Annotated in this window: 43 protein-coding genes, 1 tRNA gene and 3 pseudogenes (1 of these 47 only partly in view); 19 read left to right on the forward strand and 28 right to left on the reverse strand. The window is 74.2% G+C overall.

The window, feature by feature from the left end; genetic code table 11:
• Window positions 1-395: 395 nt before the first annotated feature.
• Both FZ103_RS20820 and FZ103_RS20825 read right to left on the reverse strand, forming a co-directional pair.
• Window positions 396-2,264 (reverse strand): annotated as a pseudogene (locus FZ103_RS20820) (transketolase); the annotation flags it as partial.
• A gap of 47 nt (window positions 2,265-2,311) precedes the next feature.
• Window positions 2,312-3,508, reverse strand: coding sequence for a glutamate--cysteine ligase (locus FZ103_RS20825; RefSeq protein ID WP_156003541.1), 1,197 nt, complete (start codon window positions 3,506-3,508; stop codon window positions 2,312-2,314).
• Window positions 3,509-3,846: 338 nt separating this feature from the next.
• On the opposite strand from FZ103_RS20825, the gene FZ103_RS20830 reads away from it, so the two are divergent.
• From FZ103_RS20830 to FZ103_RS25710, 6 genes and pseudogenes are all read left to right on the forward strand, one after another.
• Window positions 3,847-4,488, forward strand: a complete 642-nt coding sequence (locus tag FZ103_RS20830) for a phosphoribosyltransferase family protein (protein WP_343233628.1) — start codon at window positions 3,847-3,849, stop codon at window positions 4,486-4,488.
• 346 nt (window positions 4,489-4,834) lie between these two features.
• Complete coding sequence (locus FZ103_RS20835; protein WP_156003542.1) at window positions 4,835-7,090, forward strand: cellulose binding domain-containing protein; 2,256 nt, start codon at window positions 4,835-4,837, stop codon at window positions 7,088-7,090.
• A 262-nt stretch (window positions 7,091-7,352) separates the two neighbouring features.
• Window positions 7,353-7,778, forward strand: coding sequence for a hypothetical protein (locus tag FZ103_RS20840; RefSeq protein WP_156003543.1), 426 nt, complete (start codon window positions 7,353-7,355; stop codon window positions 7,776-7,778).
• On the forward strand, window positions 7,779-8,012 hold the full coding sequence (locus tag FZ103_RS20845) for a DUF4258 domain-containing protein (protein WP_156003544.1): 234 nt from the start codon (window positions 7,779-7,781) through the stop codon (window positions 8,010-8,012). It abuts the gene before it with no gap.
• A gap of 5 nt (window positions 8,013-8,017) precedes the next feature.
• Window positions 8,018-8,155, forward strand: a pseudogene (locus FZ103_RS25705) (DUF2283 domain-containing protein); the annotation flags it as partial.
• Between the two features lie 183 nt (window positions 8,156-8,338).
• The gene (locus FZ103_RS25710) at window positions 8,339-8,545 is read left to right on the forward strand and encodes a helix-turn-helix domain-containing protein (RefSeq protein ID WP_255430223.1); all 207 of its coding nucleotides are present in this window, start codon (window positions 8,339-8,341) and stop codon (window positions 8,543-8,545) included.
• Window positions 8,546-8,577: 32 nt separating this feature from the next.
• Here the strand turns inward: FZ103_RS25710 and FZ103_RS20855 are convergent, their stop codons facing one another.
• The 7 genes from FZ103_RS20855 to FZ103_RS20885 form a co-directional block, all read right to left on the reverse strand.
• On the reverse strand, window positions 8,578-9,414 hold the full coding sequence (locus tag FZ103_RS20855; protein WP_156003546.1) for an SAM-dependent methyltransferase: 837 nt from the start codon (window positions 9,412-9,414) through the stop codon (window positions 8,578-8,580).
• A 197-nt stretch (window positions 9,415-9,611) separates the two neighbouring features.
• Window positions 9,612-10,052: a DoxX family protein gene (locus FZ103_RS20860; RefSeq protein ID WP_156003547.1), complete on the reverse strand. Its 441-nt coding sequence runs from the start codon at window positions 10,050-10,052 to the stop codon at window positions 9,612-9,614.
• 76 nt (window positions 10,053-10,128) lie between these two features.
• On the reverse strand, window positions 10,129-11,118 hold the full coding sequence (locus FZ103_RS20865; protein ID WP_156003548.1) for a hypothetical protein: 990 nt from the start codon (window positions 11,116-11,118) through the stop codon (window positions 10,129-10,131).
• Between the two features lie 851 nt (window positions 11,119-11,969).
• Window positions 11,970-12,042, reverse strand: a tRNA-Val gene (locus FZ103_RS20870).
• 76 nt (window positions 12,043-12,118) lie between these two features.
• On the reverse strand, window positions 12,119-12,580 hold the full coding sequence (locus FZ103_RS20875; RefSeq protein WP_156003549.1) for a peroxiredoxin: 462 nt from the start codon (window positions 12,578-12,580) through the stop codon (window positions 12,119-12,121).
• Window positions 12,581-12,706: 126 nt separating this feature from the next.
• Window positions 12,707-13,138 (reverse strand): DUF3052 domain-containing protein, encoded by a 432-nt coding sequence (locus tag FZ103_RS20880; protein WP_186356618.1) that lies wholly within the window; start codon window positions 13,136-13,138, stop codon window positions 12,707-12,709.
• A 182-nt stretch (window positions 13,139-13,320) separates the two neighbouring features.
• Complete coding sequence (locus FZ103_RS20885; protein WP_156003551.1) at window positions 13,321-13,734, reverse strand: secondary thiamine-phosphate synthase enzyme YjbQ; 414 nt, start codon at window positions 13,732-13,734, stop codon at window positions 13,321-13,323.
• A 153-nt stretch (window positions 13,735-13,887) separates the two neighbouring features.
• On the opposite strand from FZ103_RS20885, the gene FZ103_RS20890 reads away from it, so the two are divergent.
• Window positions 13,888-15,822 carry an alkaline phosphatase D family protein gene (locus FZ103_RS20890; RefSeq protein ID WP_186356619.1) on the forward strand — a complete coding sequence of 645 codons (1,935 nt, stop codon included), beginning with the start codon at window positions 13,888-13,890 and terminating at the stop codon, window positions 15,820-15,822.
• Between the two features lie 9 nt (window positions 15,823-15,831).
• Here the strand turns inward: FZ103_RS20890 and FZ103_RS20895 are convergent, their stop codons facing one another.
• The 5 genes and pseudogenes from FZ103_RS20895 to FZ103_RS20915 all read right to left on the reverse strand — a co-directional run bounded on the left by FZ103_RS20895 (window position 15,832) and on the right by FZ103_RS20915 (window position 20,426).
• Entirely contained in the window at window positions 15,832-16,650 is an 819-nt protein-coding gene (locus FZ103_RS20895; protein ID WP_156003552.1) for a putative hydro-lyase, read from the reverse strand.
• 71 nt (window positions 16,651-16,721) lie between these two features.
• Window positions 16,722-17,576: a biotin-dependent carboxyltransferase family protein gene (locus FZ103_RS20900; protein ID WP_156003553.1), complete on the reverse strand. Its 855-nt coding sequence runs from the start codon at window positions 17,574-17,576 to the stop codon at window positions 16,722-16,724.
• 88 nt (window positions 17,577-17,664) lie between these two features.
• Window positions 17,665-18,267: pseudogene (locus FZ103_RS20905) on the reverse strand (allophanate hydrolase subunit 1); the annotation flags it as partial.
• Between the two features lie 28 nt (window positions 18,268-18,295).
• On the reverse strand, window positions 18,296-19,063 hold the full coding sequence (locus tag FZ103_RS20910) for a 5-oxoprolinase subunit PxpA (RefSeq protein WP_186356690.1): 768 nt from the start codon (window positions 19,061-19,063) through the stop codon (window positions 18,296-18,298).
• A 115-nt stretch (window positions 19,064-19,178) separates the two neighbouring features.
• Window positions 19,179-20,426, reverse strand: a complete 1,248-nt coding sequence (locus FZ103_RS20915; RefSeq protein ID WP_156003554.1) for an NRAMP family divalent metal transporter — start codon at window positions 20,424-20,426, stop codon at window positions 19,179-19,181.
• Window positions 20,427-20,687: 261 nt separating this feature from the next.
• Here FZ103_RS20915 and FZ103_RS20920 point away from each other — a divergent pair, with 261 nt between their 5' ends.
• Complete coding sequence (locus FZ103_RS20920; RefSeq protein ID WP_186356621.1) at window positions 20,688-21,389, forward strand: GntR family transcriptional regulator; 702 nt, start codon at window positions 20,688-20,690, stop codon at window positions 21,387-21,389.
• 102 nt (window positions 21,390-21,491) lie between these two features.
• Here the strand turns inward: FZ103_RS20920 and FZ103_RS20925 are convergent, their stop codons facing one another.
• Both FZ103_RS20925 and FZ103_RS20930 read right to left on the reverse strand, forming a co-directional pair.
• On the reverse strand, window positions 21,492-22,349 hold the full coding sequence (locus tag FZ103_RS20925) for a hypothetical protein (protein WP_156003824.1): 858 nt from the start codon (window positions 22,347-22,349) through the stop codon (window positions 21,492-21,494).
• A gap of 500 nt (window positions 22,350-22,849) precedes the next feature.
• A complete protein-coding gene (locus tag FZ103_RS20930) occupies window positions 22,850-24,082 on the reverse strand; it encodes a helix-turn-helix domain-containing protein (protein WP_343233629.1) in 1,233 nt (410 codons plus the stop codon).
• Between the two features lie 222 nt (window positions 24,083-24,304).
• On the opposite strand from FZ103_RS20930, the gene FZ103_RS20935 reads away from it, so the two are divergent.
• The 5 genes from FZ103_RS20935 to FZ103_RS20955 all read left to right on the forward strand — a co-directional run bounded on the left by FZ103_RS20935 (window position 24,305) and on the right by FZ103_RS20955 (window position 29,421).
• Window positions 24,305-25,264 (forward strand): ACP S-malonyltransferase, encoded by a 960-nt coding sequence (locus tag FZ103_RS20935; RefSeq protein ID WP_186356622.1) that lies wholly within the window; start codon window positions 24,305-24,307, stop codon window positions 25,262-25,264.
• Complete coding sequence (locus FZ103_RS20940; RefSeq protein WP_156003555.1) at window positions 25,264-26,217, forward strand: beta-ketoacyl-ACP synthase III; 954 nt, start codon at window positions 25,264-25,266, stop codon at window positions 26,215-26,217. The genes FZ103_RS20935 and FZ103_RS20940 overlap by 1 nt, the downstream gene beginning before the upstream one ends.
• 84 nt (window positions 26,218-26,301) lie before the next feature.
• Window positions 26,302-26,541 carry an acyl carrier protein gene (locus FZ103_RS20945; protein ID WP_156003556.1) on the forward strand — a complete coding sequence of 80 codons (240 nt, stop codon included), beginning with the start codon at window positions 26,302-26,304 and terminating at the stop codon, window positions 26,539-26,541.
• Window positions 26,542-26,667: 126 nt separating this feature from the next.
• Window positions 26,668-27,906 (forward strand): beta-ketoacyl-ACP synthase II, encoded by a 1,239-nt coding sequence (gene fabF / locus FZ103_RS20950; RefSeq protein ID WP_156003557.1) that lies wholly within the window; start codon window positions 26,668-26,670, stop codon window positions 27,904-27,906.
• Between the two features lie 333 nt (window positions 27,907-28,239).
• Entirely contained in the window at window positions 28,240-29,421 is a 1,182-nt protein-coding gene (locus FZ103_RS20955) for an EAL domain-containing protein (RefSeq protein ID WP_343233630.1), read from the forward strand.
• Between the two features lie 49 nt (window positions 29,422-29,470).
• Here the strand turns inward: FZ103_RS20955 and FZ103_RS20960 are convergent, their stop codons facing one another.
• Complete coding sequence (locus FZ103_RS20960; RefSeq protein ID WP_156003827.1) at window positions 29,471-30,385, reverse strand: SGNH/GDSL hydrolase family protein; 915 nt, start codon at window positions 30,383-30,385, stop codon at window positions 29,471-29,473.
• Between the two features lie 276 nt (window positions 30,386-30,661).
• Between FZ103_RS20960 and FZ103_RS20965 the strand changes: the two genes are divergently transcribed.
• Window positions 30,662-31,099 carry an SseB family protein gene (locus FZ103_RS20965; protein WP_156003559.1) on the forward strand — a complete coding sequence of 146 codons (438 nt, stop codon included), beginning with the start codon at window positions 30,662-30,664 and terminating at the stop codon, window positions 31,097-31,099.
• A 432-nt stretch (window positions 31,100-31,531) separates the two neighbouring features.
• The gene (locus FZ103_RS20970) at window positions 31,532-33,661 is read left to right on the forward strand and encodes a hypothetical protein (protein ID WP_156003560.1); all 2,130 of its coding nucleotides are present in this window, start codon (window positions 31,532-31,534) and stop codon (window positions 33,659-33,661) included.
• 215 nt (window positions 33,662-33,876) lie between these two features.
• Here FZ103_RS20970 and FZ103_RS20975 read toward each other — a convergent pair whose 3' ends face one another.
• From FZ103_RS20975 to FZ103_RS21010, 8 genes are read right to left on the reverse strand one after another with little or no spacing between them, the layout of a single operon-like run.
• The gene (locus tag FZ103_RS20975) at window positions 33,877-34,230 is read right to left on the reverse strand and encodes a metal-sulfur cluster assembly factor (RefSeq protein WP_156003561.1); all 354 of its coding nucleotides are present in this window, start codon (window positions 34,228-34,230) and stop codon (window positions 33,877-33,879) included.
• Window positions 34,227-34,712, reverse strand: coding sequence for a Fe-S cluster assembly sulfur transfer protein SufU (sufU, locus tag FZ103_RS20980; RefSeq protein ID WP_156003562.1), 486 nt, complete (start codon window positions 34,710-34,712; stop codon window positions 34,227-34,229). The genes FZ103_RS20975 and sufU overlap by 4 nt, the downstream gene beginning before the upstream one ends.
• A gap of 17 nt (window positions 34,713-34,729) precedes the next feature.
• Window positions 34,730-36,016 carry a cysteine desulfurase gene (locus FZ103_RS20985; protein ID WP_186356623.1) on the reverse strand — a complete coding sequence of 429 codons (1,287 nt, stop codon included), beginning with the start codon at window positions 36,014-36,016 and terminating at the stop codon, window positions 34,730-34,732.
• Complete coding sequence (gene sufC, locus FZ103_RS20990; protein WP_156003563.1) at window positions 36,013-36,780, reverse strand: Fe-S cluster assembly ATPase SufC; 768 nt, start codon at window positions 36,778-36,780, stop codon at window positions 36,013-36,015. The genes FZ103_RS20985 and sufC overlap by 4 nt, the downstream gene beginning before the upstream one ends.
• A 7-nt stretch (window positions 36,781-36,787) precedes the next feature.
• Window positions 36,788-37,120, reverse strand: a complete 333-nt coding sequence (locus FZ103_RS20995) for a non-heme iron oxygenase ferredoxin subunit (RefSeq protein WP_156003564.1) — start codon at window positions 37,118-37,120, stop codon at window positions 36,788-36,790.
• On the reverse strand, window positions 37,113-38,282 hold the full coding sequence (sufD, locus tag FZ103_RS21000; protein WP_156003565.1) for a Fe-S cluster assembly protein SufD: 1,170 nt from the start codon (window positions 38,280-38,282) through the stop codon (window positions 37,113-37,115). Before sufD ends, FZ103_RS20995 begins: the two co-directional genes overlap by 8 nt.
• 2 nt (window positions 38,283-38,284) lie before the next feature.
• Window positions 38,285-39,697, reverse strand: coding sequence for a Fe-S cluster assembly protein SufB (gene sufB / locus FZ103_RS21005; protein ID WP_156003566.1), 1,413 nt, complete (start codon window positions 39,695-39,697; stop codon window positions 38,285-38,287).
• A 19-nt stretch (window positions 39,698-39,716) separates the two neighbouring features.
• Window positions 39,717-40,538, reverse strand: coding sequence for a MarR family transcriptional regulator (locus FZ103_RS21010; protein ID WP_186356624.1), 822 nt, complete (start codon window positions 40,536-40,538; stop codon window positions 39,717-39,719).
• A 750-nt stretch (window positions 40,539-41,288) separates the two neighbouring features.
• Between FZ103_RS21010 and FZ103_RS21015 the strand changes: the two genes are divergently transcribed.
• The 3 genes from FZ103_RS21015 to FZ103_RS21025 are packed head-to-tail and all read left to right on the forward strand — an operon-like array spanning window position 41,289 to window position 43,573.
• Window positions 41,289-42,251: an ABC transporter ATP-binding protein gene (locus tag FZ103_RS21015; RefSeq protein ID WP_156003568.1), complete on the forward strand. Its 963-nt coding sequence runs from the start codon at window positions 41,289-41,291 to the stop codon at window positions 42,249-42,251.
• Window positions 42,248-43,045 carry an ABC transporter permease gene (locus FZ103_RS21020; RefSeq protein ID WP_156003569.1) on the forward strand — a complete coding sequence of 266 codons (798 nt, stop codon included), beginning with the start codon at window positions 42,248-42,250 and terminating at the stop codon, window positions 43,043-43,045. The genes FZ103_RS21015 and FZ103_RS21020 overlap by 4 nt, the downstream gene beginning before the upstream one ends.
• A 54-nt stretch (window positions 43,046-43,099) precedes the next feature.
• Window positions 43,100-43,573, forward strand: a complete 474-nt coding sequence (locus tag FZ103_RS21025) for a hypothetical protein (protein WP_186356625.1) — start codon at window positions 43,100-43,102, stop codon at window positions 43,571-43,573.
• A gap of 27 nt (window positions 43,574-43,600) precedes the next feature.
• Here FZ103_RS21025 and FZ103_RS21030 read toward each other — a convergent pair whose 3' ends face one another.
• Window positions 43,601-44,821, reverse strand: coding sequence for an arginine deiminase (locus FZ103_RS21030; protein ID WP_156003570.1), 1,221 nt, complete (start codon window positions 44,819-44,821; stop codon window positions 43,601-43,603).
• Window positions 44,822-45,030: 209 nt separating this feature from the next.
• On the opposite strand from FZ103_RS21030, the gene FZ103_RS21035 reads away from it, so the two are divergent.
• Window positions 45,031-46,005: an EamA family transporter gene (locus tag FZ103_RS21035; protein WP_186356626.1), complete on the forward strand. Its 975-nt coding sequence runs from the start codon at window positions 45,031-45,033 to the stop codon at window positions 46,003-46,005.
• Window positions 46,006-46,119: 114 nt separating this feature from the next.
• On the opposite strand, the gene FZ103_RS21040 is transcribed toward FZ103_RS21035, so the two are convergent.
• Both FZ103_RS21040 and FZ103_RS21045 read right to left on the reverse strand, forming a co-directional pair.
• On the reverse strand, window positions 46,120-53,571 hold the full coding sequence (locus tag FZ103_RS21040) for a type I polyketide synthase (protein WP_156003571.1): 7,452 nt from the start codon (window positions 53,569-53,571) through the stop codon (window positions 46,120-46,122).
• A gap of 100 nt (window positions 53,572-53,671) precedes the next feature.
• Window positions 53,672-57,671, reverse strand: partial view of a type I polyketide synthase gene (locus FZ103_RS21045; RefSeq protein ID WP_343233631.1) — the 3' portion only. 881 nt of this gene lie beyond the right edge of the window; only the last 4,000 of its 4,881 coding nucleotides appear in the window; its start codon lies beyond the right edge, outside the window — the gene reads right to left on this strand; its stop codon occupies window positions 53,672-53,674.

Below are 57,671 nucleotides of genomic sequence, written 5' to 3' on the forward strand. Positions count from 1 at the left end.
CACAACCCGCCCTCATAGTCCCCGAATTCGGCCCGTCCGCGAACAGCCGGCGGCGTTCCCGCGGCAACCCGGCGGCCTGCGCCCCGGGATTTCCGATGGGCGTTAGGGACAACTGGAATCCCGGATCAGAAACCACCGGCAACGGGAAACACGAGCCGCGCACAGCACCCATCCGGACATTCGGAAAACACCGCCGCGGCAGGACTGGAAACAAAAGATATCCAGGCTTGTATCATAAAATAGACCCGCAAAGCGGTCAAAAAAGAAGAGCAGTCCGGATGCCCCGAACTGCTCAGATGTCCTAAGTTATGCCCGGTCTTCGTTTTTGCCCGAGAGACGCCGAACCGGAGGGCGGGGTCCTGCGCACCCCGCCCTCCGGCCGGGCGGGACCGCTGTCAGCTCCCCGCTGCGGCGGGGGCCTGCTCCTGGCGGAGGATGCCGCGTACGGCCGCCTCGATGGCCCCGGAGTCGATCCCGGCCTCGCGGAGCTGCTCCTGCGGCGTGGCAGACGCCGGCATGCCCGTCACCGCGAGCTTCATCATCCGCGGCGTGGACCGGGTGTCGGCGAACACGTCGAGCACGGCGTCGCCCAGTCCGCCTTCGGGCCAGTGGTCCTCGACGGTGACGATACGGCCGGTCTCCTCGGCGGCCGCCCGCAGGGTCGGGGCGTCCACCGGCTTGATGGAGTAGGCGTCGATCACCCGGACGCCGATGCCCTCGCCGGCCAGGGCGTCGGCCGCGGCCAGCGCCTCATGGACCGTGGCACCGGCGCCCACGACCGTCACCCGGTCGTCCGGCGACGAACGCAGCACCTTGCTGCCGCCGATCCGGAAGCCCTCATCGGGCCCGTAGAGGACCGGCGTCTTGCCGCGCAGTGTGCGCAGGTAGCTCACGCCGTCGTGCTCGGCCATCCCCGCGGTGAGGCGGGCGGTGGAGTTGGCGTCGCAGGGGTGCAGGACCACGCTGTTGTGCACGGCGCGCAGGGCGGCGATATCCTCCAAGCCCATCTGGGAGGGGCCGTCCTCCCCGATCGACACCCCCGCGTGGGATCCCACCAGGTTGATGTCGGCCCGGCTGACCGCCGCCATGCGGATGAAGTCGTAGGCGCGCGAGAAGAACGCCGCGAACGTCGCGGCATACGGCGTCCAGCCGCGGACCTGCAGTCCGATCGCGGCGGCGACCATCTGCTGCTCGGCGATGTAGAACTCGAAGAAGCGGTCGGGGTGCTGCTCGGCGAAGAACTTGGCGCGCGTGGAGTCGGCGACCTCGCCGTCCAGCACGACCACGTCGGGGCGCGCGGCGCCGATCGCCGCGGCCGCCTGGCCGAACGCGTCGCGTGTTGCGGCCTCCTCACCCACCTCGTAGGCGGGCAGGTCCACCTGCGCGCCGCCGGGCCGCTGGCGCACTCCCCCGCTGTCGGGTGCGGCCACCTCGATGCGCAGGTCGCGCTCCCCGCCCAGCTCGGCGATGGCCTGCTCGGCGTCGGTCAGCGGCTTGCCGTGGGCGCCCTCCTGGTCGGCGACCGCGCTGACACCGGCACCCTTGACCGTGCGGGCGATGATCGCGGTGGGCCGTTCGGTCTCCTCCTGCGCCCGGCGGTAGGCCGCGTCGATCTCGTCGATGTCGTGTCCGTCGATCTCGACGGTGTGCCAGCCGAACGCCTCGACGCGGCGCCGGTAGGCGTCCAGGTCCCAGCCGTGGCGGGTCGGGCCGCGCTGGCCGAGCCGGTTGATGTCCAGGATCGCGGTCAGGTTGGCCAGACCCGCCTGGCCGGCGTACTCCATGGCCTCCCAGACCGAGCCCTCGGCGAGCTCGCTGTCGCCGCACAGGACCCACACCCGGTAGGGCAGCCGGTCCAGGCTCGCCCCCGCCAGCGCCACGCCGGCTCCGATCGGCAGGCCCTGGCCCAGGGAGCCGGTGGCGACGTCGACCCACGGCAGCCGCGGCGTGGGGTGGCCCTCCAGCGGGCTGCCCAGGCGGCGATAGCGCAGCAGCTCGGGATCGGAGATGGCGCCGCAGGCCTTGTAGAGGGCGTACAGCAGCGGCGAGGCGTGGCCCTTGGAGAAGATCAGGTGGTCGTTGCCCGAGTGCTCGGGCGAGTCGAAGTCGTAGCGCAGGTGCTCCGAGGCCAGCACCGCCATCAGGTCCGCCGCCGACATCGACGAGGTCGGGTGCCCCGAACCCGCGGCGTCGGCGGCGCGGACCGCGTCGACGCGCAACTGCTGTCCCAGCTCCTTGAGCCGTTGCCGGTCGGTCATCGTCTTCTTCCTCCTCGAATGGCGTCGTGCCGTGGAACGGCAACCCGGATCCGCTACCCGCCGGAGGGGCGCACATGCGCCGGCGGCAGGACCGCGGGTGGGGGTGCGAGCGCCCCGTCGAGGCCGGTGACGGTGGCCTCGGCCAGGTAGTCGACGACGTCGGCGGCGCGGGACCGGCGTGCGTAGGCGGCGCGCTGCCGTACCGCACCGCCCCCGCGCACCCGCAGCGTGCCGAGCACCGCCCGCACGAACTCCAGATCGCCGGAGCGGTCGAGGTAGGGGCGCAGGTGCTCCACGGCCCCTTCCAGCACCGCGTGCACCGGGCGCAGCCGCCCGCCGCCCAGGGGGTCGGGGCAGCTGCCCTCCAAGCCGTCGCGCGCGGCGCGCCACAGGTCGCCGCGCAGGACCGCCGGGTCGCGGCGGAGAGGGGTGCGGCCGGCGGCCGCGGCGTCCAGGGCGGCGCTGACCAGTGCCCGCACCAGTACCGCCACCAGCGCGGACTCCTCGGGTGTGGCCGGGACGTCGCACACCCGGATCTCGACGGTGGGGTGGCGGTCGGAGAGGCGGACGTCCCAGTAGAGCATCCGCCGGTCCAGGGCGGCGCCCGACTCCAGCAGGGCCGCCACGCAGGTCTCGTAGTGCCGGGCCGACTCCATCGGCGGAGGCGGTCCCGCGGTGGGCCAGCGCGACCAGCGGGGCTGGCGCCAGCTGGCGTATCCGGTGTCGGCGCCCGCGCAGACCGGGGAATTGGCGCTCAGCGCCAGCAGGACCGGCAGCCACGGGCGCATGTGGTTGCTGGCCGCCACCCCGCTGTCGCGGTCGGGCACCGCCACGTGCACGTGGCAGCCGCAGTTGGTGCCGGCGGCGTCGGCGACCGCGCCGAAGCGCTCGGCGATGCGGTGGTAGCGCGAGCCCGGGTTGAGCCGCTGGGGTCCGGCCTCGGGGAGCACCGGAACGCCCCCGGCCACCACCCGCGCTCCGTGCCGGGCCGCCGACTCGGCCAGGCGCAGCCGCGCCGAACGCAGCCCCGCCAGCAGGTCCTCCACCGTGGCGCAGACCGGCCCGGCGGCCTCGACCTGGCTGCGGGTGAACTCGCCGAACAGCTCGCCGGGGCCCGATGCGGCGCCGTCGAGGACCTCCACGCTGCACGGTGAGAGCAGGCCCGAATCCTCGACCAGGAAGAACTCCTCTTCGACGCCCATCGTCGGCACGTCCGTGCAGTCGCGGGGGCCTGCCTGGGTGATGACCATAGATCACCGCCCTCTCCACGTGTCGCCCGGCTGACGGCGGCGCCGATCGCGCGCAGGCCGTTCCCGTGGCCTCGCCGGGAGCCGGAGGCTGGTCTGGATGGTGGGCGGCGCCGCTGCGGGCCGTGGCCCGGATGCGGCGCGGCGGCGGCCCCGGCGCGCTCGCGCCCCGGGCTGACCGCCGTCTCCCAGCGCCTACCCCGTGCGAGCGGGCGGTAACCGCTGCGGCGCTGAGCGGGGCCCGGTCGGGGCGGCCGGCCGTGGCCGCCCCGACCGGTTTCCGCCGCCGGAGCGGGGGTAGCCGGGCGGCGACGACCCACGACGGCGTGGAGGTGAGGGGCGTGCAGGTCTTTCGCGACCGCGACGACGCCGGAGAGCAACTGGCCGAGCGGGTCCGGGAACTGGGGCTGCGTGATCCGGTGGTCCTGGCGCTGCCCCGCGGCGGGGTACCGGTGGGCGCCGTCGTCGCCGAGCGGCTGGGGGCTCCGCTGGATGTAACCGTCGTGCGCAAGATCGCCGTTCCCGACTTCCCCGAGACGGCGGTGGGCGCCGTGACGGCCGAAGGCGCCCCGATCATGAACCCGAAGCTGAGCCGCATGGTCCGGGCCGACCAGGACGAGTTGGCGCGCAGCGCCGAGGAGGAGCGAGCCGAGGCCCGGCGGCGGGTCGCGGCCTATCGGGGCGATCGGCCCGCGCCGCAGGTCGCCGGCCGCGACGTGGTGGTCGTGGACGACGGGCTCGCCACGGGGATGAGCGCCCGCGCCGCGCTGTCGTCCCTGGCCGAGCAGGGGGCGGCGTCTGTCACCCTGGCGGTGCCGGTCTGCTCCCCCGACGCCGCCCGCGACCTGGAGGACGTCTGCGACCGGGTCGTCTGCGTACTCAGCCCGCCGCAGTTCCAGGCGGTCAGCCTGTGGTACGAGCGCTTCCCCCAGATCGACGACACCGAGGTCCAGGAGCTCCTGCGCCGGGCGGGGGTCGCCTAGTTTCCGGGCGGAGCCCGATCCCGCACAGCCGCGCCGGCGGGTGAAGCGCGTCGTTGAATCGATTTTATCGAATCCCTTCCCGCATGCGCCGACGCGTGTTAGATTCATCGACCTAACAGAGCGCTGTAAGCGCTTTCCATCCCCGGACCCATAGTCCCGAAGAACCTGGAGCAGGGCCTTTGCGGCTGCCTGCACCGATCCGCCGTTTCCCGAGTTCACCGGCGAACCCGGGCGGCGATCCAAAGATCGATTCATCCCGTCCCCCATCCCATCCCCCGGTCCCGAATGCGGCCGCGGCCTTTCGCCGCTCGGCCGCATATCGGCACGGATGCGAGGAGTCCGCCATATGACAGCAGGAATCCCCCCGGCCGGCGCCGGCCGGCCGCGGCTCGGCCGCGGCCTCGCGGCAGCGACGGTGCTGGCGCTGGGCGCGGCCGTGCTGGCCGCGGCCCCGCCCGCGAGCGCCGCCGCCGGCTGCAGCGTCGACTACACCGTCCACCAGTGGAACTCCGGCTTCACCGCCGACGTGCAGATCACCAACCTCGGCGACCCCGTCGACGGGTGGGCGCTGGAGTGGGAGTTCGCCGACGGCCAGCGGATCACCAGCGCATGGAACGGCGAGTACAGCCAGTCCGGCGCGAGCGTGCGCGTGGAGAACGCCTCCTACAACGCCGCCATCCCCACCGGCGGCACGGTCGGGTTCGGCTTTCAGGCCACCCACACCGGCACCAACGAGGCGCCCGGCGCCTTCACGCTCAACGGCACCGAGTGCGACGGCTCGGCCGGCGGCCCCGGAGACGGCGACGACGGCGACGACGGCGGCAGCGGTGAAGACCGCTCGGGCCGCCAGGTCGAGGCGTTGGACCGCGGCCTGGTCAGCGTCCGCAGCGGCGGCGGCAACCTGATCAGCTGGCGGCTGCTGGCCACCGACCCCCGCGACGTCGCCTTCAACGTCTACCGCGGCGGCACCCGGGTGAACTCCGAGCCCGTCGCCGGCGCCACCTCCTACCTGGACTCCCAGGCCCCCTCCGGCGCCGAGTACACCGTGCGGCCCGTCGTCGACGGCCAGGAGCGGCAGGCGTCGTCGGCGGCGCTGCGGTTCGCCGAGGGCTACCTGGACGTTCCGCTGCAGCGGCCCGCGGGCGGCAGCACCCCCGACGGCTCCTACACCTATGCGGCCAACGACGCCGGCGTGGGCGACCTGGACGGCGACGGCTCCTACGAGATCGTGCTCAAGTGGCAGCCGAGCAACGCCAAGGACAACTCCCAGTCGGGCTACACCGGCAACACCATCGTGGACGCCTACGAGCTCGACGGCACCCGCCTGTGGCGCATCGACCTGGGCCGCAACATCCGCGCCGGCGCGCACTACACCCAGTTCATGGTCTACGACCTCGACGGCGACGGCGCCGCGGAGGTCGCGATGAAGACGGGCGACGGCACCGTCGACGGCCGGGGCACAGTGATCGGCGACGCCGGCGCCGACCACCGCAACGGCAGCGGGTTCGTGCTGACCGGTCCGGAGTACCTGACCGTCTTCGACGGCGCCACCGGGGCCGAACTGAGCACCGTCGACTACCGCCCGCCGCGCGGCGACCTGGAGGACTGGGGCGACGACTACGGCAACCGCGCCGACCGGTTCCTGGCCGGGGTGGCCTACCTGGACGGCGAGCGGCCCAGCCTGATCATGGCGCGCGGTTACTACACCCGTTCGGTGATCGTGGCCTGGGACTGGCGCAACGGCGAGCTCAGCGAGCGCTGGACCTTCGACAGCGACGAGGCCGGCTCCGCCTGGGAGGGGCAGGGCAACCACCAGCTCAGCGTGGCCGACGCCGACGGCGACGGCCACGACGAGATCGTCTACGGCGCGATGGCGATCGACGACGACGGCAGCGGGCTGTGGAACACCGGCTACGGCCACGGGGACGCGCTGCACGTGGGCGACTTCCTGCCCGACCGCGACGGACTGGAGGTCTTCGACCTCCAGGAGCGGACCGGCGGCGAGGCCGGAGCGCACCTGGACGACGCCGCGACCGGTGAGACCATCTGGCGCAAGCCCACGGCCGAAGGCGAAGAGGGACCCGGCCGCGGCGTGGCCGCCGACGTGTGGGCCGGCAACCCCGGCGCCGAGTTCTGGGCCACCCTGGGCGGCGGCATCCGCGGCCTGTACAACGGCCGGGGCGAGAACATCGGCCGCATGCCCTCCTCCGCCAACTTCGTGACGTGGTGGGACGGCGATCCGGTGCGCGAGCTGCTCGACGACACCCGCATCGACTCCTACGGCCCCCAGGGGGACGAGCGGCTGCTCACCGGGGAGAACGTCGCGTCGAACAACGGCACCAAGGCGACCCCGGCGCTGAGCGCCGACATCCTCGGCGACTGGCGCGAAGAGGTCGTCTGGCGCACCCAGGACAGCGGCGCGCTGCGGATCTACTCCACGCCGCACCCCACCGAGGTCCGCATGCCCACGCTCATGCACGACACCCAGTACCGCGTGGCCGTGGCCTGGCAGAACACCGCCTACAACCAGCCGCCGCACCCGAGCTTCTTCCTCGGCGACGGCATGGACCCGGCCCCCTGGCCCGACGTCTACACCCCCTGACCCGTCCCGGGAGCAGCAACGCGGCCCGCCGCCCGGCCGAAGCCGGGGGCGGGCCGCGCCCGGGTGACACCGGCGAGGCCGGGAGTACGGTTCCCACGCTCGCGTCCGCTACCGACGCGCTCTCGGCTCCGGCGGATGTGCTCCAGCGGGTGGGAGCCGTCGGATCCGCCTGCAGACGATGGCACAGCCCGATCCGCGTGTGCGCGTGGGAGTTCCCCGATTTCCCTGCGGCCGGGGCAACGCTGCCGTAGCGTCCTCTTCGATGAGTGACGTCTCCCCACAGCAACCTGTGCAGCGTTCGCCGGCCCGCCCGCCGGTCGTTCTCCTCGTTGGCTTGGAGGTCGACTCCGCGGACGGAGTCGTGTTCATTCGCACGCCGACTCTGCTGCGTAGACATGAGCCCTCGCTTCCCACCGCCGTCGAATTCGGCGTGGCCCTAATGGTGCTCGACTCCTCCATCGACAGAGGCGAGATCATGCCGTTCCAACTTCGGGTCGCTCGGCCGTCGGAGACGGTCGCACTCAGCCTGACGGGCCTTATGTCAAACGAGGATGGTGGCGCGGCTCCGCTGTGGACGCAGTCGATTCGATTGGTTCTCGATGAAGCCGGGCCGTGGGTTTTCTCTGCGGAGATCGCCGGTCGAACGGCCGAACGCGAAATCGTGGTGACTACCGCTGGAGACGGGTAAATGCCGCCCCGGTTCACGCACCACCTTCGTGAACGCCTGCGGAAGAGGAAGATCAGCGAGGCAGACGTCCAGGCCGTCGTCGCCCGGCCGGTAAACGTGGTCCACGACCCTCAGAATCGCTCGTACAAACTGTTCGGGTGGACCGGTGACGGACGCCGGATCTACGTCGCGGTCAGAGAGGACTCCTGGGGTACTGGCGACCCTGTCTTGAAGACGGCGGTGGAAGTATCGTGAGGAGCATGGCTGAGGTGTCCAGCGTCTCGATCGACCAGGAAGCTGATGCCGCCTACTTGGGGCTGGCAGAGGAGCCTGTGGCGCGTAGCGTAGAGCACGGGTCGTTCGTCGCCGATTACGGCTCCGATGGCAGGGTTCTTGGTATCGAAGTCTTGACGCTGCGGCAGGCTCCGACCGTTTCGGCGATCATGGATGCCGTGGGTCCCGTGGATGACGCCGCGCGAAAGCGCATCGTGTCTTTCATAGACCAGATTCGCGGCTTGGAAGGCTCGCCCGGTACGTCGCCGAGTGTCGACCAGGCTCGCCTGGGGGATCAGACCGCTGATCTGCCCGAGACACGGCTGGACGAAACGCGGTCCTTCACAATCGCCGAAGTAGCGACCATCATGCGGGTGTCGAGGATGACGATATACCGCATGATTCACTCGGGCACGCTGCCGGCCGTCCGCGTCGGCCGGATGTACCGCGTTCCTGCGCCCGCCGTAGACGACTACCTCCGTGGCGCCGAGACCAGGCTCGAAGCCATGAGGTGACCAGCGCCGAAGGGCGGGCGCAGGGGATGCCGTCAAGGCTTGCGGCCGACTCCGCAGAACTGGGCGACCGGGACGGGGGCGCCCACCTCGGTGGGCTCGGGGTGCCAGAGGGGGCAGGAGACCACGCCGGGCTCCAGCAGCTCCAGGCCCTCGAACAGGTCGGCGAGCCCCGCGGCGTCGCGCAGGGTGAGCGGGGTCGAGCCGCCCTCGTTCCACAGCCGGGCCGCCTCCTCCATGGCCTCGCGGTGGACCTCGTTGGTGGAGTGCGAGATCACCAGGTGGCTGCCGCTGGGAACCGCGTCCATCAGCCTCTTGATGAGGGCCTTGGCCTGTTCGGTGTCGGGAACGAACTCCAGGATTCCCAGCAGCATCACGGCCACCGGGCGCTGGAAGTCCAGGGTCCGCGCGGCGCCGTCGAGGATCCGGTCGGGCTCGCGCAGATCGGCGTCGATGTAGTCGGTCACCACGTCCTCGTCGCCCACCAGCAGGGCGCGGGCGTGGGCGAGCACGACCGGGTCGTTGTCGACGTAGACCACCCGCGATCCCGGAGCGACCTCACGGGCGATCTCGTGGGTGTTGCCGGCGGCGGGGATGCCCGTGCCGATGTCGAGGAACTGGTCGGCGCCGGCCTCGGTCGCCAGACGGCGCACGGCCCGGCCGAGGAAGGCCCGATCGGCGCGCGCGTTGTCGACCATGTCGGGGATGGCGGCGAGGATCTGGTCGCCGGTCTCGCGGTCGGCGGCGAAGTTGTCCTTCCCGCCGAGCCAGTAGTCCCAGATCCGGGCCGGATGGGCGACGCTGGTGTCGATCTCCCGCGGAGGCTCCGCCGAGCCGCCGCCGGTCCTCATCCACTCGGGGGGTGCGCTCATGGAAAGGGTACTCCTGCCTCTTATGCCCGTGGTGTCCGACTAATCACCGGATCGTAGTACCACCGGCCCCTCACGCGCGCCCGCACGCGCCGCCGGATCCCCGATCGCGGCCCGGCCGCCGGCGGCCCCGGCCGACCCGCACGGCCTCGGCCTCCCCGGACAAGCCCGCCGGGGACCGAGGCCGAACGGTGTCAGCCTCAGGCGGGTCCGGTCGGTGCGGGTTCGGACGCGTCTGCCAAGACCAGGCGGCGCACGGCCGGGCCCAGCGCCCACTCGCCCGGCCCCTGCACGGCGATCAGCAGGAACGCCCAGCAGTAGATCGCCGCGAGCTCGCCGCCGTTCGTCAGCGGAAGGAGTCCTTGGGGCTGGTGGACGACGAAGTACGCGTAGGCCATCGAACCCGACGCCAGGACCGCGCTCGAACGGGTGAACAGTCCGGCGAGGACGAGCGTGCCGCACACCAGTTGGATGAGTGCCGCCCACCAGCTCGGCCAGGCCGCGAACTCGACCGCGAGCCCGGTGCCGCGGGCGCCGCCGAACACCCCGAACAGCGAAGACGCACCGTGCAGCAGGAACAGCAGCCCCGTCACCATGCGGAACAGCGCCAGGACGGGTCCGCGCAGACGGTCGTGTTTCATGCGATCACTCCCTCTGTCGTCGCGCCGTGCGGGAGCGGCCGGGGCCGCTGGGGCGGCCCCGGCCGCGGGATGAGGCTCAGTCCTCGGCCAGCCAGCCGGTCATGATGCCCATGACGTCGTCGTGGGAATGGCCCTCGATCTCATAGCGGGCCGTGGTCCTCAGCAGGTCGCCGCGCTCGACGCGGCCCAGGTCGCCGCTGCAGGGCGGCATGTCGGAGATCTGGCCGTGGCCGTTCAGGTCGACGAACTCGGGCGAGCCGCCTTCCTCGGCCTCGATGCGGCACAGCCGCGAGTGCTCGGAGATGTTGTCGGTCCAGATGGAGTGGCCCGCGTGGTGCAGGTGCCCCCGCATGTGCACGAGGTCCCCGGAGAGGTCGGACCTCCAGTAGCGGGACTCCTCGCTGGCGCCTTCGGGGGCGTCGTACTCGCTGCCGAAGCAGCCGCCGACGTCCAGCCAGAGCGGCGTGAGCGGGGTGATGCCGGCGTCCGCGCCGGCTGCCGTGTGGGAGAACTCGATCTCGATGTAGACCGTCTGCTCCTCGGGGGCCATGTTCATCAGGTCGTAGTTCAGGTACCACCGCTCTCCGGCGCCGACTTCAAGCCCGTACCCGTCCGGGAAGTCGCTGGCGACGCGTTCGTTGCCGGAGGAGAAGATCCGCTGGGACCCGGGGCACACGGCGTCGTCCTCGGTCGAGTCGAACAGCACGAAGTGGTGCATCATCGCGCCTTCGTCGACGTTGGCGTCGGTACCGTCGGCGTAGGTCAGGTTCGGGGCGAATCCCGTGATGAAGCAGTCCTCACACGGCTTCTCCGCGTTCAGCGCGATGCCGCTCTCCTGACCGTGGCCGCCGTGCCCGTCCTCGGAGTCGCCGCTGCCGGCGGCGGGAAGGGTGTAGGGCCCGTATCGGACGGTGGTGGTCTCCTCCTGGGCCGACGCCCGGACCTCGGCCGAATCGGATTGCGTGGTTTGCGCGTCGGCGGACGCGGGGTCGGAATTCTGCACGGCCGTCATCGAACCGACCGCCAATGCGATCGCGGCGGCGGACGCCAGTCTTCGCAGGAACACGGTTCCTCCTCTGCTCGGGGGATTTTCGGCAGGCGCGGAGCACAATGCTTCGGCGCCTCGAGCACACCGAAGAAACGGATCGGAACGGCGAACCCGAAAAGCGCGCAGGCTGCCGCCTCCCGATTCACCGCCGCTGTGAACTCCGTCGCGCGCTTCCGCGCCGCGTCACGGCCGACCACTCCGCAACCGGCCCGGCCTGGCCCTACGATCCAGGTCACCTGTTACGACGCCGTTGTCCGCGCATATCGCATTCCGGTTCTCCCATGAGCCGGACGAATGCGCTCTCCCTTTCCCGAAGCCCCCGCACGGGGACTTCCCTGAAGAATGGCGCGCACGTTCGACCGGCGTCAACACGCGGCGGGGCGCGAAAAACACGCATAGTTTCCGCGAGCCGGTGACCAGGATTATTCACGGCCATTCACGCCCACCGGCGCGGCAGAACAGGTGGTATCCCCGATCCGTGCTTGGAACCGATCGGGCCGGGCTGTGCTCCGCACCTCGCCCGGGGAACCGCCGGCCCCGCCGCCCACGGCGGCGCGCCCCGATCACACGGGCGGGTGGGAGACGGCTCCGGCGGAGATTCGGCCGTGCACCCACGCGTGTCCCGGCCCAGGGCGGGACGGGCGGTCGCCCGGTTCGGTCCTCCAGCGCGGCCCGCATCGGCCCGCGGAACTCGTCGTCGGAGCCCCCTTCCGCGTCCTCTGGGCGCAACCGCCCGGGTCGTCACCACCACGAGCACACGGCCGGCCGCGGGCCCGCCGCACTCAGCGACCCCGGCGGCTCTCCGCGAGAACACGACGACGCCCCCGGCCTATGCGCAGGCCGGGGGCGTTTTGCATGTTCGTGGAGGGTGGGCGCGAGAGGACTCGAACCTCCGACCACCCGCTTGTAAGGCGGGGGCTCTGCCAACTGAGCTACACGCCCGGATGGGTGTCGATCCGGTGACAGGGAAATGGTACCGGGTCCGCGGGGCGGTACGGGCGGGCGAAGGGCGGGCGCCTCAGGGGAGTTCGGCGAGGGCCTTGCGGTAGTCGTCGACGTCGCGGGGTTCGGAGATGGGGTTGACGACCTTCCAGCGCACGATGCCCTGCATGTCGATGACGAAGGTGGCGCGCACCGCGACGCCGCGGGTCTCGTCGAAGGCGCCGTAGGCCCGGGCGGTCTCGCCGTGCGGCCAGAAGTCCGAGAGCAAAGGGAAGTCCAGCTCCTCCTGCTCGGCCCAGACGCGGTGGGCGAACATGGAGTCGACCGAGACCGTCAGCAGCTGGACGCGGTCGTTGACGAGGTCGCCGGCCGCCTCGCGCAGTGCGGCCAACTCGGTTCGGCAGACCCCCGAGAAGGCCAGCGGGTAGAAGACCAGGACCACGTTCCTGCGGCCGGTGAAGTCGGCCAGTCGCACGGTCTGGCCGTGCTGGTCGGCCAACTCGAATCCAGGCGCGGCCTGGCCGGGCTCGATCGGCATCGGTCCCCTCCTGCGAGCGTGCGGGCACGGGTGCGTGCCGCCCGCCGCTGCCGGCGGACGGCACGCCCGCGGGTCACCCTATGGCAATCCGCTCCGCAGACCGCCCCGGCCGGGGACGGGACCTGCTCAGCGCTGCACCTTCGGCGCGACGAGCCGGGTCCCCGACCAGTTCGCACCCGCGCTCACCGCGCTGGTCTGCGACAGTCCGGCCGTGGTGGCGGCCTCGGCGACCTCGCTCGGCGAGACGTGGCCCTCGCGGCCGGGCTTGGGGGTCAGCACCAGGATGATGCCCCCGCCCTCGACCGCACCGAGAACGTCCACCAGGACGTCGGTGAGGTCGTCCTCCTCGTCGCTGCGCCACCACAGCAGCGCGGCGTCGACGACGCCGTCGTAATCCTCGTCGACCAACTCCTCGCCGGTACGCTCGGCGATCGAGGCGCGCAGTTCCTCGTCCACGTCGTCGTCGAACAAGAATTCCTGCACCACCTGACCCGGTTTGAACCCGAGTCGATCGGCCAGGCCACGTTCGCTTTGTGCCTGGCCCGCGGTCGCGCTCACGAAAGTCCTCCTCCACAAGTTCTGCTCTTCGCGCCGATCCCGCTCCTGTGCCGGCGGGTCGACCGTGCGCGGTCCCGTATCACCGGGGCGACCCCGCTGTTGAGGGCTAAGTTCACACGCTGGGGACCTGATCCGTCAACGCGCCTGCGCCCTGAGGTGTACTGCACTTACCATCCTGGCCGCTATCCCGCGCCCGTCAAGAACGAGAGGCGGACTTGCCTGCTCGGATTGTCGACGTTGGTGTCCACGAGGGCGATGGACTGCCAGGTTCCCAGCTCAAGGCGGCCGCCGACCACGGGTACCGTGGCGTGGGGCGGGATGAGGGCCGGTATCACGTGGTCCCGCCCGTGGCCGGGCGAGCCGTGCCGGTGCCGCCACCGGTCGTCCTTGGGCACCAGGTCGCCCAGCAGGGCGAGCAGGTCCTCGTCGGACCCCGCTCCCAACTCCATGACGGTCACGCCTGCCGTGGCGTGCGGCACGAAGACGTTCAGCAGGCCGTCGCCGCCGCTCTCGGACACGAAGTCCCGGCACATGCCGGTGATATCGGTTATGCTCTCCGACCCGCCGGTCCGCAGGTCGAGAAGTTTCGTCCGCATGCGGCAACGCGTACCCACTAAGCACCCCGCTTCAACCTCCACAGGCGCCGCATCGGTGGTGACGGCCGGGCCCGGCAGGGCCATACTCGGGTGCGGAAGGTCGGCGCGTTCCCTGCGCCGAAATCCCTGCAGACGTCGACGGAAGGGGGGCCCGTGGGCATCGGCCTGCGCCTCGGCCCGCTGCTGAGGCACGTGACCGACACGACGGCTACCATCTGGGTCGAGACCGGGGCGCCGTGCACGGTCACGGTCGCCGCGGCCGGCGGGCACACCGCCAGCGCCCGCACGTTCACCGTGCACGGGCACCACTACGCGCTGTGCGACCTGCGCGGCCTGCCCCCCGGTGCCGTCCTGCCCTACGAGGTGCGCCTCGACGGCGAGACGGTCTGGCCGCAAGCGGACTCGCCCCGGCCGCCGAGCACGGTGCACACCCTCGACACCGCGGCCCCCGCCCGGATCCTCTTCGGCTCCTGCCACACCGCCACCGACCACTCCCGAGCGGCCGTCCTGCGCTACGGCGTGGACATGCTGCGCGCCTATGCGCTGCGCCTGGCCGCCGCCCGCAGCTCCTCGCCGGCCGCCGGCGCCGCGCCGGCGGCCGCCCAGGAGGGCGAACCCTCGCTGCTTCTGCTCATCGGCGACCAGGTCTACGCCGACGAACTCCAGCCCGGCATGAAGGAGTTCCTCGCGCGGCGGCGCGCGCACACCCGCGCGCAGGGAACCGGGCACGCCCCGCCCGACGACGAGGTCGTCTCCTTCGACGAGTACGCCGAGCTGTACCGCCAGGCGTGGTCGGATCCGGACATCCGCTGGCTGCTGTCCACGGTGCCCACCCTCATGCTGTTCGACGACCACGACATCCGCGACGACTGGAACACCTCGGGCACCTGGCGCGCCCAGATGGCGCGCAATCCGTGGTGGCGGCCCCGCATCACCTCCGGACTCGGCGCCTACTGGATCTACCAGCACCTGGGCAACCTCTCGCCCGAGCACCGTGCGGCCGATCCGGTCTTCGCCGAGGTGGTCCGGGCGGGCTCCGCCGGGGAGGCGTCCCCGGGCGCCTACCCGGCCGATCCGGCCCCGGCGGCCGCATCCGACGGCCCCGGCGGGCGGGCGCCCCAGGGCGCCGACGCGGCGGGCGGGGTCCGCCAGGAGGTGCCCGCCGGCGGCTCCACCGCCGAAGGCGTCCTCGGCCGGCCGCACGGCGGGCCGGTGCCCGCCGAGGCCGGCGACGCCGCGACCGTCGTCGACGCGTTCGCCTGGCGCGCCCACCAGGAGGCCGACAGCTACCGGTGGAGCTTCCGCTTCGACATCGGCCGCACCCGGCTGCTGATGGTCGACACCCGCTGCGGCCGCGTCGTCGACGACGACACCCGGCGCAGCATGCTCGACCCCCAAGGCGCGGCGTGGCTGGACGACCAGCTCACCGGCGACGTCGACCACCTGGTCGTGGCCAGCACGCTGCCGTTCCTGATGCCTGCGGGCGTGCACCACCTGGAGGCCTGGAACGAGGCCGTGTGCGCCGGTGCCTGGGGCAAGGCGCTGCGCGGCCCCGGCGAGAAGATCCGCCAGGAGGTCGACCTGGAGCACTGGGCGGCCTTCCAGTCCTCGTTCCGCTCCCTCGCCGACTCCGTGCTGCGGGTGGCCGCCGGCGAGCGCGGCGCGCCGCCCGCCAGCGTGCTGTTCCTTGGCGGCGACGTCCACTTCTCCTACCTGGCGCGGGCGCGCGGCGCCGGCTCCGCGCCAGGCGGGGGCACCCGCATCGCCCAGCTGGTGTGCTCGCCCACGTGCAACTGGATGCCGCCAATGCTGCGCCGGGCGACCTGGCTGAGCGCCCGCGGCGTCACCGGGGCGATCGGCGCGCTGCTGGCGCGTGCCGCGGGCGTGCCCGCGCCCCCGCTGCGCTGGCGCCTGGAGGGCGGCCCCTGGTACGACAACTCGCTGGCCATGCTGGTGCTTGAGGGGCGCAGCGCCGAGGTCGTCTGGTCGCACTCGCCCGTGGTCAAGCGCGCCGTGCAGCGGCTCACCCCCAACGAGTCGCCGCGCCCGAGCGTCCGCGAGCTCGCGCGCCACACGCTCGCCCCCTGACGCCCGGCGTCAGGGCACCTGGTAGGCGGCGTCGCGGGCGTCGGTGACGGCCATGTGACCGGGGGCGTGCGCGATGGCGAACTCCGGGGCCGAGGCCATGACCGCCGCCTGCGGCGTCACCCCGCACGCCCAGAACACCGGCACCTCGCCGGGGCGCACCTCGACCGGGTCGCCGAAGTCGGGAGCGCCCAGGTCGGCGATGCCCAGTGCCGCCGGATCGCCCACATGCACCGGGGCGCCGTGCACCGAGGGGTAGCGCGCGGTGATGCGCACCGCGTCGGCCACCCGCTGGGCCGGGATGGGCCGCATCGACACCACCAGCGGCCCCGACAGCCGCCCGGCGGGCCTACACGCGCGATCGGTCCGGTACATCGCGACGTTGCCGCCGGCCTCGATGTGGCGGATGGGGATTCCGGCCTCCAGCATCGGGGTCTCGAAGGTGAAGCTGCACCCGATCAGGAACGCCACGAGGTCCTCGCGCCAGTGGTCGGCGGCGTCGGTCGTCTCGGCGACGAGCCGGCCGTGCTCGTAGACCCGGTAGGCGGGCAGGTCGGTGCGCAGGTCGCCGGCGAAGACCGGCGCCGAGACCTCCCCGGGGTCGGTGGCCTCCAGCACGGGGCAGGACTTGGGGTTGCGCTGGGCGAACAGCAGGAAGTCGAAGGCCGTATCGCGCGGCAGGGCGATGAGGTTGGCCTGGGCGTATCCCGCGCAAAAGCCGGCCGTGGGCGTGCGCAGCCCCGAGCGGAACAGCGCGCGGGCCTGCGTCGGCGTCAGCCGCGCGGGGTCCTGTGGGGCGGCGGAGCCGCCGACATCGGGTGCATCGGCCATGGCAGGGCCTCCAGGTGCTTTCGGGGGCGGGTCCGCGGCCGACGCCGGGCCGCCCGGAGGAGTCGAGGGAGTCATAGGCGAAACCGCAGCCGCGTGCCCGGCCGGGCCTGGGCGGCTCGGGAGACGTCGGCGGAGACGACGACCGCGATCACCGGATACCCGCCCGTCACGGGATGGTCGGCCAGGAACAGCACCGGCCGCCCCTCGGGCGGGACCTGCAGCGACCCGGGGACCATCCCCTCGCTGGGCAGTTCTCCGCCCCGGCGCCGGGACAGCGCCGGGCCCCGCAGCCGCGCCCCGACCCTGTCGCTGCGGGAGGTGACCTCATAGGCCGAACCCAGCAGGACGCCCAGCGCGGACTCGGTGAACCAGTCGTCGCGCGGCCCCGGCACGATCCGCAGGTCCAGCTCCTCTGCCGGAAACGGGCGCGCGGGCACCCAGTCGACCGCGGGCAGCGCGCGCGGCGGCGGGCCGATCGGCAGCACGGTCCCCGGTTCCGGGCGCGGCGGTCCGAGGCCGGCCAGGGTGTCGGTACTGCGCGAGCCCAGGACCGGCGCGACGTCCAGGCCGCCGCGCACCGCGACGTAGCTGCGCAGCCCGGCGAACGGTGTGCCCAGGCGCAGTTCCGCGCCGTCGGGCAGGTGCAGGACGGTGTCGGTTGCGGCTCCCCGGCCGTCGACGGTGACGGGGCAGGGCGCTCCGGTGACGGTCGCCGTCACCGGGCCGCGCGCCCGCAGCACGAGCCCGCCCATCGTCACCTCCAGCGCGGACGCGCCTTCGGGATTGGCCAGCAGCCGGTTGGCCAGCGCGTATGAGGCCCTGTCGGCGGCCCCGGAGGGGCCCACCCCCAACGCCGCGTGCCCGCGCCGGCCGCCGTCCTGCACGGTGGTCAGCGCCCCGGTGCGCACCACTTCAACTGCCGGCATCGGCGCGGGGGCCTCCTTCGCTCCGTGCGTTTCGCCCGCCGTCCTCGGCTGCGGACGGGCCGCTGCGCCGCCGCGGCGCCGGCGGTTCCTCCCGGAAGCGCACCTTGACGCCCGGGCGCAGCAGCGCGGGCGGGTCGCGGTCCAGATCCCAGGTCACCAGCTCGGTGCTGCCCAGGAGCCGCCAGCCGCCCGGTGAGGCGCGCGGGTAGATCCCGGTGAACTCCCCCGCCAGCGCGACCGCGCCGGGCGGGACGCGGGGGCGCGCCTCGCTGCGGCGGGGCACGTGCAGCCGGGCGTCGTCGCTCACCAGGTAGCCGAACCCGGGGGCGAAGCCGCAGAACGCGACGGTCCACGCGGCCGCGGTGTGGGCGTCGACGACCTCCCGCTCGCTGAGCCCGGTCAGCGCCGCGATGTCGGCGAGGTCCTCCCCGTCGTACTGGACGGGCACCTCCAACTCGCCCGCGGCGGCCCGCGTGCCGCGCCGCGGCCGCAGCCGGCCCACCGCCGCGGCCACCGCGCCGGCGTCCCCGCCGTCGGGGTCCAGGCGCAGCAGCACGGTGCGGGCCGCGGGCACGATGTCGGTGACGCCCGCGGGCGGCTGCTCGGCCAGGGCGGCCTGCAGCGCCAGCGCCTCGTCGAGGTCGGCGACCTCCACCAGTACGCCGGAGTCGGCGCATCTCAGCACGCGCACGCCGCGCCCCCTCCCGCCACAGCCGGCTTCACTGCCCGGGTTGGGTGAACGGGGACAGTTCGACGCCCGCCTCGCTCAGCCGCCCGGCGACGGTGCGGGCGATCTCCACCGCGCCGGGGCTGTCGCCGTGCACGCACAGCGACTCGGCCTGGATGCGCACGGGCGTGCCGTCGATCGCGGCGACGGGCTCGCCGCGCACCATGTCCAGGCACCGGCGGGCGATCTCGTCGGCGTCGTCGAGCACCGCGCCCGGCTGCCGCCGCGGGACCAGGGTGCCCTCGGGGGTGTAGGCGCGGTCGGCGAAGGCCTCGCGGACCGTGCGCAGCCCGGCCTGTTCGGCGCGGCGCAGCCACACCGAGCCGGGCAGCCCCAGAACAGGCAGCGAGGGGTCGTAGACCGCCACCGCCTCGGCGACGGCCGCGGCCTGGTCCTCGTGGTGCACGATGGCGTTGTAGAGGGCGCCGTGCGGCTTGACGTAGCGGACCCGCTCCCCCGCCGCGTGCGCCATGGCCTCCAGCGCGCCGATCTGGTAAAGCACGTCGTCGGTCAGCTCGGCGGGCGGCATGTCGATGAACCGGCGGCCGAATCCGGCCAGGTCGCGGTAGCCGACCTGGGCGCCGATGGCCACGCCCCGCTCCGCCGCGCCCGCACACGTCCTGCGCAGCACCGTGGGGTCACCCGCGTGGAACCCGCAGGCCACGTTGGCGCTGGTGACGATGGACAGCAGCGCCGCGTCGTCGCCGAGGCGCCAGTTGCCGAAGCTCTCGCCCAGATCCGAGTTGAGATCGATGCGCACCACTGATCCCGTTCCTCTCGTGCCGTGCGGCAGGCTCCCTCCTGCCGCAGAGATACCCCGCACGTCCCCGCTGCCCGCCGGCGCGGCTCAGCAGACCGGGCCGGCGGGCCGGGCGCTACTGCCACAGGTCGGCGATACCGCTGAGTGAGTTGACCGCGATGTAGGCCGTGACCAGCCAGGCGAGGACGCCGATGGCCAGCAGCCAGCGGGGATACCGGTAGCCGTGCAGCAGGTCGCGCGAGCGCCGCGCGGCGACCCAGAGCATGATGCCCAGTCCCACCGGCAGGATCAGGCCGTTGAGGGCGCCGGCGAGGATGAGCAGGGTCTCCGGAGCCTGGCCCAGGGTCAGGAACAGAACGGTGCACAGCGCGATGAACCCGGCGACGACCCAGTCGCGGTTGCGGGTCAGTCTCGGGGAGAACGTGGAGACGAAGGAGATGGAGGTGTATGAGGCACCGATGACCGAGCTGATGGCCGCGGCCCACATGATCAGCCCGAACAGGCGGCGCCCCGTCTCGCCCGCGGCGGCCGCGAACGCGGCGGCCGGCGCGTTGGGCGCGTCGAGGATGGCCGCCCCGCCGGTGACCACGCCCAGCACCGCCAGGAACAGCAGCACCCGCATGACGCCGGTGACGATGATGCCCACGACCGAGGTCCGGGTGACGGCGGCGACGTTGCGGATACCGCCTTGGCCGTTGTCGATGAGGCGGTGAGCGCCGGCGTAGGTGATGTAGCCGCCGACTGTGCCGCCGATGATCGTGACAGTGGCGAGGAACAGGTCGCCGGTGAGCTCGCCGGGCAGGACGGCCCGACGCAGCGCGTCGCCCACGGGCGGGTCGGAGACGAAGGTGACGTAGAGGGTCAGCCCGATCATCAGCACGCCCAGGGCCACGAGGATGCGGTCGAGGGCGACGCCCGCGCCGCGCAGCAGGAACAGCGCCACCGCGACCGCGGCCGAGAGCGCGCCGCCGATCCGCATGTCGATGCCGGCCAGGGCGTCCAGCCCCAGCGCCGTGCCGGCGATGTTGCCGACGTTGAAGACGATGCCGCCGAAGACCACCAGAGCGGCCAGCACGTAACCGGCGCCGGGCAGCACCTTGTTGGCCAGATCCTGGGCGCGGGCCTCGGCCACGCCGATGACGCGCCAGATGTTGAGCTGGACGGCGATGTCGACGAGGACCGAGACCAGGATCGCGAACGCGAACGTCGCGCCCAGCCGGGCGGTGAAGTCGGTGGTCTGGGTGATGAAGCCGGGCCCGATGGCGCTGGTGGCCATCAGGAACATCGCGCCGAGCAGGCCGGTGCTCGTTACCACGCGGCGGGTGCGCCCGGGTTCGGGGGCGGCCTCGGGGGTCTCGCTCATGCGGAGCCTCCTGGGGGTGGACGTCCGATGCTGTGAGGCGGCCACCGCGGCGTGCGACGCGCATCACATAGATTGTTGAACAATACTCCAATACTTCGATTTCGACCAGATTGCTCAAGGATTGCTGAACCGTGACGCCGCCCGCGCCCCCGACCCCCGCGCCCCGGCGGGCGTGCGGAGGCGGGACGCGACGCGCCGCGTCTGCGTGCGGGCATCGGGGACAATGGACACAGAAACCGACGCAGAAGGAGAGGGACGCGCGTGACCGCCACCGGCGACCGGATCGACGACCTTCCCGACGCCGGGGACGAACTGGAGCGCTCCAGCACCGCCGAGCGGGTCGCCGACCTGCTGCGCACCCACATCATCGACGGCGCGCTGGCGCCCGGAGCGCGGCTGTCGGAGGAGCGCCTGGGCCGCAAGTTCCGGGTCTCGCGCAACACCCTGCGCGAGGCGTTCCGGCTGCTGGGCCACGAGCGGCTGCTGGTCCACGAGTTCAACCGCGGAGTGTTCGTGGCCAAGCCCGGCGCCGAGGACGTCGTCGACCTGTTCCGGATGCGCCGGGCGCTGGAGCTGGCGGCGGTGCGCGTCGGCGCGCAGGCGCCCGCCGACGCGATCGGGGCGATCGGGGCGGCGGTCGAGCAGGGCGAGGCGGCGCGCGCCCGCGGCGACTGGGAAGGCATCGGCACCGCGAACATGGCCTACCACCGGGCGATCGGCGGCCTGCTGGGCAGCCCGCGGGCGGACGAGGCGATGCGCCAACTGCTGGCCGAGCTGCGCCTGGCCTTCCACGTTATGGCGGCTCCGCGCGACTTCTACGCGCCCTACCTGGACCGCAACCGCCGGATCTACGACCTGCTGGCCATCGGCGCCTTCGAAGCCGCCGCCGCGGAGCTGGCCGGCTACTTCGACGCCGCCGAGGACCAGTTGGTGCGCGCCTTCACGACCGGCGCACAGGCCTGAACCCGCGACAGGCGCCGCACGCCGCCGCCCCGCTCGAAAGAACGGGTCGGCCGCGCACGGCGCCTGTGCCCGGTCGGCCCCTGCGGGGCAGGGGCCGACCGGTCAGTTCTTGGCCTTGGGGCGGCTGCCGCCCGGCCGCTGACCGGCGTTCTTGCGCCGAGCGGCCCGCGACTGGCGCGGTACCCGCCGCGCCGTGGTGGAGGCGCCGCCCGAACTCCCGCCGGGGAACCCGGGGATGATCCGGCTCGGCTCGGCCGGGGGCTCCTCGCTGGTGACCGCCAGGCGGTCGGGCAGGCCGCTGTCGGTGGCCGGGTCCTCGGGTCCGGCACCGGCCGAGGAGGCGGCGTCCTCCTCGGCGCCGCCCGCGGCGGCTGTGGCCGGCGCCGCGCCGGAGGGGCTCCCGCGGCCTTCACGCGCGGCCTGCCGGGCGCGGTAGCGGGCGAGCAGCGCCGTCGCGAACGGCCATTCCACCGGAGCCGGCTGGGCCAGCGCGGCCCACAGGTAGGCGCGTGTACCCCAGCCCTCCATCGCCCGGCGCGCGCGGGTGATGGTGAAGAAGGTGGGCGCGGCCAGGACCAGCTGCGGCCAGGCGAGCGCCAGCGCGGCCAGAAGGGGGAACAGGCCGCCGCCCGCGATGGAGGCCCCGGCGCCCACCGCGACCGGGGTCAGCGCGAGCGCGATGCGCAGCGCGGTGATCTGCCGGAAGCGGTGCAGCGACCGGCGCACCGACGCCTCGGCGGAGAGCCCTTCGGGCAGCGGAGTGGGCTGGACCATGAGGGCCAGCAGGAGCGAGGCCACGGCCACGGAGCCGGCGAGCAGGATGGTCCAGCCGGGGGCGGACAGATCGCCGCCTACGACGAGCGCGACGATTCCGACGACGGGCAGGGGCGCCGGGACGAAGAACAGGACCTGGCGCAGAAGTTGGCCGGACTCGGTCGGACGTCTCAGCGCCGCCGACATTCTGCTCAACTGCTTCTGGACGCGACCGACGATCACTGCTGTGGCACCCCCCAAACTCGTGCTGCTGCGGCTGTGTGCGAGCGGGAGTCCCCCGTGGCCCCGGCCCTGCGGGCCCGCGCCGACCACCCGCCGTCTACACTATCCGCATTTCGGCGGTCAAATGCCCGCTCATTACGGACTTCCCGTCGATGGAGACGCGGAACGAGGGCGCTCGGTTCACGCCCGTGGGGCGGAGTTCGGTCGGTCCTGGGAAAGCGACAACGGGGTCGGGGAGAACATCCCGGTATATCGGCGATCATGGTTGTTGTGCCCTGGATAAGGGGGATCAACCGTCCGTCGGCTGAAAGATCCTCATTCGCCTCCCGAACGCTCACCCCGCCGGCGGCCGCCCTACAGCGGCCCGACGGGTCGTGCCTCGGGGGACTCCGCCGGACCCTCCGCCGGACGAGACCGCATGGGAAAGGGGCGTCCGCAACCCTGCGCGGTCCGGCGCCGCGCCCTCACTCCCCGCGCGCCGACAGCCGCCCCAGCGTGATGGCGGTCCGCAGCACGAACGAGCCGCGCCCGTCGCCCGGCGCGTGTCCCGTCAGATCGGCGATCCTGCTCAGCCGGTAGCGGACGGTGTTGGGGTGCACGAACAGCATCCGCGCCGTCGCCTCCAGCGACGAGGCGTGCTCCAGGTACACCGAGAGGGTGTCCAGCAGCGGCGATCCGGCCTTGCGCAGCGGCAGGTAGACCTCCTCCACCAACTGGGCGCGCGCGGCGGCGTCGCCGTCCAGGGCGCGCTCGGGCAGCAGGTCCTCGGCGCGCACCGGCCGCGGCGCGTCCGGCCAGGCCACGGCGGCGCGCAGGCCGTTGACGGCCGCGCGCACCGAGTGGTTGGCCACCCGCAGGTCGCTGACCGCGGGGCCGACCACGACGGGGCCGGGACCGAAGAGCCCCGCCAGCGGCTCCGCCGCCGCGATCACCGCGGGGTCGCCGCTGAGCTTCTCGCTGATGCCGACGACCGCGATGATGCGCTCGCCCTGCACGCCGGCCAGCACGTCGTGGCCGGCCCGGCGCGCCGCCGAGCGCAGGTCCTCCAGCGTGCTCTCGGAGTCCTGCTCGCCCAGGCCGCCCGCCAGCGCCATCACCGGCGTACGCGACCAGCCCAGCGCAGAGCCCCACGTCTGCAGGCCCTCCTCGCGGTCGCCGTGCAGCAGCGCGTCGACCACCAGGGCCTCCAGGCGGGCGTCCCAGGCCCCGCGCGCCTCGGCCGCGCGGGCGTAGACCTTGGCGGAGCTGAAGGCGACCTCGCGCGTGTAGTGCAGCACCGCCTCGCGCAGCTGCTGCTCGCCCCCCGGCGCCGCCAGTTCGTCGACCTGGCTCTCCACCACGTCGATGACGACGCGGATCATGTCGACCGTCTGCTGCAGCGTGACCGAGCGGGTCAGCTCGCGGGGCGCCGTGCCGAACACCTCGACGGTGATGGCCGGCCTGCCCCGCGCCGGATTCTTGAACCACTCGACGAAGGCGGCCACACCCGACTGGGCGACCAGCCCCACCCACGAGCGGTCCTCCGCCGACATCCGCCGGAACCACGACAGGCGGCTCTCCATGCGCGCGACCGCGGCGGTGCCCAGATGCCCCATCGCGCGCTCCAGCCGCTGGACGGTGGCGGCGCGGACGGCGTCGTCGTCGACCGGTGCCTGCGCATCCGCGCCGCCGGTGCTGTCGGTGGAATCCGTGCTCACGCTTCTAGACTGGCATCGATCGGGGCGGGGGCACGACACCGCGTCGCGCCGGCCCGGGGCGCAACCCCCTTGCCAACGCCGATCGCGCGCTGCAGTGTGACCAGTACCGCTTTTTCCGCGGCCCTCATCGCGCAGGTTGTAGAACGGCCACAAACCCGGGCCCTGGTTTTTCGTCTCCCTCCGCACCCGTTCGGAGGGGTTCCACAGGGCAGGGTTGATGTCGTGCTTGTCATCGTTGCTCCCGGCCAGGGCGCCCAGGTTCCCGGATTCCTCGCCCCCTGGCTCGAACTCCCCGGAATGGCCGATCGCTTCGAGCGGTGGTCGCAGGTCGCCGGCCTGGATCTGAAGCGGTACGGCACCACCGCCGACGCCGACGAGATCCGCGACACCGCGGTGGCCCAGCCGCTGCTGGTCAGCGCGGGCCTGGCGGCCGCCGTCGCGCTCTTCGGCGACCTGGACTCCGCCCCCGCCGCGGTCGACGCCGCGGCCGGCCACAGCGTCGGCGAGTTCACCGCGGCGGGCCTGGCCGGCGTGCTCGGCCCCGAGGACGCGCTGGCACTGGTGGCCGAGCGCGGCCGGGGCATGGCCGAGGCCGCCGCACAGGCCGCGACCGGCATGACCGCCGTGCTCGGCGGCGACCGGGCCGAGGTGCTCGCGGCCCTGGAGGCCCACGGCCTCACCCCCGCCAACGACAACGGCTCGGGCCAGATCGTGGCCGCCGGCACCACCGAGCAGCTCGCCGCGCTTGCGGCCGACCCTCCGGCTCGCGCCCGCCTGCGCTCGCTGTCGGTGGCCGGCGCCTTCCACACCCACCACATGGCTCCGGCCGTGGAGCGGGTGGCGCGCCTGGCCAAGGGCATCGAGCCGGCCGACCCCCGCACCCGGCTGCTGTCCAACCGCGACGGCGCCGTGGTCGGCAGCGGCGCCGAGTACCTCCAGCGCCTCGTCGAGCAGATCAGCTCGCCGGTGCGCTGGGATTCCTGCACCGAGACGCTGGCCGGCCTGGGCGCCACCGCCGTCATCGAACTGCCCCCGGCGGGCACTCTGACCGGCCTGGCCAAACGCGGCCTGCCCGAAACCGAGCGGCTGGCCGTCAAGACCCCCGACGACCTCGACCGCGCGCGCGAACTCGTCCGCGAGCACTCCCAAAGCACCGCCCCCCGACAGGAAGGCACTCACTGATGAACCTCCTCCCCGCGGCGGCGGGTGCGCGCGTGCTCGCGTTCGGCGAGTACCAGCCCGCCAACGTGGTCACCAACGACGACCTCGCCCAGCGGGTCGAGACCAGCGACGAGTGGATCCAAAGCCGCGTCGGCATCAAGGAGCGGCGCGTGGCCGGACCCGAGGACTCCGTGGTCTCGATGGGCGCGGCCGCCGGCGGCAAGGCGCTGGCCGCGAGCGGGCTGGCGCCCGCCGACATCGACCTGGTCATCGTCGCCACCTGCACGCTGACCGAGCAGATCCCCAACGCCGCGGCCCGCGTCGCGGCGCGCCTGGGCATCGAGGCCCCGGGCGCGTTCGACGTCAACGCCGCCTGCGCGGGGTTCTGCTACGGGCTGGGCGTGGCCTCGGACTCCATCCGGTCGGGATCGGCGCGCAACGTGCTGGTCATCGGCTCGGAGAAGCTGTCGGACTGGCTCGACTGGGAGGACCGCTCCACCTGTGTGATCTTCGCCGACGGAGCGGGCGCCGCCGTGGTCGCCGCCTCGGACACCCCCGGCATCGGCCCGGTGGTGTGGGGCAGCTCCGGCGACCGCGCAGACAAGATCTACCTGCGCGAAGGCAAGTACCTGTACCAGGAGGGCCAGGCCGTCTTCCGCTGGGCCACCACCGAACTCAACGGCGTGGCCGCCGAGGCGCTGCGCCGAGCCGGTGTCGAAGCCGAGCAGCTGACCGCGTTCGTGCCCCACCAGGCCAACCTGCGCATCGTCGAGGCGATCGCCCGCAAGCTGGGAGCGCCCCAGGCGATCATCGCCCGCGATATTGTCACCGCGGGCAACACCTCGTCGGCCTCGGTCCCGCTTGCGCTGGCGCGCATGTCCGAGCGCGGCGAGCTGCCCTCGGGGAGCCTCGTGCTCACCATGGGATTCGGCGCGGGCCTGACCTATTCGGCCCAGGTGCTGGAGATTCCCTAGACATCCGCGGGTGCCCGCCCCCTCCGAGGCGGTCGTCCGCGGTACGTACCGACCAACACGCAGTCACCTAAGGAGAACCCCGACATGGCGCACACCGAGCAGGAGATCCTGGACGGCCTCGGCGAGATCGTCGACGAGATCGCCGGAGTCTCGGCCAGCGAGGTCACCCCCGAGAAGAGCTTCGTCGACGACCTGGACATCGACTCCCTGTCGATGGTGGAGATCGCCGTCGCCGCGCAGGACAAGTTCGGCGTCGAGATCCCCGATGACCAGCTCAAGGACCTCAAGACGGTCCAGGACGTCATCAACTTCATCCAGAAGTAGCGCGCCGCGCCCGCCGGCCTCCGCGCCGGCGGGCCGGGCCCCCTCGGCGGCCGCGCCGCCCCTGCCAGCCCCGTCCGACCACCGGCCGGGAAATCGACCACCCGATGAGAAGGGCGATTGGGAGCGATGAACACCACCGAAGTCGTCGTGACGGGACTCGGCGCCACCACCCCCCTGGGAGGTGACGTCGCCGGCACCTGGTCCGCGCTTCTCGAAGGACGGTCGGGTATCGCGACGATCCAGGAGGACTGGGTCGAGGACCTCCCGGTCCACTTCGCCGGGCAGATCGCCCAGGAACCCTCCGAAGTGCTGCCCCGGCAGCGGCTGCGCCGCCTGGACCGCACCCAGCAGTTCGCGCTGATCTCGGCCAAGGAGGCCTGGGAGGACGCCGGCGCCCCCGAGGTCGATCCCGCGCGCCTGGGCGCCGTGGTCTCCAGCGGGATCGGCGGCATCCTGACCATCCTGGAGCAGTACGACACCTTCCGCGAGCGCGGCTGGAAGCGCGTCTCGCCTTTCACCGTGCCGATGCTGATGCCCAACGGCCCCGCCGCCGCGGTGTCGCTGGAGTACTCGGCCCGCGCCGGCGCGCACGCCCCGGTGAGCGCCTGCGCCTCCAGCGCCGAAGCGCTGGCCGACGCCGTCGACATGATCCGCCGCGGGCGCGCCGACGTCGTGATCGCCGGCGGAGTGGAGGCAGCGATCCACCCGCTGAACCTGGCCTCCTTCGCGTCCATGCGGGCCCTGTCGACCCGCAACGACGACCCCCAGGGCGCGTCGCGGCCGTGGGACACCCAGCGCGACGGCTTCGTGATGAGCGAGGGCGCCGGCATGGTGGTCCTGGAGTCGGCCGAGCACGCGGCCGCACGCGGTGCGCGCGTTTACGCGGCGGCCGCCGGCGTCGGCTACTCCAACGACGCGCACGACATCGTGCTGCCCGATCCCGAAGGCGCCGGCCAGGCGCAGGCCATCCGGGCGCTGCTGGCGGACTCGGGCCTGGCGCCCGCGGAGATCGCCCACGTCAACGCCCACGCCACCTCCACGCCGGCCGGCGACGTCGCCGAGACCGTCGCCCTGCGCGCGGCGCTGGGCGACTCCGCCGCCGACCGGGTGGCCGTCACCTCCACCAAGTCCATGACCGGCCACCTGCTCGGCGGAGCCGGCGCGGTGGAGTCGATCGCCACGATCCTGGCGCTGCACGAAGGCCGCATCCCGCCGACGATCAACATCGAGGAGCTCGATCCGGGCGTCCAGGTCGACATCGTCCGCGACAAGCCGCGCGACATGCCCGCCGACGCGGTGGCCGCCGTCAACGAGTCCTTCGGCTTCGGGGGCCACAACGTCGCCGTGGCCTTCCGCCGTGTCTAGGCCGGATCAAAGAAGGGTGGGGGCGCCGCTTTCGAGGAACCCACCGGGTACCACCGGGGGCGGCCACCTCGCATCGCAGCCCCATTGCCGCAACCGCTCTGGTGTCCGGCTTGTGGGGCGCGCACCGGCGACATCCCGTTGTAGGATGTGCACACCGCGTAGGGCGGCCGGGCGGGGCCCGGCCGCCCTGCCGTATCCGGTCGGGCGCGTCCGCGCAGGTCACTGGACATGTCCGCCGGCGCGCGTGAACTCTGCGCCTCGCGCGGAGGAAGTCCGCTTGAATTCGGGTGCACGCCCGCTGACACGGCCTCCGGTATCCGCGAGGATTGCGTCGTGTCCCTCCAGTCTCCGGTGTCGAACGACGTGCCCCCCGCCCCCGACGGCCACGGGAGTGACGCCGGCGGCGCGTCCGGTGAAGCGCCCCTGTTCCGCCCCGTGGTCGACCTCGACTCCGGCGCGGTGCTCGCGGTGGACGCCGACATCCGCCCGGTCGGCGGCTGGTCGAGGGCCGAGTGGCCCGCCGACCCCGCGGTCGCGGCCGAGCGGCTGGCCCGGCTGGTCCGCAGCGCCGCCGCCCGCGAGTCCCTGCTGCCGCTCGTACTCCCCCTGCCCGCGCAGGCGGTGACCGGCGGCCCGGAGCTGTTCCAGACCTTCGAGGACACCCTGCGCCGCTGCGGGCGGCGCCCGCGCGACGTCACGGTCATGCTGGGCCACGACCTGCCGAGGGTGCCGCGCGAGCCGCTGGTGCGCGGGATCGCCCGGCTGCGGGAGCTGGGGTTCCGCTGCGGGCTGGGCACCGCCGCGGTCCCGCCGGACCTGGTCCTGGAGACGGGCCCGTTCCTCATGCGCATCGATCCGGGGATCGTGGCCGGCCTGCCCGGGGACCACCGCCTGGGTGCGCTGGTCGACGGCCTGGCCCGCATCGGGCACGGCAGCGGGGTCTATCCCGTGGCCGCCGGCGTCACCTCCGACGCCCAGGTGCACCGGCTGCGCGAGGCGGGCGTCCGATTGGCGCAGGGACCGCTGTTCGCCGACGATGAGTGGGTGCCGGGCGAGCGGGTCTCCGCGGCGCCCGCGGCGCCCGTCGAGACGGCGCTGGAGCGCCACGACTCCGGTCCGCCGGTCAGCGAGTTCATGCGCCCGCCCGTGGCCATGAACACCGACGCCACCGCGGAGGAGGTGCTGGACGCCTTCAGCGCCGACACCGCGCTGAACAGCGTCGTGCTGATCGACCACCGCGACCGCCCGGTGGCCGTCATCGACCGCGCGCGGTTCCTGCTGGCGGTGACGGGACCCTACGGCCACGCCCTGCACGCCAAGCGCCCGGCGAGCCGGCTGGCCGACACCCCGCGCACCGTGCCGCGCACCGTGGGGGCGATGGCGGCGCTGCGGGCGGCCGGCGGCGAGCGCGACCGGGTCTACGACGACCTGGTCACCGTCAACGAGTTCGGCCAGTGCACGGGGATCGTGCACGTCGGCGACCTCATCCAGAGCCTGGCCCGCGAGACCGCCTGAGGTCGGCGGCGGTGGCGCACGGCGCTGGGGCGGATGCCGGCCGCGCCGGCTAACGCCGCTCGCGGTCGCGCGCCCCGTCCAGGCGGCTGCTGTCGCGTCCCGCGCCGGTGCTCCCGTTGGGCGACGCGGCGTCCTCGGCGGCTTCGCCGCCGTGCCGGTCCGGCCGCAGTTCGGTGAGCTGGGGCCGCTTGGGGAGGCGGCCGTCGCCCGAGGAGCGCCCCAGGGCGCGCCGGCTCAGCCACGGCACCAGGTGCCGCCGCGCCCAGCGCCAGTTCTCCCGGCGCCGCAGGATGCGCGGCAGCCGCTCGGGCGGGGTCTCCCAGGGCCGCGCCCAGATTTCGCGCGGCCCCATGGGCGCGCCGAGCATGTCGGCGATCCGGGCGGCCACGATGCGGTGGCCGGCGGCGTTGAAGTGCAGCCGGTCCACGCTCCATGCGCGCGGGTCGTTCAGCGCGCCCATGGACCACAGGTCGACGATGTCGCTGGCGGTGCGCTCGGCGATGGCGCGCAGATGCATGCTGAAGACCGCGATGCGGCCGCGGTAGACGCGCAGGACGGGGATCCACCCGGTGTCGTGGCCGGAGAGGATCACCACGCGGATGCCGGCGTCGCGCAGCCGCCGGATCCCGGTCTCGAACTCGGCGGCGAGGTCGTCGAGGTCGGTGTTGGGGCGCAGGACGTCGTTGCCGCCGGCGTGCACGGTGACCAGATCCGGCCCGAATCCCAGGGTCTGCTCCAGCTGCTCGCCGAAGATGTGCCGCATGCGGCGGCCGCGCACGGCCAGGTTGGCGTAGCGGAAACCGGGCACGGAGGCGCTGAAGTGCTCGGCGAGGCGGTCGGCGAAGCCGCGGTACTCGCCCTCGGGCGTGAGGTCGTCGAGCCCCTCGGTCAGGCTGTCGCCGATGGCCACGTAGGAGCGGAAGGCCGTGGGCCGCTGCGCCTGATCGCCCTCGGGGGGATTCATGTCCAGGTCAGTCACATCAACCAATCATGCAGCTCGGCCGCGGGCACCGGCGCCAGGGCCCACGGCGACGCGCGGGGAGCTCGACATTTGAATTCGCCCCTCACGACACACAGACGAGGATGTGTCAACAGGGAGAGGCGAGGGTAGGGCCTGCCCGACAAGCATACCTCCGGCTACCACCGACACGCCTGTGCCAGGGGCCGGCATCCGCGGTCTTCTGCCCGGGGCCGGCCGGAGGGTTCCGACCGCAACAACGCAAGGAGCCGTTGCACCCGCATGAGCAACAGCGACGCCACCCCGGAGAACAGCGAGTCCGGCGGCCAGGCCGCGGCCTTTCCCGTCAACGACGTCGAGCACGCGCTGCAGGATGCGCTGGCCCAGTCCGGCACGGAGTCCCCTGACCCCGCCCCTGTCAGCGCGTTCATCTCCGCGCTGCGCGAGGGGCAGGTGTGGGTGCCGCTGCCTCAGGGCTCGGGCACCCAGGACGACGGCTCGGTCGCACTGCCCACCCTGGAGCTGGAGGGGTCGCCGTTCATTCCGGCCTTCACCTCCGAGGAGCAGCTGGGCCTGCGCAGCGCGGAGCTGCCCTACACCGTCCTGGCCACGCGGGACCTCGCCGAGGCGATGCCCGAGGGCGTGGGCCTGGCCCTGAACCCGGGCAACCCCGCCAGCGTCCCGATCTACCCGGACACCATCGCCGTCCTGGCCCAGTGAGCGGACCGATCGCCGGCGGTCGGCCCGCGGCCGCCGGCGTTCGCCGTGCCAGGGGAAACGGGCGCGGTGGGCCGGATGCGCGGGGCGACCGGAACACCGTCCCCGAGTTCGTGATCTAGGCCACATTCCTGCTTGTTTCGCCTGGTCGGCGCCTGGTGCCCGGGCCGGGGCGCCGCCGCGGGACCGGGAGCCCGCGTGAGCACCGCGGGGCGTCCGCCGGGTTCGCCCCGGCACTATCCAACCGCGGTACTCGCACGTACGATCACCCGAGGGTGCGCCGCTTCGGCCCGCCGGCGACCGGCTTTTCCGCGTCGGCCGGGCATCCGGCCCCGGCCGAGTGGACGTACTGTTGTGCAGGAACGAATCGCCCGCGGGGGTTGGCTTCGCCGCCGCCCGCCGGGCCGGACGCGCGGAGGTCGAGGTCTGCAGCAGATGAACGCCGTCTCCCCGACCTGCCTCACCGACCTCGTTCCCGCCCTGCGGTGGAGCGATCCGGCGATGGTGGGCCCGGTCCTGTGGCACGCCCGTCTGGTCGAGGGCTGGTGGAGTTCGATGCCGCTGCCCCGTGTCGTGGACATCGCCGGAGCCACGTGGCTGTCGTACTCCCTGGCCCGGTTGGCCGCCGAGCAGTGGGGCCACCTGCAGCTGGGCGAGTTCCTGCCGTCGCTGCGCGCGGTCGAGACGGACCTCGACGACGTCGCCGAGCCGGTACGGGGGGCGCTGCTGGCCACCGCGGGCAGCTGGGAGCGGCTGGTCTCGGCGAGCCCGGCCGCCATCGGGGCCTGGGGCCTGCCCGAGAGCTGCGGTCCCCTGGACCTCATCAGCACCGCCACCTGGCGTGCGATCCAGCCGTTCACCCAGGAGCAGGGGCGCGCCGCGGCCCCCTCCCCCGCGCTGATGGTCGAGGCCGTGCGCACGCTGGCGAACTGGCTGCCCCAGTCGGCGCCCGACCACGTGCGCAGCGCCCTGTCCTACCTCACCGCCGCCACCGGCGCCGGCGGCGCCGCGGCCGAGGCCGAGGAGCAGCCGCCGCCCAGCGCCGCCACCCGGGCCATCCGCACCCTGCGGGCGCTGCGCGCGCAGCGCGACGAGGAGAGCCGCTCGGGCGCGACTCCGGCGGAGGAGCAGGAGGCGGCGGCGCCGTCCGAGTCCGGCGAGGCCGAGGGCGGCCGCCGCTTCGGGCGCCGCTCGCTGCTGGGCCCCGACCGCACGCTGCGCCGCCCGGCGTTCGGCCCGCCCAAGGGGCACGGCGCCGAGCAGGCGGCGCCCGCCCCCGAGCTGGGCCGCCACCCCCTGGTCGACCTGCTGGAGGACTTCTTCCGCAACTGGACCGACGTGGAGCGCACCGTCGCCGCCGAGCGGCTGTTCGCCTCCGACCCCGTCAGCATCCGGCTGCTGGCCGACCAGCTCGGCGTCGAACTGCGCGAGATCCGCAACTCCCAGCGCACCGTGGAGGAGCGGCTGCTGCAGTGGCTCGGCTCGCCCGGCGGAGCCCCGCTGACCAAGCACATGCGCGAGCTCTCCGACCACCTGGGCGCGGCGGCGACCGTCGACCACCTCATCACCGCCCACCCCGACCACCCGGTGGACGTGCCGGCGCTGGGCACGCCGCTGTGGCGGGTGGTCATCACGCTGTTCACCGACCGCCGGCTGCACAACGGGTGGCTGGTGGCCGACGACCCGCACCGGATGCGCTGGCAGACCCGCGAGATGCTGGGGGACGCGCCCAGCACCTCCGACGCCGCCATCCGGCTGTCGCGCATCGGGATCCGCCAGCAGGCCGTGCGCGCGTGGCTGCTGAGCACCCCGGGGGTCACCATCCGCGAGGGCCACGTGCTGGTCGACCCCTCCATCCCCGTGGAGAACGCGCCGCCCGGACCGGGCTACGGCACGCCGCCCGACCCCGGCCCCGAGGCCGAGGGGACCACCACCGCCAACGGGCTGCCGATCCGGCGGCGCCCCGGCGCCGAGGCGCCGCACCAGGAGCGGCCCGAGCAGCCCGCGCCTGAGGCGCCGCAGCCGCCGCAGGTGGCCGACTCGGCGCGCTGCTTCCGCGCGCCCGACGGCCGCTGGTGGCACCGCGTCGACGTCACCGCCGACCACCTCAACGGAGCGCCGGTCACCGTACCCCCGGGCTATGCCACGCACCTGGGGCTGCAGCCCGGCCGCCTGCTGTGCCTGACGGCGCCGGGAGCCGACCTGCTCGTGCTGGTCTGGCGGGACCAGCCCGCGTTCGACTCGCTGCGCCCGCTGCTGCGCCGCCTCTCGGCGCAACCGGGCGACCGGGTGTTCATCACCGTCAACGGCGACCGCCTGGACGCGCGCCGCCTGCCCGCCGCCGACCTGAGCTCGCACAGTCCCACCAGCCGCGCGCTGCACCTGATCGGCTACACCGCGCCCGCCCCCACCGAGGAGGCCCTCAAGATCATCGCGCGGCGCATCAGCGAGGACGGCTCCGACACCCGCGCCGCCGAGCCCCAGTCCCTCGTCGAGGCCCTGACCGAACGCGGCGACACCGACATCGCCGGCGAACTCCGCCCGGGGCTGCTGCCGACGCACTGAGGCCCGCCCCACCGCCCGGGAGCACCGCCCGGCCGCTCGCCGCGTACGCCGGCCACCACCCGGCCAAACCGCCGCCCCCGATGGCCCGCTGCGCCATGGCGTGCGGACGCCGAGGAGGCATGGACACGGGCGCGGGGCAGCTCCCCCTGACATGACCGAGCCCCTCGCAGCCGGGGGCTGGGAGGGGCTCGGGCCGGGGCGCTCGACTCGCCGGCTCAGACGTTGAAGCCGAGCATGCGCAGCTGGTCGCGGCCGTCTTCGGTGATCTTGTCCGGGCCCCACGGGGGCATCCAGACCCAGTTGATCTTGACTTCGCGTTCGAACTCGTCCAGCGCGGTGCTCGCCTGGTCCTCGATGACGTCGGTCAGGGGGCAGGCGGCGCTGGTGAGCGTCATGTCCAGGGTGATGACGTCCCCGTCGACGTTGACCCCGTAGAGCAGGCCGAGGTCGACGACGTTGACGCCCAGCTCGGGGTCGATGACGTCCTTCAGCGCTTCGCTGATCTCCTCGACCAGCGCCTCGTCGCCGGCGGGCTCCGGCGCGGTGGCGGTGGAGTCCTGTTCGGTCATGAGGCGCCCTCCTTCTCCGTTTCCAGGGACTGGGCGGTCGCGTCCTTCCACGCCATCCAGGCGAGCAGGGCGCACTTGATACGGGCAGGGTATTTCGACACGCCCGCGAAGGCCACCGCGTCCTCCAGCACGTCCTCGTCGGGTTCGGCCTGGCCCTTGGAGTGCATGAGCTCGGTGAACTCGTCGAGCATGCGCATGCCCTCGTCGACGCTGCGCCCGATCAGCAGGTCGGTGAGCACCGAGGCGCTGGCCTGGCTGATCGAGCAGCCCATGCTGTCGTAGGAGACGTCGCTGACGGTGGCCTCGCCGTCGAGGGGGCCGCCTTCGGCGGCCGGCGTGAGCCGCACGCGCAGGGTGACCTCATCACCGCAGGTGGGGTTGATGTGGTGGGCCTCGCCGTCGTGCGGCTCCCGCAGCCCCTTGTTGTGGGGGTTGCGGTAGTGGTCCAGGATGATCTCCTGATACATGGAGTCGAGCTGCATAGCGACCTGCTGCCCTCCTAGCGTGCCGCGGTGCCGAAGAACCGCTGCGCCGCCCGGATGCCCTCGGCCAGGGCATCGATCTCGGCGAACGTGTTGTACAGGTAGAACGACGCCCGCGTGGTGGCCACCGTCTCGTAGCAGCGGTGCAGCGGCCACGCGCAGTGGTGTCCCACGCGGACCGCGACGCCGACGTCGTCGAGGACCTGGCCGACGTCGTGGGGATGGATGTCCTCGACCGTGAAGGAGATCGCACCGCCGCGGTCGTCGTAGTCGGTGGGGCCGATGATGCGCACCCCCGGCACGTCGCCGACCTGCTTGAGCGCGTACTGGGTGAGAGCCTGCTCGTGGGCGAGCACGTTGTCCATGCCCAGGGCGCTGAGGTAGTCGCAGGCGGCGGCCAGGCCGACGGCCTGCGGCGCCATCGGCACCCCCGCCTCGAACCGCTGCGGCGGATCGGCCCAGGTGGTGTGGTCCATGTAGACCACGCCGATCATGGAGCCGCCGGAGATGAACGGCGGCATGGCCGCCAGCAGCTCGGGGCGGCCCCACAGCACGCCGATGCCGTTGGGGCCGAGCATCTTGTGCCCGGAGAACGCCAGGAAGTCCACGCCCAGCTCGGCGACGTCGACGGGCATGTGCGGCACCGACTGGGCGGCGTCGACCAGCACCAGTGCGCCGTGGGCGTGGGCGCGTTCGGCGATGGCCGCGACCGGGTTGACGGTGCCCAGCACGTTGGACTGGTGGGTGAGCGCGACGAGCTTGGTGCGGTCGTTGATCAGCTCGTCGATGCCGCTGAGGTCCAGCCGGCCCTCGGGAGTCACCGGGAACCACCGCAGGGTGGCGCCGGTGCGCTGGCACAGCTGCTGCCAGGGCACCAGGTTGGCGTGGTGCTCCATCTCGGTGACCACGATCTCGTCGCCGGGACCGACGACGAAGCGGGCGTAGTCGGGGCCGCTGGTGGCGGCGTTGCTCATGGCGTAGGCCACCAGGTTGATGGCCTCGGTCGCGTTCTTGGTGAACACGACCTCGCCCGGCTGGGCGCCCACGAACGCGGCGATGGTCGCGCGGGCGCCCTCGTAGGCGTCGGTGGCCTCCTCGGCGAGCTGGTGCGCGCCGCGGTGCACCGCCGCGTTGTGGCGTTCGTAGAAGGCCCGTTCGGCATCGAGCACCTGCCGGGGCTTCTGCGAGGTCGCTCCGGAATCGAGATACACCAGCGGGCGCTCGTCGCGGACGGTGCGGGCCAGGATCGGGAAATCGGCCCGCACCGCCTCGACGTCGAGGCGCCCCAGCTCGCTCGTCGTCACTTCGCCGCGCCTGCCTTCACGAAACGCTCGTAGCCCTCGGACTCCAGGGTGTCGGCCAGCTCCGGGCCGCCGGACTCGGCGACGCGGCCGCCGGCGAACACGTGCACGTAGTCGGCCTGGACGTAGTTGAGGATGCGCGTGTAGTGGGTGATGAGCATGACGCCCACGTCGCCGGTGGCCCGGGCCCGGTTGATGCCGGCCGAGACGATCTTCAGCGCGTCGACGTCCAGACCCGAGTCGGTCTCGTCCAGGATCGCCATGCGCGGCTTGAGCAGCTCCAGCTGAAGGATCTCGTGGCGCTTCTTCTCACCGCCGGAGAAGCCCTCGTTGACGCCGCGGGCGGCGAAGGAGGAGTCGATGGCCAGGTTGCCCATGGTCTCCTGCAGCTCCTTGGAGAAGGTGCGGAGCTTGGGCGCCTCGCCGCGCACAGCGGTGACCGAGCTGCGCAGGAAGTTGGACATCGACACGCCCGGGACCTCGACCGGGTACTGCATGGCCAAAAACAGGCCGGCGCGGGCGCGCTCGTCGACGCTCATCTCCAGCACGTTCTCGCCGTCGAGCAGTACCTCGCCGTCGGTGATCTCGTAGCGGGGGTGCCCGGCGATCGCGTAGGCCAGGGTGGACTTGCCCGAGCCGTTGGGGCCCATGATGGCGTGGGTCTCGCCGGAGTTGATGGTGAGGTCCACGCCCTTGAGGATCTCCTGGCGCTCTTCGGCGCCGATGAGGACGTCGGCGCGCACCCCGCGGATTTCGAACTTGGTCATATGCGATTCAGCCTTTTGAACTCTGGGTGTCCAGCGAGACGAGGACGTCGTCGCCGTCGATCTGCACTGCGTAGGTGGCGACCGGTTGGGTCGCCGGCGGGTTGATCGGCTTGCCCGAGCCGAGGTCGAAGCAGGAGCCGTGCAGCCAGCACTCGATGGTCCCCTCTTCGACCTCGCCCTCGGACAGGTTCACCTCGGCGTGGGAGCAGATGTCGCTGATGGCGTAGATCTCGCCCTCACTGCGCACCACCGCCACCGGCGTACCGCCGACCTCCACGCCCAGCGCGCCCTCGTCGGGGACGTCGCTCAGCGAACACACGCGGGTGTATCCGTCACTCATGGAGAGCCAGCTTCTCCTCTACCTCGTCCATGATGCGGTCGCGCAGCTCGGGCACCTCGATGCGGCCGATGAGGTCCTGGAAGAACCCGCGGATGACCAGGCGCCGGGCCTCGGCCGGCGGGATGCCGCGCGACTGCAGGTAGAACAGGTGGATGTCGTCGAGGCGGCCGCTGGCGCTGGCGTGGCCGGCGCCCTCGACCTCTCCGGTGAAGATCTCCAGGTTGGGCACGGAGTCGACCCGGGTGCCGTCGGTCAGCACCAGGTTGCGGTTGTGCTCGTAGGAGTCGGTGCCGGAGGTGCCCTCGCCGATGATGACGTCGCCGATCCACACCGCGTGGGCGTCCTCGCCGCTGAGCGCGCCCTTGTACTCGACGCGACTGCGGGTGTTGGACTCGTTGTGGTCGATCAGCGAGCGGTGCTCGTGGTGCTGGGCCGCACCGGTGAAGTACAGGCCGTGCAGCTCGGCGTCGCCGCCGGTGCCCTTGTAGCGGACGCTGGGCGACAGGCGCACCAGGTCGCCGCCGAGGGTGACCACGAAGCTGCGGAACCGGGCGTCGCGGCCGACCGTGGCGTACTGGTGGGAGACCTGGACGGCGTCGGAGTCCCAGTCCTGCAGGCTGATCACCGTCAGCGAGGCGCCGTCCTCGACCACGAACTCGACGTTGTCGGCGTAGACGGCCGAGCCGGCGTACTCCAGCACCACGGTGGCCGACGAGTGGGGCTCGGCGCGCACCAGGATGTGGCCGAACGCGTCGCCCTGCTCGGTGCCGGTGACCTTCACGAAGACGGTCTCGGACAGCTCGGTGTCCTTGGGCACGGTCACCACGGTGGCCGGGTTGAAGTCGGTGAAGCTCTCCCAGGCCAGGGCGCTCACGCGGTCGTTGGGCAGGAAGGAGGCGCCCAGCCGGGAGTCCTCGCGTCCGACGCGCTCGACGACGGCCTGCTCAGGGCCCGAGACCTCGACGGTGACGGTGCCGTCGGCGATCTCGCGGCCCTGGTGCAGGCCGCGCAGCCGGCGCAGCGGCGTGAAGCGCCATTCCTCCTCGCGCCCGTTGGGCACGGGGAAGTTCGCGGACTCGAACGACCCGTGCACGTCCAAGCGCGAGATGGGGACGTCTCCGCCGTGGGAGTGCTCCCGGATTCCGAGATTGGGACTGGCCATGCTTAACCGACCGCTCCTTCCATCTGCAGCTCGATCAGCCGGTTGAGTTCCAGCGCGTACTCCATGGGGAGTTCGCGCGCGATGGGCTCGACGAACCCGCGGACGATCATCGCCATGGCCTCGTCCTCGTCCAGGCCCCGGCTCATCAGGTAGAAGAGCTGGTCCTCGCTGACCTTGGAGACGGTGGCCTCGTGGCCCATCTCCACGTCGTCCTCGCGGATGTCGTTGTAGGGGTAGGTGTCCGACCGGCTCATGGTGTCGATGAGCAGCGCGTCGCACTTGACCGTGGACTTGGCGTGGTCGGCGCCCTCCTGGACCTGGATGAGTCCGCGATAGGACGCCCGGCCGCCTCCGCGCGCCACCGACTTGGAGACGATGGTGGAGGAGGTGTTGGGCGCGCAGTGCACCATCTTGGAGCCGGTGTCCTGGTGCTGGCCCTCTCCGGCGAAGGCGACGGACAGGGTCTCGCCCTTGGCGTGCTCGCCCATCAGGTAGACCGCCGGGTACTTCATGGTCACCTGGGAGCCGATGTTGCCGTCGATCCACTCCATGGTGGCGCCCTCGTAGGCGACGGCGCGCTTGGTGACCAGGTTGTAGACGTTGTTCGACCAGTTCTGGATGGTCGTGTAGCGGCAGCGGGCGTTCTTCTTGACGATGATCTCCACGACCGCCGAGTGCAGCGAGTCCGTCTTGTAGATCGGCGCGGTGCAGCCCTCGACGTAGTGGACGTATGCGCCCTCGTCCACGATGATCAGCGTCCGCTCGAACTGGCCCATGTTCTCGGTGTTGATCCGGAAGTAGGCCTGCAGCGGGATCTCGACGTGGACGTTGGGCGGCACGTAGATGAAGGACCCGCCGCTCCAGACCGCGCTGTTGAGCGCGGCGAACTTGTTGTCGCCGGGCGGGATCACCGTGCCGAAGTACTCCTGGAACAGCTCGGGGTGCTCCTTGAGCGCGGTGTCGGTGTCGAGGAAGATGACGCCCTGCTCCTCCAGGTCCTCGCGGATCTGGTGGTAGACGACCTCGGACTCGTACTGCGCGGCGACACCGGCGACCAGGCGCTGCTTCTCGGCCTCGGGGATGCCGAGCTTGTCGTAGGTGTTCTTGATGTCCTCGGGCAGCTCCTCCCAGGAGGTGGCCTGCTGCTCGGTGGACCGCACGAAGTACTTGATCTTCTCGAAGTCGATGCCTCCGAGATCGGCACCCCACTCGGGCAGCGGCTTCTTACCGAACAGGCGCAGCGCCTTGAGGCGGAGCTTCTCCATCCACTCCGGCTCGTCCTTCCGGGCGGAGATGTCGCGGACGACCTCCTCGTTCAGGCCGCGCCGAGCGGAGGCACCGGCCTCGTCGGGGTCGGCCCAGCCGTACTCGTAGGTGCCGAGCCCTTCGAGCTCGGGGTGCGCGGTAGACGTCATTACGCGGATCCTCCTGGACTCAGACGTCCTTCTTCTGGCGTTGCCCGCCCCTCGCCCGAGGGCGGGCGTTCTTCTCATCGGTGCGCGGACCGGCCGGGCTCCCGGCGGGACGGGAGTCCGCCGCGGTCATGCCGCGCGGAGTGACGTGTGTGGTGCACACGCCGTCGCCGTGGGCGATGGTGGCCAGCCGCCGCACGGGGGTGCCCAGCAGCCGCTCGAAGACCTCGACCTCGGCCTCGCACAGCTCGGGGAACTCCGTGGCGACGTGGGCCACCGGGCAGTGGTGCTGGCACAGCTGGTCGCCGCCCCCGGGAGCCGGGGCCTCGCCCGCCGAGGCCGCATAGCCGTCGTTGGACAGCGCCTCGGCCAGCAGCCGGATGCGCTGCTGGGGCGGGGCCGCGGCCAGCATCGGGCGGTAGCGCCGCTCCAGGTCGGCGACCTGGCGCCGGGCGAACTCGGCGACGGCCTGGGATCCGGCCTTCTCGGCGAGGAACCGCAGGGCGCTGGCCGCGAGGTCGTCGTAGCCGTGCACGAAGGCGTCGCGGCCGGCTTCGGTGATGGCGAAGAGCCGGGCCGGCCGCCCGCGGCCGCGGCGCCCGCGGACGCGGGAGTCGCGGGCCTCGACCATGCCCTCGTTCATCAGGTTGTCAAGGTGGCGGCGGATGGCCGCCGGGGTGAGGCCGAGCCGCTCGCCCAGCATGGCGGCGGTGATGGGCCCGTGTTCGAGGATCAGCCGCGCCACGCGTGCACGCGTACCGTTCTCGGCACCCCGCTCGGGACCGTAAGCGGCCGCGGAGGCGCCTGCGGCGGCGCCCCCTTCGGGCTGCTGACGGTTCCCCACGTTTTTCACAACATCAGTGTGGCGTAAATAAGTCCCGGGGGGCAAACAGGGTTCGATGCGGTCGATCACCCAGGACAGCCTCGCCTTATCCCCGCAGAGGCCGGTAAGCGACCGGGGACGCCCGGCCCCCTGCCCCGTTGAGGCAACAACGACACGCGGATCCCCCTTCCCGCCCGTCACCCCCCACCACCCCTAACGGAGGCACTCCGCGCCACCCACCCCACATGCCCGTCACCCCCCACCACCCCTAACGGAGGCACTCCGCGCCACCCACCCACATGCCCGTCACCCCCCACCACCCCTAACGCAGGCGCTCCGCGCCACCCACCCACATGCCCGTCACCCTCGGAAGAGTTCCACGCCTGCGGCCGTCCAGGGGGTTCGCTGCGGCAATGGGGCTGTGCTGCGCGTAGCGCTGTGCGCCAGCTTGCCGCCGAGCGGCGGTGCACCCGTGTTTCGGAGGCCCGCCACCGATGGTGCGGCTCCACCTGAGACGTACAGCGTGCGCTCAGCGGCAAGCTGTGTTCACGCTTCGCGAGGCGCACCCATTGCCGCAACCCCGACGGTGGCCGCTCCGGGTGGTGCCCGGTGGGTTCCTGGAAAGCGGCGCCCCGCCGTTCTTCAAGACGCCTGACAGAGGCGCCCCGCGCCCCCACCCACCCACACGCCCGTCACCCGTCCCACCGGTCGGCCGCGGGCGGAGCCGGGCCGGTGCAGGGGCGGCGCTCCCCAGCCATAGACTCGGGAGCCATGGAGACAGCCGCGGTCGAGGCCACTGATCTGGTCAAGCGCTACGGCGCGACCACCGCTGTTGCGGGCCTGACGTTCTCCGCGGCCCGCGGCGCGGTCACCGCGCTGCTCGGTCCCAACGGCGCCGGCAAGACGAGCACGGTCGAGACGTGCGAGGGCTTCCGCCGCGCCGATGCCGGCCGGGTGCGGGTGCTGGGCATGGACCCGGCCGCCGACGCCGCCGGGCTCAAACCGCGCGTGGGGGTGATGCTGCAGTCGGGCGGCGTGCCCACGGGCGCCCGCGCCGGCGAGTGGCTGCGCCTGGTGGCCTCCTTCCACGCCCGCCCGGTCCCGCCCGAGGTGCTGCTGGAGCGCCTGGGGCTGCTCTCCGCCGCCGCGACCCCCTTCCGCCGCCTGTCCGGCGGGCAGCAGCAGCGGCTCTGCCTGGCCGCGGCCGTGGTCGGCCGACCCGAGCTGGTCTTCCTGGACGAGCCCACCGCCGGGCTCGACCCCCAGGCCCGGCACGCCACCTGGGACCTCGTCTGCGAGCTGCGCGACTGCGGCGTCGGCGTGGTGCTGACCACGCACTACATGGAGGAGGCCGAGCGGCTCGCCGACCACGTGGTGATCATCGACCACGGGCGGGCCGTGGCCGCCGGCGCCCCCGGCGAGCTGACCGACTCCCGCCAGGAGCTGCGCTTCACCGCCGAGACCGACCTGGACACCGCGTCCCTGGGTGCGGCCCTGCCCGCCGCCGCCCGCATCGAGCGACGCGGGGAGCCGGCGGAGCGCCGCGGCGCCGCCCCGCGCACCGACTACGCCGTCACCGCGGACGCCCCCGAGGGCATCGGGCCCGACCTGGTGGCCACGGTGAGCGCCTGGTGCGCCGCCAACGGCGTGTCCCCCGAAGGGCTGCGCGTGCAGCGGCGCAGCCTGGAAGACGTCTTCCTCGAACTCACCGGCCGAGACCTGCGCGAGCAATGACCGAACCACGTACCAGCACCGCCTCCGGCCTCTTCACCCCCGCACCCGGAGCGGCGCCGCCGCACCGCATGGTCGCCGCGCAGGCGGCCATGGAGCTGCGCATCATGCTGCGCAACGGCGAGCAGCTGCTGCTCACCATGGTGATCCCGCTCCTGCTGCTCGCGGGTTTCAGCGTGACGCCCGTGCTCGACCTGGGGCCGGGTCCGCGGGTGGACTTCCTGGCCCCGGGGGTGCTGGCGCTGGCCGTGCTCTCCACCGCCTTCACCGGCCAGGCCATCGGCACCGGGTTCGAGCGCCGCTACGGCGTGCTCAAGCGGCTGGGCGCCACCCCGCTGCCGCGCGGCGGTCTGCTGGCCGCCAAGACCCTGGCGGTGCTGGGCGTGCAGCTGGTGCAGATCGTGCTCATCTGCGCCACGGCCGCTGCGCTGGGATGGAGCCCGCGGGCCGGCGCTTGGGACATCGCCTATGCCCTGCTGCTTGTGCTGCTGGCGACCGCCTGCTTCACCGCGCTGGCGCTGCTGATGGCCGGAACACTGCGGGCCGAGGCGACCCTGGCCGCGGCCAACCTCGTCTACGTGGTGCTGCTGGGGCTGGGCGGCGTGATCTTCCCCGTCGACCGGCTGCCAGGCGCCGTGCAGCCGGTGGTGGAGGCGCTGCCCATCACCGCCCTGTCCCAGGGACTGCGTGCCGTGCTCGCCGAGGGCGCCGCGCCGTCTCCGTGGCCGGCGGTCGTCCTGGCGGCGTGGGCCGCCGTCGGCGCGGTGCTGGCCGCACGCTTCTTCCGCTGGGAGTGATACCGGCCGCCGGGTGCCGCGGGGATCCCCCGGACTGCGTTTAGGCTCGTGCGCGTGGAGTTCATCGGTGTGCCTCTGGTGGCGCTCATCCGCTCGCTGGGACCGCCGCTGGTGGTCCTCGCGGTGGGGGCGGTGCTGCTGGTGCGCCGCCGCCCGGTGCGCGCCCGGCTGCTGTGGGCGGCGCTGGCGGTGCAGGTCGCCGCCGCCGCGCTGCCGTATGCGTGGCTGCTGCTGCAGGCCGCGACCGGGATCGGCGGGCACCGGCTCGTCGGGCCGGCGATGATCCTGGTGCAGCCCGGCGTGGAGGCGCTGGCCTGGCTGTGCGCGCTGGCGGCCGTGACCGCCGCCGCTCCCCGGCGCGGCAGCCCTTCGGTCGACGGTGACGCAGCGGAGGCCGGTGGGCCGCCGGCGGCGCGCCGGGAGCGGACGGGCGGCCGGCGGGCCGGCGGGCGCGCCGAGGCCGTGTCCGGGAACGGCGCGTACAACCGGCGCGGCGGCTCCCGGCGGAGTGGATCCGGTCGGCCCTGACCCCCTCCGCACCGCCCGGGGCCGGGCCTACTCCTCCCGCTCCAGCGGGCAGGTCATGCAGTGCGGTCCGCCGCGGCCCCGCCCCAGCTCGCTGCCGCTGACCTCCAGCACCTCCACGCCGTGCTCGCGCAGGTAGGCGTTTGAAGCGGCGTTGCGCTCGTAGGCGACCACCACCCCGGGCTCCAGTGCGAAGACGTTGCAGCCGTCGTCCCACTGCTCGCGCTCGGCGGAGAACACGTCCTGGGTCGGGGTGATGACGGTGATCTCGTCGAGCCCGGCCGCCTCGGCGATCGCGGCGTGCATGCGCTCGGGCGGGTTGTCGGTGACCTTGAGCTCCTTGTCGGTGTCTCCGGGCTCGATCAGGTAGGAGGGCAGCATGCCCAGGCCCGCGTACTTGGTGAAGACACCGCGGTCCACGCAGGTCATGACCGTGTCCAGGTGCATGATGGCGCGCGCCTTGGGCATCCACAGGCCCAGCAGCCGCTCGGCGCCGCCGCGGGCGAACAGCTCGTGGGCGAGCATCTCCACGGCCTGGGGCTGGGTGCGCTCGCTCAGGCCCACCAGCACCGACCCGTTGCCGATCGGCATGACGTCGCCGCCCTCGATGGTGGCGGGCCCCCAGGCGTGGCCGGGGTTCCACACCTCGAACGCGGCGTCGGCGAAGAGGGGGTGCCAGCGGTAGACGGCCTCATAGTGGATGGTCTCGCGGCGCCGCGCCTTCTTGCGCATGGCGTTGACGGACACGCCGCCGCCGATCCAGCAGGAGGTGTCGCGGGTGAACAGGTGGTTGGGCAGGGGGGTCAGCACGAAGTCGTCCAGGCCGAGGGTGTGGAACCACACCGATCGGGGCTCCTCGGCGCGCTCCAGCAACTCGCGCTTGGTGATGCCGCCGACGAGGTACCGGCTCAGGGCCGCGGGGTCCATGGACTCGAAGACCGAGCGCAGCGCGTCGACGGCCATGGGGCCGAAGAACCGCTGGTCCCAGATGCAGTCGAGGACGTAGGCGCGGGCTTCCGGCAGGGCCAGGACCTCCTCCAGCAGCTCGCCGAAGAGGTGCACCCGCACGCCGCGGGCGCGCAGCAGCGCGGTGAAGGCGTCGTGCTCCTCGCGCGCCCGTTCGGCCCAGAGCACGTCGTCGAAGAGCAGCGCGTCGTTGTTGGAGGGGGTCAGCCGGCTCAGCTCCAGGCCGGGACGGTGCACGATGACCTGCCGCAGCCGTCCCACCTCAGAGGTCACCGAAAACGCCATGGGCTCCTCGTTTCGCCTGTCCGCCTCGTTCGCCGCGTATCCCGCGCTCCCTGTGCTTTCCGCGCTTTCCAGGAATCGCGCCTTGCGCGGTGCACGTGAGCATTCCGTGCATCCGGGTGTGCGAAACCTCGGTGGGGCCGCCGCATGCCGGGCGGGCCCGGTCCGGGCCGCCTGCGGGCGCGGCGGCGGGCTGCATAGGATGGTCGCCCGTGAGCGCGAACGCGGCGGCTGATTCATCCGGTGGCCCTATCTGGGCACGCCTGCCCAGTGGGACGGGCGTGCTGCGGGCCGCGGGCGAGTCGATCCCGCCGACCTGGTTCGTGCTCGTGGGCATCCTGTCGGTGCAGGCGGGTGCGGGCATCGCCAGCCGGCTGTTCGCGGTGCTGCCGCCCAGCGCGGTGGTGTGGCTGCGGCTGCTGACCTCGGCGGTGGTGCTGCTGGCGCTGGCCCGCCCGGCGCTGCGCGGCCGCTCGCGCGCCGACTGGATGGTGGCCCTGGGCTTCGGCGCGTGCCTGGCGACCATGAACTTCGCGATCTACCAGTCGTTCGCGCGCATTCCGCTGGGCATCGCGGTCACCATCGAGTTCCTGGGGCCGCTCTCGGTGGCGCTGATCGGGTCGCGGCGCAGGATCGACCTGCTGTGGGTGCTGCTGGCGGGGACGGGCGTGGTGCTGCTGGGCCGCAGCGACGGGACGGTCACCGCGGCGGGAGTGCTGTTCGCGCTGCTGGCGGGGGCGGCCTGGGCCGGCTACATCCTGCTCAGCGCCGCGACCGGGCGGCGGTTCTCGGGCATGTCGGGGCTGGCGCTGGCCAGCGTCGCCGGAACCCTGCTCGTCGCTCCGGCGGGGGTGGCCGCCGGCGGTTCGGCGCTGCTCGACCCGTGGGTGCTGCTGATCGGGCTGGGGATCGGCCTGCTGTCGTCGGTGGTGCCCTACACCCTGGAGATGCAGGCGCTGCGGCGCATGCCGCCCCGGGTCTTCGGAATCCTGATGAGCCTGGAGCCGGCGGCCGCGGCGCTGGTGGGGCTGGTGCTGCTCGGCGAGTTCCTGTCGCTGTGGCAGTGGCTGGCGATCGCCTGCGTGGTCGCCGCCAGCGTCGGCGCCACCCGCCGCCCCGCCGAGCCGAAGCGGCCCCCGCGCGCCGGCTCCCGCACCGCCGAGGCCCCGGAACCGGGCCCGGACTGAACCGCCGGGTCCCGGAACCGCCGGCATCGGCCGGGCGGCGAGCCGCCGGGGTGCCAGCACATGCGTTCGGCGGCACGCCGGCGCCGGTCACGCCTTCCCGCCCGGCGGTGCGGCTCAGTCGGCGCGCACGGCCGCGCGCAGCCACCGCTTCACGGCGGCGGCGGTCTGGTGGGCGCTGTCCTCCATCATGGTGAGGTGATCGCCGGGGACCTCGACGGTGTCGTGCGGGAGCGGCCAGGTGAAGCGCCACAGCCCCGCGTCCGCGGTGCCCTGCGCGTCGGCGACCGGGTCGGCCGGGCGCACCTGCGCCGCGGGGGCGGCGGTCTTCTGCGGCGACCACTGCGCGAACAGCTCCAGGTAGCAGCCCATGGCCGTGGCGCGGGCGGCGTCGGTCAGGCCGAGCTCGCGGTCGCGGTCCAGGATGCCGCCGCCGATCAGGGGGAGCAGTGCGGCCTCGTCGGGCACCGGGGTGTCCAGCAGCACCAGTCCGGCGGGGCCCCGGTCGCGCCGCTCCAGCAGCTCGGCCACCGCCTGGGCGATCCACCCGCCCGAGGAGCGGCCGACGAGAACGCAGGGCTCGTCGCCGCACACCTGAAGCACGGTGCGGGCGTGGGCCTCGGCGGCGGCGGCGACCGTGCCCGGCAACGGCTGCTCCGAGGCGAATCCGGGGTGCGGCAGTACCGTCACCTCGTGGCCGCCGCGCAGCGCCGCGGCGAAGCGGGCGTACTCGTGGGCGCCGGAGATCATCACCAGCGACGGGAAGCACACCAGCCGGGGCGGCCTGCCGCCCTCGGCCATCCGCAGCGGAGGCGGCGCGGCGCCGCGCTCCTCGGAAGTGGCGAACGACGGGCGCAGGCGCGCGGCGGCGCGCAGCATGCGCACGCCGTCCTCGGCCCGGCCGGTCTCGCACGCGCGTCGGAAGAGGGCGACGATGCTGTCGTCGCCGCGGCCGGGCGGCGCGTCGCGCCCCTCGGCCCTCCGCGAGCCGGCGGAGGACGCCGGGGTCCGCCGCTCGTCGAGCATGCCGCGCAGGTGGTCGGCCAGTTCGGCGGGCGTGGCGCGGCTGAACACCAGGCCGGCCGGCAGCGGCATGCCCACGGCCGCGGCGAGGCGGTTGCGCAGCTCGACCGCGGTGAGGGAGTCGACCCCCAGCTCCAGGAAGCGCCGCTGCTCGCCGATCGCCGCGGGATCGGCATACCCGAGCACCTCGGCGGCGTGTCCGCGCACCGCATCCAGCAGGATGCGGGTGCGCTCCGCCTCGGGGCGGTCGGCGAGGTCGCGCGGCAGCGTCTCCGCCGTGTCTGCGGCGCCTGCGGTTTGCGAGGCAGCGGCGGCGCTGCGCCGGGGCGGGCGCACGAGGCCGCGGAAGAGCGGGGCGAGGACTCCCGTCCGCCCGGCCTGTTCGCGCAGCCCCGGCCGGTCGAGGGGCATCGCCACCAGGTGCGGCTCGCCGGTGGCCAGGGCGGTGTCGAGCAGCTCCAGGGCCTGCCCGGTCTCCAGCGGCGCGCCCATGCCCTGGCGGTTCATCCGGGCGACGTCGGATGCGGCGAGCCCGGCGGTCAGTTCGCTGCGGTCGGCCCACAGGCCCCACGACAGCGAGGTCGCGGGTAGCCCGGCGGCGCCGCGGTGGGCGGCGAGCGCGTCGAGGAAGGCGTTGGCGGCGGCGTAGGCGGCCTGCCCGGACGCGCCGAGCACGCCCGCGGCCGAGGAGTACAGGACGAAGGCCGCCAGGTCGCGGTCGCGGGTGAGCAGGTGCAGGTTCCAGGCGGCGTCGGCCTTGGCGGCGAGCGCGGCGCCGGTCTGCTCGGGGGTGAGGGACCCGACGACGCCGTCCTCCAGGGCGCCGGCGGCGTGCACGACGGCGGTGAGGGGGCGGTCGGCGGGGATGTGCCCGATCAGCTCGGCGAGGGCGCCGCGGTCGGCCGCGTCGCAGGCGCGCACGTCCACCTCGGCGCCCAGGCCGGTCAGCTCCGCGGCCAGGGCGGCGGCGCCGGGTGCGTCCGGGCCCCGGCGGCTGACCAGCAGCAGCCGGCCGGCGTTGTGGCGCCGCACCAGGTGGCGGGCGGTGAGCGCGCCCAGCCGCCCGGTGCCGCCGGTGATCAGCACCGTGCCGCCCGCATCGATCGGCCGGGGCAGGCGCAGCACGGCTTTGCCGACGTTGCGCCCCTGCTGGAGGAACCGGAAGGCCTCCTGGGCGCGGTGCACCGGCCAGGTGGTGGCGGGCGGGTGGTGCAGCGCGCCGCGGTCGAACAGCTCCAGGATCTCGGCGAGCATCCGCTGGATGCGGTCGGGGTCCACCTCGTCGAGGTGGAAGGCGCGGTAGGCGATGCCGGGGTGGGCGGCGGCGACCTCGGCGGCGTCGCGGACCTCGGCCTTGCCGATCTCGACGAAGCGCCCGCCCGGTGCGAGCAGGCGCAGCGAGGCGTCGATGTGGGCGCCGGTGAGCGCGTTGAGCACGACGTCGACGCCTGCGCCGCCGGTCGCGCGGCGGAAGCGCTCCTCGTAGTCGAGGCTGCGCGAGTCGGCGACGGCTTGGGCGGGCAGCCCGAGCTCGCGCAGCACGGGCTGCTTGGCGCGGCTCGCCGTGCCGTAGACCTCGGCGCCCAGGTGGCGGGCGAGGTACACGGCGGCGGTGCCGACCCCGCCCGCAGCCGAGTGCACCAACAGCCGCTCGCCGGGGCGCAGGCCGGCCATATCCACGAGCGCGTGGTAGGCGGTCAGGTAGGCGATGGGGGCGGACGCGGCTCGGGTGTCGCTCCAGCCGCGGGGGACGCGCGCGAGCATGCGGCGGTCGGCGACGCCCACCGTGCCGAAGGCGCCGTACATCATGCCCATGACGCGGTCGCCCGGAGCGAGGTCGGTGACGCCGGGGCCGGTCTCGACGACGACTCCGGCGCACTCGCAGCCGAAGTCGTACTCGGCGGGGAAGACGCCCAGGGCCAGCAGCACGTCGTGGAAGTTCAGCCCGGCCGCGCGCACGGCGACCCGCACCTGGCCGGCCTCCAGCGGCCGGGCGGCCGCCGGGTTGGGCACCGCGACCAGCCGCACTGTGCCGTCGCCCGCGGGTTCGAGCCGCCACGGCTCTCCGCCCGGCGGCGGGAGCACCCGCCCCTCCGCGGCCGCTTCGGCGAGGCGGGGGGCGTACAGCGCGCCGGTGCGGACGGCCAGCTGGTCCTCGCCCTCGGCCAGGGCGCCCGCGACCGCGTCGGCGAGGGGCGCGGGAGCGGCGCCGCCGGACGCGCGGGCAGGCGCCGGTGCGGCCGGAGCGTCCTGCACCGCGGTCACCCCGGCGCGGGGGCCGGCCCCCGCCTCGGCGGACCGATCGGCGGTCGGCGGGCCGGGGTCCAGGTCGATGAGCGCGAACCGGCCGGGGTGCTCGCTCTGCGCCGAGCGCAGCAGCCCCCACAGCGCGGCGCCGGCCAGGTCGTCCAGGGGTGCGCCGGCCGCCGGGCCGGCGGGCACCGCACCACCGGTGACCACGGCGAGCCTGGCGGCGGCGAACCGGTCGTCGGCGAGCCAGTCCCGGATCACGGCGAGGGTGCGGGCGACCGCGGTGCGGGCGGAGTCGGCGTCGGCGTCCGGCGGCGCGGGCCGGTGCACGACCAGCTCGGGCACCGGCGCGCCGGCGTCGACGGAGGCGGCCAGGGACGCCGGATCGGGGTGGTGGGCCGCGCCGCCGGGGGCGAGGCCGTCCGCGGCGGCGCCGCCCAGCACCGCCCAGGCGGAGGGCGGTACCGGGCGCGGCGGTGCGGCCACCGGCACCCAGTCCACCGCGAACAGCGAGCGGTGGGCGGAGGGCCCGGCGGGCGCGCCGGAGGCCAGAGGGCGGGCGGTCAGCGCGTCGACCTCGACCACCGGGGCGCCCTGGGGGTCGGCCGCGTCGACGGCGTACGCGCCGCCGCCCAACGGGGTGATGCGCACGCGCAGGGCGGTGGCGCCTTCGGCGTGCAGCCGCACCCCCTCCCAGCTGAACGGCAGCCGCGGGGCCGCCGCCTGCCCGCGGTCCTCCGATGCGGTCGCGGCGGCGCCGTCCAGCAGCAGCGGGTGCAGCGCCGCGTCGAGCAGCGCGGGGTGGATGCCCGAGCGCGCGGCCTCGGCGCGGCGGTCCCGGGGCAGCACGACCTCGGCGTAGAGCCGGTCCCCCAGGCGCCAGGCGGCCTGCAGCCCGCGAAACGCCGGGCCGTAGACGTAGCCGCGTTCGGCCATGCGCGCATAGGCGTCCTCCAGGGGGATCTCCGCGGCGCCGGGCGGGGGCCAGGCGGCGGGCGCGGCGAAGGCGTCGTCTGCGGGGCCGCGGGAGTGCTCGGGCGCCACCCGGCCTTGGGCGTGCAGCGTCCACGGCCGCCCGTCGGGGCCGCCGTCGTCCGCGGCGCCGCGCGGGCGGGCGTGCACCCGTACCGTGCGGGAGCGGTCGCCGCCGGGTTCGCCGACGCTCACCTGCAGTTGCAGGCCGCCGGTCGCGGGCAGGCGCAGGGGTGTGTGCATGGCCAGTTCGGCCAGGTGCGGGCAGCCCGCGCGCTCACCGGCGTGCAGCGCGAGCTCGGCCAGCGCCGCGGCGGGCAGCAGGGGGGTGTCGCCAAGGGCGTGGTCGGCCAGCCACGGCAGCCGGTGCACCGAAAGCTCGCCGGTCAGCAGGAACGCCTCTCCCCCGGCCTGGGGCACGGCCGCGCTCAGCAGCAGATGGGTTTCGGCGCCCAGGCCCGCCGCCGACGGGTCGGCGTCCTCGGCCGCCGCCCAGTAGCGGCGGTGCTGGAAGGGGTAGGTGGGCAGATGGGCGGCGCCCGCTGCGCGCCCGGCGAAGACGGCGTCCCAGTCGGGCGCGGCGCCGTGGCAGTAGGCGGTGGCCAGGGCGGCCGTGAAGCGGTCCGGGCCGCCTTCACCGCGGCGCAGGGTGGCGACCACGCGCTGGGCCGCGCCGTCGCCGGGGGCGGTCTCCAGGGTGCGCGCGAGCGGCCCGGCCAGCACGGGGTGCGGGCTGACCTCGATGAACAGCGCCCGGCCGGCTTCGGCGATGCGGCGGACGGTCTGCTCGAAGAGCACGGGGCGGCGGAGGTTAGCGTACCAGTAGCCGGCATCCAGGCGGGCGCCGTCGAGGGCGGCGCCCTCGACGGTGGAGTGGAACGAGGTGCCGCCGGCGCGGGGGGCGATCGAGGAGACTGCCTCGGTGAAGGGCTCCCGTAGCACCTCCATCTGCGCGGAGTGCGATGCGAACGCGGAGGCGACCGGCCGGGCCTGGACGCCCTCGCGTTCGCAGGCGGCGAGGAGTTCGTCGAGGGCGCCCTGTTCTCCGGAGACCACGACCGACTCCGGGCTGTTGACGGCGCCGACGCCCAGCCGCCCCTGCCAGGGGCGCAGCAGCGTCTCGGCCTCCGCGGCGGGCAGTGCCAGCGACACCAGCCCCGTGGTCGCCACCAGCGGGGCCGCCAGGCGGCTGCGCAGCGCCACGACGCGGGCGGCGTCCTCCAGGGTGAGGGCGCCGGCGACGTGTGCGGCGGCGATCTCGCCCTGGGAGTGGCCCACCACGGCGTCGGGGTGCACCCCGCAGGCCCGCCACAGTCCCGCCAGGGCCACCATCACCGCGAACAGCACGGGCTGCAGCACGTCGACGCGGGCGGTGTCGGGCGCGCCGGGCTCGCCGCGCAGCACCGCACGCAGCGACCAGTCGGTGTGCGGCGCGAGTGCGGCCTCGCACGCGGCGATGTGTTCGCGAAAGACCGGAGAGGACTCCAGCAGCTCGGCGGCCATTCCGGGCCACTGCGCACCCTGCCCGGGGAACGCGAACACGGTGGCGGTGCTCTCGCCCGCCGCCGCGGCGGTGCCGCGCAGGACCGCGGGCGCGCTCTCGCCTGCCGCGAGGGCCGCCAGGCCGGCCAGATGGTCGCCGCGGTCGGCACCCAGCACCGCGGCGCGGTGCTCGAAGTGGGCGCGCGTGGCGCCCAGGGAGTAGCCCGTCTCGGCCGGGCCGGTCGCGGGCCGTGCGAGCAGGTGCGCCCGCAGGCGTCCGGCCTGCTCGCGGAGGGCCCGCGGGCTGCGGGCGCTCAGGGGCAGAAGAACGGCGCTGCCGGCCCCGTTTGCGGGCAGGGCGGCCGGAGCCGATGGGGCCGGGCGGGGACCGAGCCGCGCGGTCGGGCGCCGGCCCCCGGCCGGGGCGGCCGGAGCCGTCCGGCCGTGCGGCCAGGCGCCGGGGGCGTCGAGGCCGCCGAGCAGCCGGCCCTGCTTCGCGCCGGAGGAGTCCGAGAGTGCGGTGAAGTCGTAGGCGTGCTCGCGGGGCGGCTCCTCGACGATGGCGTGGGCGTTGGTGCCGCTGATCCCGAACGAGGACACCCCGCCGGCGCGCGGGCCGCCTACGCCCGACCAGGCGCGGGAGCCGCCGGCGACGACGCCGATCCCGAGTGCCTCCCAGTCGATCATCGCGGAGACCCCGTCGGCGGCGCCCAGCAGCGGCGGGACCACACCGCGGCCGAGGATGCCCACCAGCGCCACCAGCCCGGCGACCCCGGCGGCCGCCTGCACATGGGCGATGTTGGCCTTCACCGACCCCACGACCACGCCGCTGCCGCCGCCCGGCCGCCCGTAGACCGCGCCCAGCGCCCCGGCCTCGATCGGATCGCCCAGCACCGTGCCGGTCCCGTGGCCCTCGACCACGCCCACGCGCTCGGCCGTGATACCGGCGTCGGCCAGCGCCGCCCGGATCACCGCCTCCTGCGCCGCCCCGCTGGGCGCCGACAACCCGTTGCTCGCCCCGTCCGAACCCACCGCCGAACCGCGGATGACGCCCCACACGCAGTGTCCGCGGTCGAGGGCGTCGGAGAGCCGCTCCAGCACCACCACCCCGGCACCCTCGCCGAACCCGGTCCCGTCGGCCTTCGCGCCGAAGGACCGGCACCGGCCGTCGCGCGAGAGGCCGCCCTGGCGGGAGTACTCGATGAAGACGCTGGGCGAGGAGGCGACGGACACCCCGCCGGCCAGGGCGGCGTCGCACTCGCCGCGCCGCAGCGCCTGCACCGCCTGGTGCAGCGCCACCAGCGACGACGAGCACGCCGTGTCCACGGTGACCGCCGGCCCGCGCAGGCCCAGGGTGTAGGAGATCCGCCCGGAGACCACGCTGGAGGCGTTGCCGGTGAGCACGTAGCCTTCGGTCTCCTGCGGCCACCGGCTGGTGGCGGTGAGGTAGTCGCTGCTGGTGGCGCCGATGAACGTGCCGGTGGCGCTGCCCCGCAGGGACTCCGCATCGATCCCCGCCCGCTCCAGCGCCTCCCACACCGTCTCCAGCAGCACCCGCTGCTGCGGATCCATCGCCAGCGCCTCCCGCGGCGAAATCCCGAAAAACCCCGCATCGAACCCCGCCGCATCCGCCAGAAACCCGCCCCGGCGCACATACGACGTCCCCGCACGCCGCAACGTGGGGTCATACAGCGCCTCCACATCCCACCCCCGGTCGGCCGGGAACTCCGACGTCGCGTCGCCGCCCGACTCCACCAGCTCGCGCCGCGTCTCGCGCAGGTCGGCGGTGACGCGCTTGAGGTAGTCGAGGAGCTTCTGCTCGTTGTCGGTGCGCTCGGTCATCACTGCCCCAGGGGTCGGTGTCGGGCCGGCGTCCGCGGCGGTGCGGCCGGGTGCCGGTCGGCGGGGATGGTCGGCGGGCGGGGGTTCCGGGCGGTCGGGCTCACCCGTCGCCGAGTTCGTCGTCGATCAGCGCGAAGAGCTCGTCGGGGGTCGCGTCGTGCAGAGAGGGGTCCGCGGCCGCGGGTGCCGGGGCCGGTGCGGCCGCGCTCGCCAGGGCGCGCAGCCGATGTGCGATACCCGACCGCCGCGGGTCGCCGGGGTCGAGGGTGGGCAGCAGCGCCTCCAGGGCCGCCAGTTCGGCCTCCCCCGGACCGGAGCCGTCCTCGGGCGGCCGGGCCGGGTCGTCGCCGGAGCCGAGGCGGCTGCCCAGGTGGGCGGCCGCGGCGGCCGCGGTCGGGTGGTCGAAGGCCAGTGCGGCGGGCAGCCGCAGCCCGGTGGCCGCGCTCAGGCGGTTGCGCAGGTCCACGGCCATCACCGAGTCCAGGCCGAGGTCGGTGAAGGGCCGCGCCTCGTCGACGGCCGCGGGCGAGTCGTGGCCCAGGGTGGCCGCGACGTGCTCGCGCACCAGCGCGCGGAGCATCCGGGTGCGCTCGGGCGGTGCGGCAGCGGCGAGGCGCCGCCGCAGGTCGGCAGCGGGGTCGGCGCCGGCCGCGGAGGCGTCGGGCGCCGCGCCGCCGGCGGCCCGGCGCGCGTCGGGCAGGTCGTCGAGCAGCGTGCCGGCGCGCGCGGCGGTGAACGCGACGGCGAAGCGCCGCCAGTCGATGTCGGCCACCGCGAAGGCCGCGGGGGCATCGCCGGTGAACGCCGCGTCGAGGGCGGCGGCGGCGTTCTCGGGCGGCATGCCCGGCATGCCGTGCCGGCGCAGCAGGGCGGCGACGTCGCCGCGTCCGGCCATGCCCGCGCCGTCCCAGGCGCCCCAGGCCAGGGACGTGGCGGGCAGTCCCGCGGCGCGGCGGTGGCGCGCGAGCGCGTCGAGGTAGGCGTTGGCGGGGGCGTAGTTGCCGTGGCCGGCGACGCCGAGCATGCCTGACACCGAGGAGTAGAGCAGGAACGCCGACAGCGGGGTGTCGGCGGTCAGCTCGTGGAGGTGGCGGGCCGCGCCCGCCTTGGTGGCCATCGCGGCCTCCATGCGCGCGGCACCGAGATCGGCGATGGGGGCGTCGTCGAGGACGGCCGCGGTGTGCACGACCGCGCTCAGCGGGTGCTCGGCCGGCACGGACGCCAGCAGGTGCTCCAGTGCCGAGCGGTCGGCGACGTCGCAGGCGGCGAGGGTGACGCCGGTGCCGGTGGCGCGCAGGTCGGCGGCGAGCGCCGCGGCTCCGGGCGCGTCGGGGCCGCGCCGGCCCGCCAGCAGCAGGTGCAGGTGCGGCCCGCCGCGCCCGGCCAGGTAGCGGGCGGTGTGCGCGCCGAGGGCGCCGGTGCCGCCGGTGATCAGCACGGTGCCGGCGGGCCGCCACGGGGAGCGGGCCGCGGGCGCGGGCGCGCGGACGAGGCGGCGGGCGCGGACGCCGGCGGCCCGCACGGCGAGCTGGTCCTCGCGGCCGGGAGCGCACAGCACCGTGTGCAGCAGCGCGGCCGTGGCCCGGTCGGGGCGGGCGGGCAGGTCGACCAGCCCGCCCCAGCGCCGGGGGTACTCCTGGGCGGCGACCCGGCCCAGTCCCCACACCGGCGCCTGCGCGGGGGTGCGCAGCGGGTCGTCCTCACCCGTGGAGACCGCGCCCTGGGTGGCGCACCACAGCGGGGCGTCGACGCCGGCGTCCTCCATCGCCTGCAGCACAGCGGCGGCGAGCGCGGGCCCCGCCGCCGAGGCGGCCGCCGCGTCCTGCCCGCGCGCGTCGAGGGTGAGCAGGCACAGCACGCCCGCTGCGCCGTCGGCGGCGGCGCCGTTTTCGCGCAGCAGGGCGCCCAGGGAGGCGCGGTCGGCTTCGGCGCGCTTCAGTTCCAAGGGTACGACGTCCATGCCGCGGGCCGCCAGCGCGTCGTACCAGGCCCGCGCCGGATCGGTGGAGCCGGCGGGTTCGAGCAGTACGAGCCACCGGCCCGCGCCGGGCGGGGCCGGCGCCTCGCAGGCGGGCACCCACCGGTCGCGGTAGCACAGGGAGTCCAGGGCGGCGCGGCGGCGCCCGCGGCGGTGCCAGTCGGCCAGTGCGGGCATGAGGGCGTGCACCGGTTCGGGGGACGTGCCCAGGACCGCGGCCAGGGAGTCGGCGTCGCCGTCGGCGACGGCCGCCCAGAACCGCTCGTGCGCGGCGCCGGTTCCGGGCTCGGCGCCCGCCGCGGCGGCGGGCTCGGGGCGGGGGGCCAGCCAGTAGCGGGTGCGCTGGAACGCGTAGGTGGGCAGCTCCACCGGGGAGGGCGGATGGCCGGCGTAGACGGCGCTCCAGTCGACGGCGGCGCCGTGGGCGTAGGCCTCGGCCACTGACGCCGCGAAGCGCGGCCACCCGCCGTCGTCGCGGCGCAGCGAGCCCACCACGGCGGCGCGGGGCGGGGCCTCTCCGTCGGCGGCGGAGTGCTCGGCCGCCTCCTCGGCGGTCTGCTCGACGGCCATGGCCAGCACCGGGTGGGGGCTCATCTCCAGGAACAGGCCGTGGTCGTTCTCGGCCAGGGTGCGCACGGCCGCGGCGAACTCGACGGGACGGCGCAGGTTGGCGTACCAGTATTCGGCGTCGAGGTCGCCTTCGCCGACGGGGCGGCCGGTGACCGTGGAGTGGAAGGGGATGCGGGGCCGGTGCGAGGAGATGCCGTCGAGGTCGGCCAGGACGGCGGACCGCAGCGCCTCCATGTGCGCCGAGTGCGAGGCGTAGTCGACGGCGATCATGCGCGCCCGCACCCCGCTCGCGGCGGTCTCCTCGACCAGCCGCCGCACCGCCGCGCGCTCTCCGCTGACGACGGTGGAGGCCGGGCCGTTGACGGCGGCGACGCAGACGCCGCGGCCGCCGCCTCCGGCCCGGCCCGCGATCAACGTGCGCACGCGGTCGGCGGGCAGCGGTATCTGGGCCATGGCGCCCTCGCCGGCGAGCGCGTGCACGGCCCTGCTGCGCAGCGCCGCCACCCGGGCGGCGTCCTCCAGGCAGAGCGCGCCGGCGACGTGCGCGGCGGCGACCTCGCCCTGGGAGTGGCCCACCACGGCGTCGGGACGCACCCCGCAGGCCCGCCACAGCCCGGCCAGCGCGACCATCACCGCCCACAGCGCGGGCTGGACCACGTCGACGCGGTCGAGGCCGGGCGCGCCGGGCGCGCCGGGCGCGCCGCGCAGCACCGCACTCAGCGACCAGTCGACGTGCGGCGCCAGCGCGGCCTCGCATTCGGCGATGCGCTCGCGGAACACGGCCGAGTCCGCCAGCAGCTCGGCGGCCATTCCGGGCCACTGCGCGCCCTGGCCGGGGAAGACGAACACCGTCTTGCCGGGGGCTCCGCCGCGTCCGCGCACCGCGTTGGGCGGGGTTTCGCCGCGGGCCAGCGCCGCCAGGCCCGCGAGGCGGTCGTCGCGGTCGGTGCCGAGCACGACGGCGCGGTGGTCGAGGTGGGTGCGGGAGACGGCCAGGGCGCGGCCGACGTCGGCCGCGCCGGCCTCGGGGTGGTCCAGCAGGTGCTCGTGCAGGCGCGCGGCCTGGGCGCGCAGCCCGTGCGGGGTATGCCCGGACAGCGGCCAGGGCGGAGCGCCGCCGCTGTCCGCGGCGGTGCGGGCGCATGCCTCGGAGGCGTCGGAGGCGCCGGTTCGCGGTGCGGGGGCCGTTCGGGCGAGGGCGCGCGGGCGCACGGCGCCTTCGGGAGTCTCCTCGATGATGGCGTGGGCATTGGTGCCGCTGATCCCGAACGAGGACACCCCGCCGATCCGGCGGCCCGCCACCCCATCCCAGGTCCGCGGCCCCTCGGCGACCACTTCCAGGCCCGATCCGTCCCAGTCGACCAGCTCGGAGAGCCCGCCGGCGGCGCCCAGCAGCGGCGGGACCACACCGCGGCCGAGGATGCCCACCAGCGAGATCAGCCCGGCCACCCCGGCGGCCGCCTGCACATGGGCGATGTTGGCCTTCACCGACCCCACGATCACCCCGCTGCCGCCGCCCGCACGCCCGTAGACCGCGCCCAGCGCCCCCGCC

The organism is Streptomonospora sp. PA3 (genome assembly GCF_009728995.1).
Classification (GTDB): Bacteria; Actinomycetota; Actinomycetes; order Streptosporangiales; family Streptosporangiaceae; genus Streptomonospora.

Excerpts from the sequence above, each read along its gene's own strand:
- FZ103_RS21020 (WP_156003569.1), top strand. The coding sequence starts at position 42,248 with ATGACCGAACCACGTACCAGCACCGCCTCCGGCCTCTTCACCCCCGCA.
- FZ103_RS20960 (WP_156003827.1), bottom strand. The coding sequence starts at position 30,385 with ATGAATCCCCCCGAGGGCGATCAGGCGCAGCGGCCCACGGCCTTCCGC.
- sufD (WP_156003565.1), bottom strand. The coding sequence starts at position 38,282 with ATGGCCAGTCCCAATCTCGGAATCCGGGAGCACTCCCACGGCGGAGAC.
- FZ103_RS20995 (WP_156003564.1), bottom strand. The coding sequence starts at position 37,120 with ATGAGTGACGGATACACCCGCGTGTGTTCGCTGAGCGACGTCCCCGAC.
- FZ103_RS20895 (WP_156003552.1), bottom strand. The coding sequence starts at position 16,650 with ATGGCCGATGCACCCGATGTCGGCGGCTCCGCCGCCCCACAGGACCCC.
- FZ103_RS20835 (WP_156003542.1), top strand. The coding sequence starts at position 4,835 with ATGACAGCAGGAATCCCCCCGGCCGGCGCCGGCCGGCCGCGGCTCGGC.
- FZ103_RS20840 (WP_156003543.1), top strand. The coding sequence starts at position 7,353 with ATGAGTGACGTCTCCCCACAGCAACCTGTGCAGCGTTCGCCGGCCCGC.
- FZ103_RS20900 (WP_156003553.1), bottom strand. The coding sequence starts at position 17,576 with ATGCCGGCAGTTGAAGTGGTGCGCACCGGGGCGCTGACCACCGTGCAG.
- FZ103_RS21040 (WP_156003571.1), bottom strand. The coding sequence starts at position 53,571 with ATGACCGAGCGCACCGACAACGAGCAGAAGCTCCTCGACTACCTCAAG.
- FZ103_RS20925 (WP_156003824.1), bottom strand. The coding sequence starts at position 22,349 with ATGTCGGCGGCGCTGAGACGTCCGACCGAGTCCGGCCAACTTCTGCGC.
- FZ103_RS20965 (WP_156003559.1), top strand. The coding sequence starts at position 30,662 with ATGAGCAACAGCGACGCCACCCCGGAGAACAGCGAGTCCGGCGGCCAG.
- FZ103_RS20825 (WP_156003541.1), bottom strand. The coding sequence starts at position 3,508 with ATGGTCATCACCCAGGCAGGCCCCCGCGACTGCACGGACGTGCCGACG.
- FZ103_RS20915 (WP_156003554.1), bottom strand. The coding sequence starts at position 20,426 with ATGAGCGAGACCCCCGAGGCCGCCCCCGAACCCGGGCGCACCCGCCGC.
- FZ103_RS20885 (WP_156003551.1), bottom strand. The coding sequence starts at position 13,734 with ATGCGGACGAAACTTCTCGACCTGCGGACCGGCGGGTCGGAGAGCATA.
- FZ103_RS21030 (WP_156003570.1), bottom strand. The coding sequence starts at position 44,821 with ATGGCGTTTTCGGTGACCTCTGAGGTGGGACGGCTGCGGCAGGTCATC.
- sufB (WP_156003566.1), bottom strand. The coding sequence starts at position 39,697 with ATGACGTCTACCGCGCACCCCGAGCTCGAAGGGCTCGGCACCTACGAG.
- FZ103_RS20860 (WP_156003547.1), bottom strand. The coding sequence starts at position 10,052 with ATGAAACACGACCGTCTGCGCGGACCCGTCCTGGCGCTGTTCCGCATG.
- FZ103_RS20945 (WP_156003556.1), top strand. The coding sequence starts at position 26,302 with ATGGCGCACACCGAGCAGGAGATCCTGGACGGCCTCGGCGAGATCGTC.
- FZ103_RS21015 (WP_156003568.1), top strand. The coding sequence starts at position 41,289 with ATGGAGACAGCCGCGGTCGAGGCCACTGATCTGGTCAAGCGCTACGGC.
- FZ103_RS20875 (WP_156003549.1), bottom strand. The coding sequence starts at position 12,580 with ATGCCGATCGAGCCCGGCCAGGCCGCGCCTGGATTCGAGTTGGCCGAC.
- FZ103_RS20970 (WP_156003560.1), top strand. The coding sequence starts at position 31,532 with ATGAACGCCGTCTCCCCGACCTGCCTCACCGACCTCGTTCCCGCCCTG.
- FZ103_RS20940 (WP_156003555.1), top strand. The coding sequence starts at position 25,264 with ATGAACCTCCTCCCCGCGGCGGCGGGTGCGCGCGTGCTCGCGTTCGGC.
- sufU (WP_156003562.1), bottom strand. The coding sequence starts at position 34,712 with ATGCAGCTCGACTCCATGTATCAGGAGATCATCCTGGACCACTACCGC.
- sufC (WP_156003563.1), bottom strand. The coding sequence starts at position 36,780 with ATGACCAAGTTCGAAATCCGCGGGGTGCGCGCCGACGTCCTCATCGGC.
- fabF (WP_156003557.1), top strand. The coding sequence starts at position 26,668 with ATGAACACCACCGAAGTCGTCGTGACGGGACTCGGCGCCACCACCCCC.
- FZ103_RS20855 (WP_156003546.1), bottom strand. The coding sequence starts at position 9,414 with ATGAGCGCACCCCCCGAGTGGATGAGGACCGGCGGCGGCTCGGCGGAG.
- FZ103_RS20845 (WP_156003544.1), top strand. The coding sequence starts at position 7,779 with ATGCCGCCCCGGTTCACGCACCACCTTCGTGAACGCCTGCGGAAGAGG.
- FZ103_RS20975 (WP_156003561.1), bottom strand. The coding sequence starts at position 34,230 with ATGACCGAACAGGACTCCACCGCCACCGCGCCGGAGCCCGCCGGCGAC.